Origin of the sequence: Erwinia persicina, assembly GCF_014838825.1 — a bacterium.
GTDB lineage: Bacteria > Pseudomonadota > Gammaproteobacteria > Enterobacterales > Enterobacteriaceae > Erwinia > Erwinia persicina_A.
In genome coordinates, this window is sequence record NZ_JACYMO010000011.1 from 57672 (window position 1) to 113996 (window position 56325).

The window sequence follows — 56325 nt, forward strand, 5'->3', positions numbered from 1 at the left end:
ACTTGACTCCCGTCAGATGACGCCGCTGCTGGATAACGAGCAGCGTCAGGGGATCATGATTGAGCAGCACGTTGAGGCGGAGCTGAGTCAGGACCCGCCCAATGATTTAATGTGGTGGCGCAGGCTGTTCCGCGCCATCGATAAATGGGCTCCGCCCGGTCAACGCCTGCTGCTGGTCACCAGCGAAGGGCGTGTGATTGGTGCACAGCATAATGAGATGCAGGTGATCCGTAACTTTATCGGCCAGGCCGATAATGCCGATCATCCGCAAAAGAAGAAATATGGCCGGGTAGAGATGGCAGGCCCCTTCTCCATTCGCGATGGGGAGGATAACTACCAGCTGTATCTGATCCGTCCGGCAGGCAGTTCTCAGCTCGATTTTATTAACCTGCTGTTTGACCGCCCGCTGCTGCTGCTGATCGTCACTATGCTGATCAGCTCACCGTTGCTGCTGTGGCTGGCATGGAGCCTGGCAAAACCGGCGCGTAAGCTGAAACACGCTGCCGACGATGTGGCGGCGGGGAATCTGCGTCAGCGGCCGGAACTGGAATCCGGGCCCCAGGAGTTTCTGGCGGCCGGGGCCAGCTTCAATCAGATGGTCAGTGCGCTGGAACGCATGATGAATGCCCAGCAGCGGCTGCTGTCCGATATCTCCCATGAGTTACGCACCCCGCTCACGCGTCTGCAGCTGGCAACCGCGCTGATGCGCCGCCGCCACGGTGAGGGCAAAGAGCTGGGACGTATTGAAATGGAAGCACAGCGGCTGGACGGCATGATCAACGATCTGCTGGTGTTATCCCGCACGCAGCACACCAATGCGTTGATCAGCGAGGCGATTAAGGCCAACCATCTGTGGTCAGGAGTGCTGGAAGATGCGCGCTTTGAAGCCGAACAGGTAGGGAAAACGCTTGAGGTTCCTTACCCGCCAGGCCCGTGGCCGCTGTACGGTAACCCCAGCGCACTTGAGAGCGCACTGGAGAATATCGTGCGTAATGCACTGCGTTATTCTCACAGCCGGATTTCCGTCAGCTTTGCGGTGGATAAACAGGGCATTACCATCCACGTTGATGATGACGGTCCCGGGGTCAGTGCTGAAGACCGCGAACAGATTTTCAGACCGTTCTACCGCACGGATGAAGCCCGCGACCGTGAGTCCGGCGGAACAGGGCTGGGGCTGGCGATTGTTGATAATGCTATCCAGCAGCACCGTGGCTGGGTTAAAGCCGACGACAGCCCGCTGGGCGGTCTGCGTCTGACGATTTGGCTGCCGCTGTATACCACTCAGCGTGAATAATTTGCTATCCTTCGGCCCTCGTTCCTGAGGGCCGTTACATGCTAAATATCGTTTTATTCGAACCCGAGATCCCCCCTAACACCGGCAACATCATTCGCCTGTGCGCCAATACCGGCTTTAAGCTACACCTCATCGGACCGCTCGGCTTTGCCTGGGATGACAAGCGACTGCGGCGTGCCGGGCTGGATTATCATGAGTTCACCGCGATCGCTCATCATGACAGCTATGCGGCGTTTACAGCGTCAGAAGCCCCCCAGCGTGTGTTTGCCCTGACGACCAAGGGCACACCGGCCCACAGCGCTGTCAGCTATCAGGCGGGTGATTACCTGCTGTTTGGCCCGGAAACGCGCGGCCTGCCCGCCGCTATTCTTGACGCCCTGCCCGCACAGCAAAAAATCCGCATCCCGATGATGCCGGACAGCCGCAGCATGAATCTCTCTAACGCCGTTTCAGTGGTGGTGTATGAAGCGTGGCGGCAGTTGGGTTACGCAGGGGCGTTAATTAAGGAGTAGCGGAGCGTGAGGACAGATTTTACACCTCTATCAAGGGCCGTCGGTGTCGCAGCCAGTTTGCGTTCGGCCAGCGCGCAGTCACCGCAGCGTGCATGCAGTACGTGAGGGTGACGAGCACTGCCCGGACAAAAAATGGCAAGTAAACCAGGCTTAATCAGATGCCGTCGCCGAATTCGAAGCCTGGCACCATGCCATTAAAATGCTGATCCATATCCATTGACGGCTTATCGCTGCCCGGCTTGCCGACAATGCGCGCCGGTACGCCCGCCGCCGTGGTGTGCGGAGGTACGGGCTGTAATACTACTGAACCCGCCCCGATCTTCGCCCCGCGTCCCACTTCAATATTGCCGAGGATCTTCGCGCCTGCGCCGATCATCACCCCTTCACGGATCTTCGGATGGCGGTCGCCGCTGGTTTTGCCCGTACCACCGAGGGTGACGGACTGCAGGATGGAAACATCGTCTTCGATGACGGCGGTTTCACCCACCACAATACCGGTAGCATGATCGAGCATAATCCCACGGCCGATTTTGGCTGCCGGATGAATATCGACGGCAAACGAAACGGAGATTTCGTTTTGCAGATAGACGGCCAGCGCCCGACGTCCCTCGTTCCACAGCCAGTGTCCGATACGATATGCCTGCAATGCGTGGAAGCCTTTCAGGTAGAGCAGCGGCGTGGAGTATTTGTCGACAGCCGGATCTCGCTGGCGGACTGCCTGAATATCACAGGCCGCAGAAACGATCATCGACGGGTCCTGACGGTAGGCATCCTGAATCACTTCACGGATGGCAATCGCCGGCATGATGGGGTTCGCCAGCTTGTTCGCCAGCATGTAGCTGAGGGCGCTCCCCAGGTCATCATGTTTGAGCAGAGTGGCGTGGTAAAAGCTGGCCAGCATTGGTTCACAGTCGGCCAGCGCACGCGCCTCCGTTTTAATGCTATCCCAGATAATTTCTGGCTCTACACACGGCATGGATCTCTCCCCATTAAAAATGGCGTCCGGTCAGACGCCACTGGCTACAACACTGTCGGTCCGGTTCAGCTTCCGCTGTTTTCGTCCTTCCTTGTGCGCCCGAGCAGACTCAATGCTGCCTCGCGTGCATTTTTTCCGCAATAGAGCACCTGATAAATCTGCTCGGTGATCGGCATTTCTACGCCAAACCGCGCAGCCAGTGCCTTCACTTCTTTGGTATTACGGTAGCCCTCCACCACCTGACCAATGGTATCCTGCGCACCTTCCACATCGGCACCCTGCCCCAGCATCATGCCAAAACGACGGTTACGAGATTGGTTATCGGTACAGGTCAGCACCAGATCGCCCAGCCCCGCCATGCCCATAAATGTGGTCGGATCGGCACCCAACGCCGCGCCCAACCGGCTCATTTCTGCCAGGCCGCGGGTGATTAACGCCGTGCGCGCATTGGCTCCAAAGCCAATACCATCTGACATGCCAGCGCCGATAGCGATAACGTTTTTCACCGCACCGCCCAGCTGCACGCCGATAAAATCAGGATTATTATAGACACGGAAGCTTTTGCCACAGTGCAAGAGCTGCTGCAGGTCATCAGCGAACACCGTATCCGTTGCCGCCAGAGCAATGGCTGTCGGCAGACCGGCTGCCAGCTCTTTGGCAAAGGTCGGGCCGGAGATCACCGCCAGCGGAATGGCATCCCCCAGGATCTCACGGGCCACATCCTGCAGCAGCCGTCCCGTCTCTTTCTCCAGACCTTTCGTTGCCCAGACCAGACGCGAATCCGCGCGCAGATAGGGTTTGATCTGCTGCAGCACGTCACCAAACACATGGCTTGGCACCACCACCAGCAAATCTCGACTGGCCGCTATCGCCGTCGCAAGGTCGGTTTCAAGATGAAGGGTATCCGGGAAAGGAACATCGGGGAGGAAAGCGGTATTGCAACGGTCGGCCTGTAACTGCGCCTGATGCCGGGGATTGTGCCCCCAGAGCACCACATTGTGGCCGTTACGAGCCAGCGTAATCGCCAAAGCGGTGCCGTACGAGCCGGCACCGATGACGCTCATGGATGCATGAGGGCTATCCATTAAGCATCCTGCTGAGGCGCTGCACCTTCTGACTGCTGCAGGTAGTTCATAAACAGCGCGTCAAAGTTAACCGGAGCAAGGTTCAGCTGCGGGAAGGTGCCACGGGAGACCAGGCTGGTGATGCACTCACGCGCATACGGGAACAAAATGTTCGGGCAGTAGGCACCCAGGCAATGGGCCATCTGCGTCCCTTCGATGCCGCCGATCGAGAAGATACCCGCCTGCTGAACTTCACACAGGAACGCAGAGTCTTCACCGACGGTAGCGGTCACCGTCACGCGCAGCACGACTTCATACACATCGTCGGCCAGCTGGCTTGACGCGGTGTCCAGATCCAGTTTGACTTCCGGCTCCCACTCTTTCTGGAAAACCTGAGGTGCGTTTGGCGCTTCGAAAGAGACATCTTTAGTGTAGATACGCTGGATCTGGAAAGACATCTCGGTGTTGTTCTGTTCTGACATGGTACGTAATCCTATAGGTTAATAATCCGTTACTCTGCTGCAGCAATCGTCAGGCAATATGCGCCAGAATGCGCAGCCTTCCCTAGTTTAACAACGGGCTAAGACCATCACGACCTTCAAGTGCAAACAGGTCGTCACAGCCGCCGATGTGCTGTGCATCAATAAAAATCTGCGGAACGGTTGTCCGGCCGCTACGTTTTATCATCTCTTCACGCAGGGTAACATCCCCATCAATGGGGATTTCCTTGAAATTCACGCCCTTCTGACTCAGCAATGCTTTCGCACGATGACAGAAAGGGCAGGTCGCTTTAGTGTAGATCTCAACGTTTGCCATGCCAGAACTCCCGTAATTTATTTACCGCGAACCAGCGGCAGGTTGTCGCCACTCCAGCCGGATACACCATCTTTCAGCACGTAAACCCGCTCGAAGCCCGCTGCATTCAGCTTGGTCGCTGAATCAGAGGCCGATGTTCCGGTTGCACACACGACGATCAGTGGCTGCGCTTTATGTTTTTCCAGCTCGCCGAAGCTGCCTTTTTTAATATCTGCTGCCAGCACGTTCATCGCGTTAGAAATATGGCCCTTGCGGTAATCATCGCGCCCACGCACGTCCACTACCACGGCTTCTTCTTTGTTAATTAAGCGGGTGGCTTCACCCCGGCTAATCACTTTTACTTTGGAGAACATGCCCTTAACGGTGGTCACGATCACCAGTACCAGCAAAACAACCCACGCCAGACCTAAAATGGTGTGATTGCCTGCGAACTGCATAATATCTTGCATGAGGGGTAACAACTCCCGAAAGGGTTAATAAGCTAAAAACAAGGCTTCTGAGTATACCTGCCAGGAGTGTCATGTACAGTCGAGAAGCCCTTCAGAGTTATGTTTTCTGCGACAGATTACAAAAAAAAGTTGCCTTAAGTGAAAACCGCTATCCTGTGAAGGGACTGCGGCGAAGTTAAGCGGTTAATTGTTGTGCATCGTCGCTTTTTCACACTTCACTTTGCTTTGTCGCTGAGAGCGCTTTCGCCTGATTGTCCCCGGTGGGTAAAGCATACGACTGTTACTGACAGAAATAGAAAACCATCCAGAGATGGCTGGTAAGCTGCTGTTCATCGTGGAATAATCCACAGATATGAGGGAAAAAGCGACAGTGTTACATTCATGGACCCCGCGTAAGCCCACGGCCGTTGTTCCGCCATTACGTGCAAGCTTGTCCGCCCTGGCCGTCAGTGCATTTTGCACCGGCGCATTGTTGTTCTCTTTTTCTGCGTCAGCCGCAGAAGACAACAAATCCCAGCTACAGACCCTCCAGCAGGATATCGCCGCAAAAGAGAAGAGTGTCCAGCGGCAAAAGCAGCAGCGCAGTCAGCTTCTCGATCAGCTGCAGAGCCAGGAGAAAATCATTGCGCAGGCCAGTCGTCAGCTGCGTGAGACTCAGGGCAGCCTCAGCGCGATCAATAAAGATATCGCCAGCCTGACCGCGTCTATCAATAAACTCCAGCAGCAGCAGAAACAGCAGGAAGGCATCCTGGCGCAGCAGCTGGATGCGGCATTCCGTCAGGGGCAGCACAGTGGATTGCAGCTGATCCTCAGTGGCGAAGAGAGCCAGCGTAGCGAGCGAATGCTGGCCTATTTTGGCTATCTGAACGATGCCCGACAGAAATCGATAGAAGCACTGAAGCAGACCCGTAGCGATCTGTCAGCGCAGAAAGCCAGCCTGATCGACAAACAGGCACAGCAAAAATCACTGCTGACCCAGCAGGAGAGCCAGCAGCAAAAACTGGAAGGCGCACGCCAGGCGCGTAAGAAAACCCTGAACACACTGGAGTCCTCGCTGGAAAAAGATCAGGCACAGCTGGTCGAGTTGCGTCAAAACGAAAGCCGCCTGCGTGACAAAATTGCCAGAGCAGAGCGGGAAGCCAAAGCGCGTGCCGAACGGGAAGCGCGTGAGGCAGAAAAAGTGCGTGAGCGTGAAGCTCAGGCGAAGCGTAAAGGCAGCACCTATAAACCCACCGACAGTGAACGCTCCCTGATGTCGCGTACCGGTGGCCTGGGTAAACCGTCCGGCCAGGCAATATGGCCGGTACGGGGCACGATCGAACACCGGTTCGGTGAAGAGCTTCAGGGCGAGCTGCGCTGGAAGGGGCTGGTCATCGATGCACCGGAAGGCACTGAAGTGAAAGCGATTGCCGATGGCCGCGTCCTGATGGCTGACTGGTTGCAGGGCTACGGACTGGTGGTGGTGGTTGAGCACGGTAAGGGTGATATGAGCCTGTATGGCTACAACCAGAGTGCGCTGGTGAGCGTCGGAACCCAGGTACGTGCAGGGCAGCCGATTGCGCTGGTCGGGACCAGCGGTGGTCGCGGCACGCCTTCGCTCTATTTTGAAATCCGCCGTCAGGGACGGGCAGTCAATCCACAACCGTGGTTAGGAAGATAAGTGTTGTTCCAACATCGAAAACTCAGCGGGCTGCTGGTAGGACTGCTTTTATCCAGCCCGGTCTTCGCCGGTAAGCTTTCGATCGTCATTGATGATTTTGGCTACCGCCCTGCCCAGGAAAATCAGGTGCTGCAGATGCCTGCCGCCCTCTCCGTGGCCGTGCTGCCCAACGCCCCGCACGCACGGGAAATGGCCACTAAAGCCCATCAGCGGGGACATGAAGTGCTGATCCACCTGCCGATGGCACCGCTGAGCAAGCAGCCGCTGGAAAAAGATACCCTGCGCCCTGACATGTCCGCAGAAGAGATCGCACGCATTATTCGTGATGCCGCAGCGGCCGTCCCCTTTGCCGTCGGCCTGAATAACCACATGGGCAGTGCGATGACCTCCAGCCTGCCGGGGATGCAGAAAGTCATGCAGGTGCTGGATCACTACAATTTTTATTTCCTCGACAGTATGACCATCGGCAACAGCCAGTCCACCCGGGCCGCAGCCGGCACCAGCGTGAAAGTGATCAAACGTCGGGTGTTCCTGGACGACAGCCAGAACGAAGCGGATATCCGCAAGCAGTTTACCCGCGCGGTACGTCTGGCACAGCGGGATGGTTCAGCGATTGCCATCGGTCACCCTCATCCGGCCACGGTCAGAGTCCTGCAGCAGATGCTCCCGACGCTGCCTGCTGATATCACCCTGGTGCGCCCGAGCCAGCTTCTGAACGAACCACAGCGCATAAATAACAAGCCTCTCCCGCCGGAGAGTCAACCCCAGCCTGTCAAACCACATAATCCTTTCCACGGCAGCGAGGTGTGCAAAGTGACCGTGCCGCCGGTGCCGGCAACACGTGCGCTGACAGTCGTGGCCGAGAGCATCAGCAACAGCCCGCTGGTGCAGGATCTGAAGAAAAGTCTGTTTGGAAAATAGGGATGCGGGGGGCGGCCATGTCTGGCCGCCCCTGATGTCAGTTCCAGTCGAGGATGACTTTCCCCGCCTGCCCGGTGCGCATATCGTCAAACCCTCGCTGAAAATCGTCAATCCCGTAGCGGTGGGTGATCACCGGCGACAGGTCGAGCCCCGATTGCAGCAGTGCCGCCATCTTGTACCAGGTTTCAAACATCTCACGGCCATAGATGCCTTTGATAAACAGCCCCTTGAAGATAACCTGATTCCAGTCAATTGACATCGATGCCGGAGGGATACCCAGCATTGCAATGCGCCCGCCATGGTTCATCACATCCAGCATGGAGCGAAACGCATCAGGGACGCCGGACATTTCCAGTCCGACATCAAACCCTTCCGTCATCTCCAGCGCACGCATCACCTGCGGCAGACTCTCTTCGCTGATGTTAACCGCCCGTGTTACCCCCATCTTTCGCGCCAGCCCCAGGCGATACTCATTCACGTCTGTGATCACCACATGGCGGGCTCCCACGTGACGGCAGATGGCCGCCGCCATGATGCCAATCGGACCCGCACCGGTGATCAGAACATCTTCGCCTACCAGGTCAAATGACAGTGCCGTGTGAACGGCATTTCCAAAGGGGTCGAAGATCGCGGCCAGCTCATCGGAAATATTATCGGGAATTTTGAAGGCGTTCACCGCCGGGATCACCAGATATTCGGCAAAACAACCCTGACGGTTAACGCCAACGCCAATGGCATTGCGGCACAGATGCGTACGGCCGCCCCGGCAGTTGCGGCAGTGCCCACAGGTAATGTGACCTTCACCCGACACACGGTCACCGGGCTGAAAGCCCGCGACTTCCTGACCGACAGCCACTACTTCCCCGACGTATTCATGGCCGGTGATCATCGGCACCGGAATGGTCTTCTGCGACCATTCATCCCAGTTATAAATATGCACGTCGGTACCGCAGATCGCCGTTTTACGGATCTTGATCAGCAGATCGTTATGACCGGGTTCAGGCACCGGAGCATCATGCGTCATCCAGATCCCGGGACGGGCATAGCGTTTTGACAGCGCTTTCATAAGACCTCCCCGCCTGTTATGACGCCCAGTTCAATGCCAACACGACAAAAGGCAGCTACTGCCTGCTCTAGCTGGGCCTGCGTATGCGCTGCCGAGATCTGGGTCCGTATCCGTGCCTGTCCTTTCGGCACCACCGGATAACAGAAGCCGGTGACAAAAACCCCCTCCTGCTGAAGCCGGGCCGCGAACGTCTGCGCCAGCCGAGCATCCCCCAGCATCACCGGGATAATTGCGTGATCGGCCCCCGCGAGGGTGAAACCGGCGGCGCTCATTTTTTCCCGAAAATAGCAGACGTTATCCCAAAGCCGCCGACGTAAACCCTGCCCGTCTTCCAGCATCTTCAGGACCTCAAGGGAAGCGGTGACAATGGCGGGCGCCAGCGAGTTCGAGAAAAGATAAGGCCGTGAACGCTGTCTCAGCCACTCCACCACCTCTTTTTTCGCCGCCGTATAGCCGCCTGAAGCGCCGCCAAGCGCTTTGCCCAGCGTGCCGGTGATAATGTCTATCCGCCCCATCACGCCGCAGTGCTCAGGGCTGCCGCGCCCCTGCGCCCCCACAAATCCAACAGCGTGGGAATCATCGACCATCACCAGTGCCCCATACCGGTCAGCGAGATCGCAAATGCCCGTCAGGTTAGCGATCACCCCGTCCATGGAAAATACGCCATCGGTGGCGATCAAAATATGACGAGCGCCGTCGGCCCTGGCCTTATGAAGACAGGCCTCCAGTTCAGCCATATCATTATTGGCATAGCGATAGCGCCGGGCTTTGCACAGACGAATACCGTCGATAATCGAGGCATGATTCAGGGCATCAGAAATCACAGCATCTTCGGGTCCCAGCAGGGTCTCAAACAGCCCGCCGTTGGCATCAAAACAGGAGGAGTAGAGGATCGCCTCCTCCATGCCGAGAAAGGTCGCTAACGCCTGCTCCAGCTGACGGTGGATATCCTGGGTTCCGCAGATAAAGCGCACTGAGGCCATCCCAAACCCGTGGCTGTCCATGCCAGCTTTCGCCGCAGCAATCACCGCTGGATGGTTCGCCAGCCCCAGATAATTGTTGGCACAGAAGTTCAGTAGCTCGCTGCCATCTGCCAGGGCAATGATGGCCTGCTGGGCCAGCGTAATCTGTCGTTCCCTTTTAAATAATCCTTCCTGCTCTGCATCGCTCAGTTGGGTCGTAAGCTGCTGATAGAATTCCTGTCTCACCTTTATTCTCCAAATCAATATTTTCACAAAACAGATATCTGAAATTGAAGCACAGGGTTGATGATATACGCGGAATAATCTCTTTTTTGCAGCATAACTCACGGAAAGGAAACTTCTCCTCTCCGCGTTACAGACTCCTCTGGCTGTCGACTTTGCGATGAGATGTTATGATATGAACCATTAGCGAGTGGAACCTCCTGTTCCACCCCACTTTTTAGGGTTTAAGCTCATGATTATCGTCACTGGCGGCGCTGGATTCATCGGTAGCAATATTATTAAGGCGCTGAATGATAAGGGTCACACCGACATTCTGGTGGTGGACAATCTGAAAGACGGCACCAAGTTCGCCAATCTGGCCGATCTGAATATTGCCGACTACATGGATAAAGAAGACTTCCTCATCTCTATCCTGGCGGATGAAAATTTTGGTGATGTGGAAGCCGTATTCCATGAAGGGGCGTGCTCGTCCACCACCGAGTGGGACGGGAAATACATGATGGATAACAACTATCAGTATTCCAAAGAGCTGCTTCACTGGTGCCTGGAACATCAGATCCCCTTCCTGTACGCCTCTTCCGCCGCGACTTACGGCGGCCGCAACAGCGACTTTATTGAAGAGCGTCAGTTTGAAGAGCCTCTCAACGTTTATGGCTACTCCAAAATGCTGTTTGACCACTATGTACGTAATATCCTGCCGGAAGCGCAGTCGCAGGTGTGTGGTTTCCGTTACTTCAACGTCTACGGTCCACGTGAAGGACACAAAGGCAGCATGGCGAGCGTGGCATTCCACCTCAATACCCAGCTAAACAACGGCGAAAACCCGAAACTGTTCGAAGGCAGCGATGGTTTCAAACGTGACTTTATCTATGTTGAAGACGTCGCATCAGTGAACCTGTGGTTCTGGGAAAATGCGGTATCGGGCATCTTTAACTGTGGCACCGGCCGCGCCGAATCATTCCAGGAAGTGGCCGATGCCGCCCTGAAGTACCATCAGAGCGGCGAAATTGAATACATTCCTTTCCCGGAAAAGCTCAAAGGCCGCTACCAGGCATTCACGCTGGCAGACCAGACCAAACTGCGCGCCGCCGGGTATGACAAACCGTTCAAAACCGTTGCTGAGGGCGTGGCTGACTACATGGCCTGGCTAAACCGTAACGCGTAAGAGGCACCGTCCGGGAATGAAAATTCTGGTTATCGGCCCATCGTGGGTCGGCGATATGATGATGTCACAAAGTCTCTATCGCACCCTGAAGGCCGAACATCCTGATGCCGTGATTGACGTGATGGCACCCGCGTGGTGCCGTCCACTTCTGTCACGGATGCCGGAAGTGAACGAAGCCCTGGCCATGCCGCTGGGGCACGGTGCGTTGCAGGTTGCCGAGCGCCGCCGCCTGGGTAAAGCGCTCAAGGTTAACGGCTACGATCGTGCCTATGTTCTGCCTAACTCGTTTAAGTCTGCGCTGGTGCCGTTTTTTGCCGATATTCCCCGTCGCACCGGCTGGCGCGGGGAAATGCGTTACGGGCTGTTAAACGACCTGCGACGGCTGGATAAAGCCGCTTTCCCGCTGATGGTGCAGCGCTATGTTGCGCTCGGGTACGATAAAGCGCGTATCCATAGCGCCAGTGACCTGCCGCAACCTCTGCTCTGGCCGCAGTTAACCGTGAATGAAGCGGAAAAACAGACCACAGCTCACACCTTCGATCTCGCCTCCGGGCGGCCGACGGTCGGGTTTTGTCCGGGCGCTGAATTTGGTCCGGCCAAACGCTGGCCACACTATCACTACGCCGCGCTGGCACAGAGCCTGATCGATCAGGGCTATCAGGTGGTGCTGTTCGGCTCGGCCAAAGACCATGAAACTGGACAGCAGATCCTGGCTGCACTGGCTGAAGACGCCCGCCAGCACTGCCGTAACCTGGCAGGAGAAACGCAGCTGGAGCAGGCTGTTATTCTGCTGGCGGCATGCGATGCCGTCGTCAGCAATGACTCCGGACTGATGCACATCGCCGCTGCGCTCGACCGACCACTGATTGCGCTTTACGGGCCCAGCAGCCCGGACTTCACCCCACCGCTGTCTGCGAAAGCCCGCGTGATCCGTCTGATAACGGGTTACCACAAGGTCCGCAAAGGGGATGCCGACGAAGGTTATCACCAGAGCCTGATTGATATTACGCCAGAGCGTGTCCTCAACGAGCTGGCCACGCTTTGCCCACGGCCTGGAGTCTGAATGCGGGTATTAATTATTAAAACATCCTCAATGGGGGATGTCCTTCACGCATTACCTGCCCTGACGGATGCCATGCACGCTATCCCTGCGATCCGCTTTGACTGGGTCGTGGAAGAAGGTTTTGCCCAGATCCCCTCTTGGCATCCGGCCGTCGACCGGGTCTTACCCGTGGCAATCCGTCGCTGGCGTAAGCACTGGTTCGGCAGCCAGGTGCGGGAAGAGCGCGTCGTCTTCAAACGCGCGCTGCAGTCTCGCGATTACGATGCCGTTATCGACGCCCAGGGGCTGATGAAAAGTGCGGCCCTGGTGACCCGGCTGGCAAAAGGTGAGAAACATGGCCAGGACAGCCGCAGCGCACGTGAACCCTTCGCCAGCTGGTGGTATGACAAACGCCATGAAGTCAGTAAACAGCAGCACGCCGTACAGCGTACCCGCGAGCTGTTCGCTAAAAGCCTGGGGTATCAGCTACCCGATACCACTGGCGACTACGCCATCGCACAGCATTTTACGCAGGCGTTACCTGCTGATGCAGACCGCTATCTGGTGTTTCTTCACGCTACCACGCGCGACAATAAGCACTGGCCGGAAGATCACTGGCGCGAGCTGATTGGGTTAATGCAGCCTTCAGGTTTAAAGATTAAATTACCCTGGGGTGCCGAGCATGAGCATCAGCGTGCAGTGCGGCTGGCAGAAGGCTTCGACTTTGTTGAGGTACTGCCAAAACTCACGCTGGAGCAGGTTGCCCGTACGCTAGCCGGCGCGCGCGCCGTCGTCTCGGTTGATACCGGTTTAAGCCACTTAGCCGCCGCGCTCGACCGGCCGAATATCACCCTCTACGGCCCGACCGACCCGGGGTTGATTGGAGGATATGGGAAGAATCAGTTTGTGTTACGCCCGATGGGATCAAACGATATGGCGGCCATTACCGCGCAAAGTGTGCTACAAAAACTTGCCACACTGCTTTCATAGCAATACAGGGATCAGCTGTCTGTAATAATGGATGGTTTTTTCTGGAATCACCGGCAATTCACTGCAGAAAGTCGTCATACGACGTGAGGTTATAGCACCAGATATGGGAACGCTTTTTAAACAACTTTACCGGTACAGCCATTCGCGCCGTTTTCGCCATAACGAAAATCTGTGGCCCTATGTCAAAATCACACGTGCCAGTGAAGGGCACATCAGCAGTCTGAGCCTGCGTGGACAGTTGGTGAAACTCGTTAACCTCAACGATTTACATCATCAATACGCAGGCGATCTGTTGCTGATAGCATCTGGCCCTTCTGTGAATGACACCGATTTCACCCCCCTGCAGCACATACCTGCTATGGGCATGAATGGCTCATGGTTTATGCGCGATAAAACCCATTTCAAGTTCTTCGTGATTGTGGATATGACCTTTATTGACCAGCGCTTAAGCATGGTTAAGGACATGGTCAGAGATCCGGAAATCATTCTGTTCACCACACTTCGTTGTATTGTTCAACTCATTGACTATATTGGGTATTCTTCCCTTCGCTGTCAGGTCGCTATCGTTGAAGATGCGTGCTATAAGAACTTCCAGCCCAGGGTACTGACTGAAGAAATACACCAAGTCTATCAACATGAACAAAGTGTCAGCTTCAGCGAAGCCGACTGTAACATTGCCTTTTTTAAAGATATACGCAAAGGTGTGTTTGATGCCGGTACGGTGGCGCACTGGGCATTACAGATTATCCAGTATTTAGGGTTTAACCGCATAATTATTGCTGGCCTGGATATGAATAACTTTGACAAACCCCGCTTTTATGAAAATGAAAATGACATATCTCCCTGCAGTCTTGATAAACAGTTTTCAGGATTAATAGAACCGGCTTTCAGACATGCCAGTAACGTCTTAAAAGAACACTTCATCGATGTGTTAAATCTTTCTCCATATAGTGCGTTAGACAGTAGCATCTTTAAAAAGGTAAAGCCCGATGATATCAAATAAAAACAACTTCATTGAGAAGAGCATGATTTTTTTCTATGCTATCTTCCTTTTTTTCATGCCTCTCTTAGGCGGATTAACTAAAGTTAACAATTCCTTTCACATGGCTTTAATACTTAGCATAATTTATTTAATTTCAGCCAGTGATTTTCGTCGCGATATATTTAAAAATAAAAAATTGATAACTGGACTGGTACTTACCTCCATATTCCTTTTTTATTTCTCTATCAGTGGTCTCTGGAGTACCAATGCTGACACTGTCGTTTCCGACCTGACTCACAGTGTTTATATTATCTTCTTCATTCTTATCTTTTATATCATCACCCAGCATGATAAAAAGAACATTATGTTAGCCCTGATTTTTGCTTCTGTGGTGATACTTTGCATATTAACGTTAATTTATATTAATAAGAAAACATTGTTATATAATCGTCTGCAAAATGGATTTCCATTTGCACCTGAGAATGTTATCGACATGGCAGGCTATTACGGTATCGGTATCTTTTGCGGTCTTATCCTGCTGAGAGAGACCGGTAAGAAATGGCTCTATCTGCCGATCGCCCTGCTTTTTTTCGCTATACTGCTTACGCAGAGCCGTGGCCCCTTGTTCTCACTGATTGTCGCTCTGGCCCCGCTACTTTTACTGATTAAACGCCTGCACCGTAAAGACTGGTTAATTATCGCTCTGCTCTTAATGGCCATCATCCTGGCCATCATATTCAGCAATGGTTATAACGTTCTTTTACACAGAATTGAAAGCAGCTACTCACAAAGTTTTATCCGGTTTGGTATCTGGGAAGATGCACTGAGCTATGTGCAGCAAAAACCCTGGTTTGGATGGGGTTTTGGCCAGGAAATTAACTTTGTGAACGAGATAGGGCAAAGGGTCCACACTACCCACAGCCTCTATCTCGCCACGCTGCTGAAAGGCGGCGTTGTCGGGGGACTACTCTTGCTGATGGTCATCGTTTATGGCGCTTATATGGCATGGCAGCACTTTAAAGCACACCGTGCGCTGGAGGCATCGATGTTGCTGTTTTCCCTGCTGTTCTACATAACTCAGGGCATGTTCGTTATTGGTAACCCGGGTACAGCATGGGTGCTGTTCTGGTTCCCACTCGCTCTGGTGATGGCGCTGCCAAGAAGATAGTAATCTGCGATAAACACCGACACACCGATGCTTTTCGGTGTGTCTATTGCTTAGCGAAGGCTAACAGTGAAACTTTTTCCTTAACCGACTCTGCACTTATTTGTTCCAGTGGTTGCCTGCTGTCAGGCAGAGTATGGGTCATTTTCATAATAATATGCTGTACTAAATCCTGATAAGGCCCCGTATGTTTAGGCTCCGCATCAGCGTAAAGACTCACGGTCGCGGTTTGCAGCGCAATAGCCAGATGCAGTGGCCCGGTATCCCCTGTCACTAATACATCAAATCCATCGATCAGCGTAAGTAATTCTACCAATGAAGTTTTTCCCACCTGGTTGTCTACATGAGAAAATATCTCTGCGCCGACCCGCCGCTCGAACTCAGCAACTAATCCTCTGTCTTTAGGCCCACCAATCAATGTAATCTGATAGTTCTCATGCTGATATAAGAGCGTTGCCAACTCGGCAAAGCGAGCGACCGGCCAACAGCGTTTGGCTTCAGAGGCGCCCATCTGAAAACCGATGCGAATGTTATTTCCCTGCTTTTCTGCCGCACGATATGCGACTGGAATATGCATGCGGGGATCGTCATTACGACATCCCAGGGCGGTGAGCAAATCAAGTTTACGCTGGATCAAATGTCCGTTATAAGGCATCGAATACAGATTGAGCCAGCGGTTCATAAGCGGACTGTCTACGCGATACTGATCGCGGACAATATATTCGCTGCCAGAAAGAACGGCGCAAAATATATCATAGGGCATATAAGAGTGCAGAATAACGGTTAACTGCGGCCGGAAAGAGCGTAACGATTTTATTAGCCGATGTGCATTCCTTATTTTATTATCCCAGTAGAGGACCTCGACGAACCACGGGCTGCTATCCACTAACGGACGGTTTTTTTCACTCGAAACCAGCACAAATTCAGCCTGCGGATAACGTTGCTTTAAGGCAAAAATAGCAGGGGTGTTGAACATCAAATCGCCCAGCGCCGTGGTTGAAAAAATCGCAATGCGCTGAAACTCACTGTCTGAATTCAGAGGTCTATTTTTTTTCAAATGGCGAAAAAAAAAGGTATAAAACATTAATACCCGGTTAATCCACTTAATTTTAGATACCTTCATTGTTACCACTCAATTTGTCTTATAAAACACTTCCAGATTCATACGCTGGAACGGCATCGACGCTGTATGCTTTCACTACAAAGCAAGGTCATTAAATCAACAAATCATAATACATATGTATCGTATGATAGCACTGTTCTGGGGGAGTTTCGACGGTTCAGCTATGCCGCAGAACCGCAGTAAGCGGGCCCGGGAGCGTGTTGCACTTGCCTTCTTAATCACGCACTATATTACGTGAGCTAAAAATGTTGGCCGAACGACGGGAAGTCACGTCAGACACAGAGAGAGAGAGTGAAGATCTGTATGGCAATTCTGATAACGGGTGGTGCCGGGTATATCGGTTCGCACACAGTGCTTTCGTTGCTGAAGCACAATTATGAAGTCGTGGTGCTGGACAATCTCATCAACGCATCACCGGTGGCGCTGGGGAAAGTCGAAAGCCTAACAGGGTGCAAGGTCACCTTTTACCGGAACGATATCCGGGAACGGGAGACATTAAGAACGATTTTTTCCCGACATAACATTTCAGCCGTCATTCATTTTGCTGGTCTGAAATCTGTTGGTGAGTCTGTTGCTAAACCCCTTGAGTACTACCAAACCAACGTTGCCGGCACTTTAGTCTTGCTGGAAGAAATGTATGCTGCTGGAGTGAAAGATTTTATATTCAGTTCTTCCGCGACCGTCTATGGCACCCCAACGACAATACCGCTCAAAGAAACTGCAAGAATAGGTGGTACCACTAACCCTTATGGTACCTCAAAACTGATGGTTGAGCAGATTTTGGTCGATGTAGCAAAAGCCTGGCCAGAGATGTACATAACCATCCTACGTTACTTCAACCCTGTTGGTGCCCATGAATCAGGCCTGATTGGTGAAGATCCCAATGGGATCCCGAATAATCTCATGCCCTATATTTCTCAGGTTGCCAGCGGCAAATTACAGCAGTTGTCCATTTTCGGAAATGACTACCCTACCCCTGATGGCACCGGCGTAAGGGACTATGTTCATGTTATGGATTTAGCGGAAGGTCACCTGAAAGCACTGCAAAACATCCGGCAGTCTCCCGGGGTCAGTACCTATAATCTGGGCACGGGAGTCGGGTATTCAGTGTTGCAAATGCTGGCAGCATTCGAAAAGATATCTGGCAAAAAAGTGCCTTACCAAATGGTGCCGCGTCGCGAAGGAGATATCGGCGAATGCTGGGCTGATGTTGAAAAAGCCTACCAATATTTGGGCTGGAAAGCACAGCGAGGCCTGGAAGAAATGATGCGCGATGCCTGGAACTGGCAGGAACAAAATCCCAACGGTTATCAGCAATAGACCGGGTTTATTAAAGCTTATGTGCCGGGCCCACCGGCACACTGCTGCTTTATCGCAAAACTACACCTTGCTTGTTTTAGCCTGATAGTACTCTGCCAGTGTTTTTCCCACCGTACGTTCAGAGAGCCAGCTAAAGAGCTGTTCCAGATCCTGGTACAAACGTTCAATATGTTGCTCTGTTGCAAATGTGGGGCTTCCGCCCGGCATAAACTCAGAAGAGTGCAGCATGAATTCAACGTAATCCTGTCCCTCATCCAGCGACTGCCGCACAACCTGTTTCATGTTCTCAACATTACCACCTGAAGGTCGCAGCCAGTTTACGGAGGGTGAACGTCGCTTACCCCGCAAACGGTCATAACCACTCTTCAATGAATTCATTAAGCCAGAATGTTTGTACTGGATAGTCATTGGGACTTCTAACAGTGATGACGTTCCAGCTCGCGCAATATTTTTTTCATCCATGAAGTAGGCGTGTGAAGGGAAATTGCGATAGTTTGTCCCCCCTTTCCCTTCTGGATTACCCGGGGAAAACTGCCAGTTCACCTTTGGTGTCACAGAACAGTCGACCACGTAGCCGAACTCAATCAGCAAAGCTGCATAGTATTCATTAAAGGCCCAGCGCCCGGCACGATGACTCAGCATTTTTGTCTGAAACGTGTCTTCCAGCAACCGGGTCATAAACTCAACCTTACTGCGGATCAGCCCGGCTGGGTATTCAATCAGGTACGGTTTATAACGCCAGTCATCATCCGTGAGCGGATCAAGCGGCGGGCTGTTCCACGCATGCAGATGCATTCCAACTTCGCCAGCACCACGCGCAATAACATCGCGGGCAAAAGCAACATAATCATCATCCACCGCCATCTCATAGTTAGTCAGATACACCGGCTTAAAGGCATACTTTTCACACAGCGCCTGAAATCGCGGAAGATATTGGGTGTTCCTGGTCGAAATGAGGTTGTGGTTTTCCCACAGGTTATCGCCCTCCGTATCGATGGTAATAATGAACGCTGGTTTGACCATGGATTTATAACCTGAATTATGCTTTTGGCCTTATGTTACGCAGCCCATTTCCTCAGAGCAAATGACTTTGCATGCAGTCGCCCACTTGATTACCCGCCTGGGTAAAACCGAGCAGTGCTAGCCACGATGCCATTGCTCCATTAGAATTCACCTTCTGTATCCTGGAAAGCAATACATCATGAATTCAGCCCTTGTTCCCCTGCCAAAACGCATTTTGGTTATTAAACTCCGTCATCATGGCGATATGTTGCTCACGACACCGGTCATTAATACGCTGAAGCAAAACTGGCCGGAGGCAGAAGTGGATGTGCTGCTGTATCAGGAAACCAGAGAGATGCTCTCTGCCAACCCCTGCATCGCCCGACTGATATCCATCGACCGACAGTGGAAGAAGCTTGGTCCTGCTGTCCATGTAAAGCAAGAGTGGGCGCTTTTGCAGCAGCTGCGCGCACGCCAGTACGATGTAGTGATTAATCTGGCAGACCAATGGCGCAGTGCGCTCGCGGCACGCTGGACCGGTGCAAGGATTAGACTTGGCTTTGATTTCCCCAAACGGCAGGGAGCATTATGGCGCTTCTGCCATACAAAGCGGGTCACGGTTGCCGGACATGGTCAGTTGCATACCGTTGAGCAAAACCTTTCGCTGCTTGAACCCCTGGGCGACCTGGCGTACACCACTCAGGTCACAATGAGTTATGAGGCCCGCGACTGGCAGCACGTTGAAAAATTACTTCATCAACACGCTGTTGCGGATCATTTCATTGTGGTTCAACCGACTTCGCGGTGGTTCTTCAAATGCTGGACGGAAGCTAAAATGGCGGCCACTATCACCGCTCTGCAAAAAGAAGGCTATACGTTGGTGATCACATCAGGCCCTGACAAGCGAGAGCAGGAAATGGTCGCGGCCATTATGGCAAATTGTCCGAAAGAACGGGTGATTTCACTGGCAGGCCAGCTCACTTTACGCCAGCTCGCAGCGCTCATTGATCATGCACATCTTTTCCTTGGGGTAGACTCTGTTCCGATGCACATGGCCGCTGCGCTAAACACGCCTTACGTGGCCCTTTTCGGCCCAAGCAAACTGACGCTATGGCACCCGTGGCAAGGAAAAGGGAAAACCATATGGGCAGGAGACTATGGCACGCTGCCCGACCCGGATAATGTGGATACAAAAACCAGTGAACGTTATCTTGATTTAATCCCCACTGAAGCCGTAATCAATGCCACAAGGGAGCTCCTGGAATGAAGCCGTTTCGTCTGGCGCTGGTACGCCAAAAATATCGTCCGGATGGGGGCGCCGAACGCTTTATTTCTCGTGCGTTACTCGCACTGGAAAAAAAAGACCTTGAACTTAATGTGATTACGCGCGAATGGCAAGGTGACATTCACCCTGACTGGCATATCCATTTATGTAATCCGCTGAAGCTGGGTCGCATCAGCCGGGAACGGGGCTTTGCCTCAGCAGCGAGATCTATCTGGCAGCGTGAGAATTTTGATCTGGTACAGAGTCATGAGCGTATCGCTGGCTGTGATATCTATCGTGCAGGGGATGGGGTACACCGCAACTGGCTTCTTCAGCGGGCGCGTCAGCTTCCCGCCTGGCATCGTACTCTTATGTTTAACAGTCCCTATCATCGTTTCGTGATGCAGGCAGAAAAAGACATGTATTCAGCCCCGGAGTTGAAAGCAGTGATCTGTAACGCGGAGATGATTAAACGCGAGATAGTTGAGCAGTTTCAGGTTGCGCCAGAAAAAATCACCGTTATCTACAACGCTATCGATAACCACGCCTTTCGGCCTGCGGATATCGCCCTTAAGCATCAGTTGCGCCAGGCATATCAGTTACCAGAACAGGCGCACTGCCTGATTTTTGTCGGCTCTGGTTTTGAAAGAAAGGGACTGGAAGCCGCTATTCGTGCGATTGCACCGACAGAGAGTTACCTGATGGTGATCGGGCGGGATAAAAATCAAAAATCTTATCAGGCGCTTGCCGGATCTCTGGGCTGCCAGTCACGGGTTCGTTTTATGGGCGTTCAGAAAAGCACCCTGCCATTTTATCAGGCCGCAGATGCCCTGTTATTGCCCACCCTTTATGATCCTTTTCCCAATGTCATTCTCGAAGCCATGGCCTGCGGTTTACCCGTTATTACCAGCGAAACCTGCGGTGGTGCTGAATTTATCAGCGAAGGCATCAATGGTTTCGTCACCGATGCGCTGGACATTCCCTCGCTGACGGCGGCCATCCGGCAGTTGCCGCTTGAGGCGCTTGGCTCTGCAATGGGCCACTCTGCGCGGGAGAAAATTCTGCCTTATCATCCTGCGAGCCTTTCGTCACAATTGATCGACCTTTATCAAAGAGTATTAACTCAATGAAAAGCCATATTTTGTTTATCATCGATGGGCTGCCCGGTGGCGGCGCAGAAAATGTCACCCTCACGCTGGCAAAAGGTATAGCGCAGCGCGGCCACACTGTCACGCTTCTCTCTTTAAGTGACCGGCTTGATTATGAAATACCAAAAGAAATCAACTATATAGTGGATAAAGATACTGGAGGAAAAGGGCCATTACGTAAACTTTGTGAATTGAGAAGGCGTGCTGCTTCAGTGGACCATTTATTACCTGCGCTTTTTCTTCAATATGGTAAACCCAGCCTGGTGATCAGCAGCCTGCACAAAACAGATCGCATTGTGGTGCGCTCTCGCGTACTCAGAGCCTGTAATCTGTGGTTGTGTGTTCACGGCATGTTCTCACGATCCTATCTGGGTAATAAAACCGGTTTCAGCCGCTGGCTAAAAACAAACAAAATAAAAAAAGTATATAAAAACCGCAATATTATCTCTGTCTCAGATGCCGTTGGTGAGGATTTAGTCAGCAACGTGGGACTGAAACCCAAAACGATAATGACTATTTATAATCCGTTCCATCTTAATGAAATTACTGCGCGTGCGGCTTTAAGCAATCCCTATGAACAAGAATCATACATTGCTCATGTGGGCCGATTTCATCAGGTGAAAAGGCACGATCGTTTATTAGAAGCCTTTTCGCTGGCCAACCTGCCCTGCAAGTTAATTATCATTGGCCAGGGAGAAGCTGACGTCACCCAAAAAATTCAGGACAAGGTTTTACAACTCAACTTGCAGGATAACGTTATTTTTACAGGCTTTATCAGCAATCCGCTACCGGTGATTAAAGGGGCTAAAATGATCGCCCTGAGTTCAGATAGCGAGGGATTACCATCTGTACTTATTGAAGCACTCATTTGCCATACGCCGGTCGTCAGTACAGCCTGTCCGGGTGGCGCTTCTGAGATTATGACCGGTGAACTTCAACCTTTCCTGGCAGAGTTAACCAGTTCCTCACTGGCAGAGAAAATGCGCCAGGCATGGTATTCGCCTCCGGTTATTCGCGAAGAGATGTACAATAAATTCAGTTATGACATCACTATTGATCGATACTTATCACTACAAAAATGATAAGTATCGTTTACTGATGACAGCCGTTCAGCGTGCTGATTTTTAATGCTGCAACTGGATTTTATCCCACACTTCGTCAACAGATATATCGCTGCAGTTCCCTGAGTCTGTTTGCATGATCTCATATCGACCAGACCAGGGATGCCAGGCGTTGCGGTCGGTATCACCAAAGAAGACGACCTGCTTTTTATTCATCGCGGCCGCAAGATGCATCTGACCGCCATCACTGCACAGTATCAGGTCGCAATGCTCGTAGGCGGCAAGCAGTTCACGCACTGAAGCGGTAGGGTAAAGTGATACGCGGGGATCCTGACATGTCGCCAATAGCTGCTCGGCACGATGCTGGTCACCGACATCATCCGGGGCCAACGTGCCCTGAGGTGACCAGAAAATGCAGACGCTGCTGTGGCTGTTTTCCTGCAGATAATGTTGGATGATTGCCGCGTAGCGCTCCAGCGGCCATCGACGCTTTTCACTCCGGCTACTGATATGGACAGCTAATCCGACCGGGTAATCTGATGGTCGATTTTTCAGCCGGCTGGCAGCCTGTTGCTGTTCATCCCGGGTCAGCCAGACACGCACCGGAGGGATGGCGATCTGCCTGTCGGTCAGTGCCGATAAATAACTGAATGTCCGCTCCACCTGGTGCTGGCCCTGGAAATCTTCCGGGCTGAAAGGGATGGTTATGCCGCGATCGCCCTTCGAAGCGCCAATGATATTTTTCGCCCCAATCATTTTTGCCATTCTCAGGCTGTATTTACAAGGTGTTGGATTAGCCAGAATCACCGCATCAAACGCAATCCGCCGCAGCTGCAAAATGATTTTTATCCTTTCGACATAGATGCCGACTTTCGATTCATTTTCTGTTCGGTGTTTGGCTTTACGGTAAATAAAAACCTGCTTAATGAAAGGATTATTTTTTACCACATCGTGGCTAACGGTATTAATCAAAAGGTAGATGTTAGCATCCGGAAAGGCGGTTTTTGCCCCCTCGATTAACGGGGTGGTACACACCAAATCGCCAATATTGTCACGGCGTATAATCAAAATATTCTTCATTACCAACCTGCTAACAAACAGTCTGCTTATGTCTACCGGAGTTCCGTCCTGCTGGACGTGACTCGCCTGATAACCCTCCTTGTTCTGGTGAAAACCACCTTCTGCCCACACTTTCCCAGTGGACTCGCAAACCTATGCGTGTAACGCGATGACGTCCTGTCGTGCTCTGACAATCTTACGTTATGGATTGCACACTTAATGCTAAAAAAAATCCAGCAAAACATTTAACATTCACTAACCACTTGAAATTTCAATGGATTGAGATTTTCTTAAATGAAAGGACACTGCAATGTCTGCCACACCACTGCTTAGTGTGATTGTTCCTCTGTATAATGCGGGTGCGTTATTTGCCCCTTTTATGACCTCTCTGCTGTCACAGACCTTTCGCGATCTGGAAATCATTATCGTGGATGATGGCTCGACGGATGGTTCAGGAGAGCGGGCAGAGGAGTATGCCCGCAGGGCCTCTCATATCAGGGTTATCCATCAGGAGAATGGCGGCGTTTCGCGGGCGCGTAACACTGGGATGAAGTACATCAGGGGAACATATGTCACGTTCCCCGATGCGGACGATATTCTTGAACCGGAGATGTTCAGCACGTTAGTCGCTATGGCTACCGCAGACGATCTGGATGCCGCGCAGTGTAATGCCTGGCGAACCAGTACTCCTGGGAGGAAGGAAAAGGTATTAATTCCTGCCCGCCGGCTGCATTCCACTCCGGTCCTCAGTGGTGCCTCCTGGTTAAATCGGGCGCTGAAAACGCATCGCTATCTGCACGTCGTGTGGCTGGGTATCTATCGCGTTTCACTCATCCGGCAGCGTAACCTGACCTTTATACCCGGGCTCCATCATCAGGATATTCTGTGGACCACCGAGTTTATGCTAAATGCACGACGGGTCAGGTATAACGAGCGCCCCCTTTACAGCTATCTGTCACATGAACAGTCCATCAGTAACCGCCCAAGAACAGGCCAGGCAAACGTTGAGTACCAGCGTCATTACCTGAAAATTTGTCAAAAGCTGGAGGAGATAAACCAGCAATATAGTCGCTTCGTCAACATTCATCGCTCGCTTTACGCACAGATCACCCGGGAAGCGCTCACCGTCTGTCATGCCATACGCCGGGAGCCAGATGAAACGGCCAGACAGGCGATGATTGCTGATTTTTGGGCGGCTGAGATGCCACTCAGAATGCGGCGTAATGCACGAGGCCTGCAGCAAAAGTATCATTTATTGCTCTGGATGAGCCGCCTGCGCCGCTGGCGAAAATCTGCGCCAGCGCAGACCTGAACGGATAACTGCACCTGAATCACGCGGTCTGCTCTGTAAACCCCAGAGCGATGGCCATGAAGTAGTGTGAGACCGCCGCACTTATCTGCTAACATGCCGCATTATTTTTCTTTTTCGGCCATCTCTGGACGTAAGTCTCTGTTCACCTGAAAAACAATGCGATGATTACCATTTATACCGCTCTGCTCTATATTATTCAGCCTCTTATCTGGTTGCGCCTCTGGCTGCGCGGCCGGAAGGCACCCGCCTACCGAAAGCGCTGGGCGGAACGTTATGGTTTTTGTGCAGGGAAAGTGAAGCCAGACGGTATCCTGCTGCACTCCGTATCCGTGGGGGAAACGCTGGCTGCGATCCCGCTGGTTCGCGCACTGCGTCATCGTTATCCCCATCTGCCCATCGTGGTAACCACCATGACCCCAACGGGGTCAGAGCGTGCCAGCTCGGCCTTCGGGAAGGACGTCCACCACGTGTACCTGCCCTATGATCTGCCGGGAGCCATGAACCGTTTCTTCGATACCGTGCGTCCACGCCTGGTGATCATCATGGAAACCGAACTGTGGCCAAATATGATCACCCAGCTGCATACGCGCAAAATCCCGCTGGTGATCGCCAATGCCCGTTTGTCAGAGCGCTCGGCGAAGGGCTACGCGAAAATCGGCAAATTCATGAAACGCCTGCTGCAGCGCATTACCCTGATTGCCGCACAGAATCAGGAGGACGGGGAGCGGTTTATTGGTCTGGGCGTAAAACGATCGCAACTGGCCGTTACCGGCAGCCTTAAATTCGATATCTCTGTCACGCCAGAACTGGCAGCACGAGCCATCACGCTCCGTCGCCAGTGGGCCCCGCGCCGTCCGGTATGGATTGCCACCAGCACCCATGAGGGTGAAGAGAGTATTATTCTGGATGCCCACCGCAAGCTGCTGGCCCGCTTCCCTAACCTGCTGCTGATTCTGGTGCCCCGCCATCCTGAACGTTTTGATGTGGCACGCACCCTGACGCAGAAGGCCGGATTCAGCTATACCCTTCGCAGCAGCGGTGAAATCCCGTCTGGGAGTACTCAGGTGGTGATAGGCGATACCATGGGTGAACTGATGCTGCTGTATGGTATTGCTGACCTGGCCTTTGTCGGCGGCAGTCTGGTTGAGCGCGGCGGCCACAACCCGCTGGAGCCGGCAGCCCATGCCATTCCGGTCCTGATGGGGCCGCATATCTTTAACTTCAAGGATATCTGCGCCCGCCTGCAGCAGGCCGACGGTCTGATCACCGTGACCGATGCCGACTCGCTGGATAAAGAGATCGGGACCTTGCTGACCGATGAGGACTATCGCCTCTATTACGGCCGCCACGCCGTAGACGTACTGCATCAGAATCAGGGCGCACTTCAGCGCCTGCTGCATTTACTTGAACCACACCTGCCACAGCGGAATCATTAAATGAGCGTACGCCAGAAAATATCGGTCGTGATGATAGCGAAAGATGCAGCTGACGTGCTGCCCGAATGCCTGGCGTCGGTGAACTGGGCGGATGAAATAGTCCTGCTCGACTCCGGCAGCAGCGATGGTACGCCGGACATTGCTCTGCGTCACGGTGCACAGGTTTTTCATTCAGACCAGTGGCACGGGTATGGTAAACAGCGCCAGCTGGCGCAGAGTTATGCCACTCACCCGATGATTTTGATGATCGACAGCGACGAGCGCGTCACACCCGAGTTAAAGCAGGCCATTGACGCCATACTCTGCCAGCCGCCGTCGGAAAAAATCTACAGCATTGCGCGACGCAACTTGTTCCTCGGGCGTTTTATGCGCCACAGCGGCTGGTATCCTGATCGCGTCACGCGCCTCTATCCCCGGCAATATCAGTACAACAATAATCAGGTGCATGAATCACTGGAAACGGGTCAGGTCAAAGCCACTCCGTTAAGCGGCGATCTGCTGCACCTGACCTGCCGTGACTTCTCCGCCTTTCAGTGGAAACAGTTTGCCTACGCAGAAGCCTGGGCCAGGCAGCGCCATCAGCAGGGAAAGCGCTGTGGTATCGTCGCTATTTTTGGCCATACCGCTGGGGCGTTCCTGAAAACGCTGGTGCTGCGGGCAGGATTTCTGGATGGCAAACAGGGCTGGCTGCTGGCCGTGGTCAACGCGCAGTATACTTTCAATAAATACACGGCCCTCTGGGCTCTGAATCACGCATCCAGGAGCGGCAGACTATGAGCACCAAAGCCATCTACCCCGGCACCTTTGACCCGATGACCAATGGCCATCTTGATATCGTTACGCGTGCTGCGTTGATGTTTGATCACATCGTCCTGGCTGTCGCAGCCAGTCCGAGCAAGAAACCGCTGTTCTCGTTAGAAGAGCGTGTCGCCCTGGCCTGTGAGGTAGTGGCACATCTGCCCAATGTAGAGGTCGTAGGCTTCAGTGACCTGATGGCTAACTTTGCGAAAGCGCAACAGGCCAACGTACTGGTGCGTGGTCTGAGGGCCGTTTCCGACTTTGAATACGAGCTTCAGCTGGCGCATATGAACCGCCATTTACTGCCGACGCTGGAAAGCGTATTCCTGATGCCCTCTGAAGCTTATTCCTTTATTTCATCATCCCTGATGAAAGAGGTGGCGCGCCATGGCGGAGAAGTTCAGGCATTCCTGCCAGCCCCGGTTTACAGGGCGCTGAAAGAAAAGCTCGGATAAAAGCGCGGTTTACCTCTGGCAGTGCCGGCAGAAAAAGGTGCTGCGCTGCCCGTGTTTACTGCTTTCTATCGGCATCCCGCACTGGCGGCAAGGTTCACCCGCACGGCCATACACCTGTAATTCCTGTGCAAAATATCCCGGCTTACCGTCGCTTTGCAGAAAATCGCGCAGCGTTGTGCCGCCCTGTTCGATGGAGCGCAGCAGCACCGCTTTAATGGTGGCAACCAGCAGCCCGCAATCTGATTCAGTCAGCGCCATCGCGGGGCGATCGGGCAGGATCCCCGCGACAAACAGTGATTCACTGGCATAAATATTCCCGACGCCGACCACCACCTTGTTATCCATCAGCCAGGGTTTCACTGCCGTGCGTTTCCCGCGCGATTTTTCAAACAGATACAGCGCGGAGAACACGTCACTCAGCGGTTCCGGACCAAGATGTGACAATACGGAACTGGCAGCAAGATCCGGAGCCCACAGCCAGGCACCGAAGCGACGGGGATCGGTATAGCGCAGTACCTTGCCATTACTCATTACCAGATCAACATGATCGTGCTTTGCCGCAGGAAGATCTTCCGGTAACACCCGCAGGCTGCCCGACATCCCCAGGTGTATGATGATCCACCCCGCCGGCAGTTCCAGCAGCAGGTATTTAGCCCGGCGCTGGACGCTCAGTACGGGCTGGTCGCTCAGCGCGTGGATCTCCTGAGATACCGGCCAGCGCAGGCGGGAATTACGCACCACAGCATGTAATATCGTCGCCCCAACCAGATGCGGCTCAATCCCGCGTCGACTGGTTTCAACCTCTGGTAACTCTGGCATTGCCCTGCCTCCGTATCGCGCTGTCAGCGCTTCGCTTTAACCACGTATTCTATAAGAAAAGCTGAAAACAAAAAAACCCGGCCGGGGCCGGGTTTTTTTATCCACTGAGATTAATTACTTAATCTTAGCTTCTTTATAGATCACGTGCTGGCGGACAACTGGATCGAATTTCTTCAGTTCCAGTTTCTCCGGCTTAGTACGCTTGTTCTTCGTGGTGGTATAGAAGTGACCTGTACCAGCAGAAGAAACCAGCTTGATCTTCTCACGAATACCTTTAGCCATGTTTCAGTTCCTTACCTTAGTACTTCTCACCGCGGGCACGGAGATCGGCCAAGACCGTATCAATACCCTTTTTATCAATTACGCGCATGCCATTGGCAGATACGCGCAGTGTAACGAAGCGCTTTTCGCTCTCAATCCAAAAACGATGAGAGTGCAGGTTCGGCAGGAAACGGCGTTTCGTCGCGTTCATTGCGTGGGAACGGTTGTTACCCGTTACCGGACGCTTGCCAGTTACTTGGCAGACTCGTGACATGTCTATTCTCCAAAAATCAAATCAGCTCGAGCTTTAAAAATAAGGTTCTGGCCGCCTCGTCAGGCTTATAGCCCATCCAGGCGAGTTCTATGTGAACCCGCTGAGTAGGCTCAACGCCAAACCCGAGATTCTCAAAGGTGGCGTAGTATACGCCCTGTAGCGCGAGTGCTCAAGTCCCGAACAGATAAAGATCCCTCAGGATCGCGTACTATTGTCTCTTTTGTACGGGAAATGCGCGGTTCAGGCGGTAGAAAAGTGAAATTAAACCCAGAAATGGTTAAATAACATCCAACCCGTCAGAGCCAGCTTCGCTCCGCAAAAGAGACATATTCACCCCGTCCAATCACAATATGGTCAAGCACCCGGATATTCATCAGGGTACAGGCCCGCACGATTTGTTGCGTAATATGACGATCGGCACGGCTGGGTTCAGCCAGTCCAGATGGATGATTATGCGCCAGAATGAGCGCCGCCGCATTCCGTTTTAACGCTTCACGCACAATCTCACGTGGATGCACTTCTACGCTATTGAAAGTACCGCTGAACATTTCGCTGGTATGGATAATCCGATGCTGATTATCAAAAAAGATCACCTGAAAGATTTCCCGTTCCCGGTGTGCCAGGGAACTGTTGAAAAAATCCAGCATCTGTTCCGTGCTATTGACTACGCGATTTTCCAGCGCTTCCCGGCAGGTAAAGCAGCGCCGCGCCAGTTCTGCCACCGCATTCAGCTGTGCATACTTTGCGGTGCCCACCCCATCGATCGCGGTTAACGCCTCCGGTGTCGCGGTGAGCAGCCGATGCAGTGATCCAAATTTATCGAGTAGCTGTTCCGCCAGTGTCATCACGTGAACCCCGCGAGAACCAATACGCAGGAAAATAGCCAGCAGTTCAACATCACTGAGCGCGTGTGCGCCGAATTCGAACAATTTTTCTCGCGGCGGGAGGCCAAGCCATGGCTCTTTCATTTTTTCTTCTCCTTCCTGAATGAGAAAAATCATGGCATTATATACAGTAGTTTTCTAACCTGACGTGCCGATTTTACGTACTGCCTCGCAAATATTGTGCAGTCATCCCCCTCACAAAGGAGTGTGATAAAATAGGGAGATTACGGCGCTACGGCATCGGGCAGGTTTAACAGAAGGCGAACAGCAAAATGATGGGATTAAGCGGAAAGCGTATTGTCCTTGGCGTCAGCGGCGGTATTGCGGCCTATAAAACACCGGAACTGGTACGTCGGCTACGCGATCGCGGTGCGGACGTTCGGGTTGTGATGACCGATGCGGCAAAAGCCTTCATTACCCCGCTCAGTCTGCAGGCGGTCTCCGGTTATCCGGTCTCTGACGATTTGCTTGACCCGGCTGCCGAAGCGGCCATGGGCCATATTGAGTTAGGCAAATGGGCGGACCTTGTCATCCTCGCACCCGCGACAGCCGACCTGATTGCGCGCGTCACTGCCGGCATGGCCAACGATCTGCTGACCACCGTCTGCCTGGCAACGCCGGCACCGGTGGCGGTAGTTCCGGCGATGAATCAGCAGATGTATCGCGCACTGCCGACACAGCACAACCTACATCTGCTGGCACAGCGTGGCGTATTGATCTGGGGTCCGGACATCGGTAGCCAGGCCTGCGGTGATATCGGGCCGGGACGCATGCTCGATCCGCTGGCAATAGTGGAGCTGGCCGTGGGCTGGGCAGCCCCCGTCAACGATCTGCAACATCTCAATATTATGATCACCGCCGGCCCGACCCGGGAAGCTCTCGACCCGGTGCGTTTTATCAGTAACCACAGCAGTGGGAAAATGGGGTTTTCCCTTGCTGCCGCGGCTGCAAAACGCGGTGCAAAGGTGACGCTGGTTGCGGGCCCGGTCGCGTTAGCGACGCCTCCAGGCGTGGCGCGCATTGATGTCATAACGGCGCTGGAGATGCAGCAGGCGGTAATGGCGCAGGCCACTGCCCAGCACATTTTTATTGGCTGTGCTGCGGTTGCAGACTACCGGGCAGCTGCCGTGGCGGAAGAAAAAATTAAAAAACAGGGGGATGAAATCACCCTGCGCATGATAAAAAATCCAGATATTGTGGCTGGGGTAGCCGCGATGCAGCACAACAGGCCCTATGTTGTAGGATTTGCTGCTGAAACCCAGAATGTGGAAGAATACGCGCAAGAAAAGCGGACACGTAAAAATATGGACGTGATCTGCGCCAACGACGTTTCCAAAACCGGGCAGGGTTTCAATAGCGATACCAATGCTCTTCACCTTTTTTGGCAGAAGGGAGACAAGGTCTTACCGCTGTGCGATAAGTCGCTCCTTGGCCAACAGTTATTAGACGAGATTGTCAGCCTTTATGATGAAAAAAATCGACGTTAAAATCCTTGATGCGCGTGTCGGTACCGACTTTCCCTTACCGACCTATGCCACATCAGGATCCGCCGGGCTCGATCTTCGCGCCTGCCTGGATGACGCTTTCGTGCTCGAACCCGGCGTGACCACGCTGGTACCAACGGGTTTAGCGATCCATATTGCTGACCCGGGGCTGGCTGCTGTCATACTGCCCCGGTCGGGACTGGGCCATAAACATGGCGTCGTGCTCGGCAATCTGGTGGGTCTGATCGATTCCGATTATCAGGGCCAGCTCATGGTTTCCGTCTGGAACCGCGGGCAGGACTCCTTTACTATCGAACCGGGCGAGCGTATTGCACAGATGGTTTTCGTGCCAGTCGTCCAGGCAGAGTTCAATCTGGTCAGTGACTTTGATTCCAGCGAGCGCGGCGAAGGGGGTTTTGGCCATTCAGGTCGCCAGTAGCTCTCCACTGCTCTCATAACGACGATAAACTGGATTTTACGTCCGTAAACCACGTGTTTACGGACGTTGAGTGGGCCTTTGCCCGTTTATGGTGATGTTTTCAGGGGTCTTTTAAGACATGGTTGAAAAAAAGAGTGCGAAACGGAATCGCCGTGAAGAAATCCTGCAGGCGCTGGCACAAATGCTGGAATCCAGCGATGGAAGTCAGCGCATTACAACGGCCAAACTGGCGGCCAGTGTTGGGGTTTCTGAAGCGGCGCTTTACCGGCATTTTCCCAGTAAAACCAAGATGTTTGACAGCCTTATCGAGTTTATCGAAGATAGCCTGATTACGCGCATCAATCTGATTCTGAAAGACGAAAAAGAGACGCTGCCGCGCTTACGTATGATCACTCAGTTAATTCTGGGCTTTGGTGAGCGTAATCCGGGTTTAACGCGCATTTTAACCGGCCATGCGCTGATGTTCGAACAGGATCGTCTGCAGGGGCGTATTAACCAGCTTTTTGAGCGTATCGAAGTGCAGCTGCGCCAGGTGATGCGTGAAAAGAAAATGCGCGAGGGTGAAGGGTTTACCACCGATGAAACGCTGCTGGCCAGCCAGCTACTGGCATTCTGCGAAGGGCTGCTGTCACGCTTTGTCCGTTCAGAGTTTCGTTATCGCCCTACCGTTGACTTTGATGTGCGCTGGCCGCTCCTGGCGGCTCAGCTCGTCTGACGTTGCGGGTCGATCGCCACAGGGCCGGCGGGAAGAGGATCGCCCCCTGAGCAGGGGCGGACCCACGGTTGCGGTCCGCCCGCATAACCGGACAGGCCGGTTAAATGCCAAATTCGCTGCGGTAAGCGCGAACCGACACCAGATGATCGGCCATCTCAGGCTGTGCTTCGAGGTAAGTAATCAGGTCTTTGAGCGTAATGATCGAAATCACCTTGCAGCCGTAGTCCCGCTCCACTTCCTGTATCGCAGAGATGTCCCCCTGCCCGCGCTCCTGCCGATCGAGAGAAATCAGCACGCCAGCCAGCGTCGCCTGATGGGCCGCGATAATTTCCATTGATTCCCGGATAGCAGTACCCGCCGTAATCACATCGTCGACCAGCATGATCTTACCCTGCAGCGGGCTGCCCACCAGCGTACCGCCTTCTCCATGGGCTTTGGCCTCTTTGCGGTTAAAGCAGTAAGGCACATCACGATCGTGGTGATCGGCCAGCGCTACCACGGTGGTTGTGGCAATCGGGATGCCTTTATAGGCCGGGCCAAAGACCAGATCGAAATCAATACCGGAATCCACCAGCGCCTGGGCATAGAAACGGCCCAGCAGGGCGAGATCACGCCCGGTATTGAACAGTCCGGCGTTAAAGAAATAAGGGCTTTTACGCCCTGATTTCAGCGTGAACTCACCAAACTTCAGCACCTGCTTGTTGATGGCGAATTCGATAAATTGGCGCTGCCAGGCTTTCATGTCATCTTCCTCAAAATAATGGCGTAAAAAAGGCGACTTCATCGTCGCCTGGTAAAATCAGTTGGCCAGCGCCGCTTTTTGCGCCGCAACCAGCGTATCAATACCGCCCCGCGCCAGCGCCAGCAGCTTCAGCAGCTCATCGTGGCTGAACGGCTCACCTTCTGCCGTCCCCTGCACCTCTATCATGCGGCCATCTTCGGTCATCACCACATTCATATCGGTTTCAGCCGCAGAGTCTTCCACATACTCCAGGTCGCAGAGCGCTTCGCCCTTAACGATACCCACAGAGATAGCCGCGACCATGCCTTTCATCGGGTTGGCTTTCAGTTTACCGATGGAGACCAGATGGTTCAGCGCATCGGCAAGCGCCACACAGGCACCGGTAATAGAGGCGGTGCGGGTACCGCCGTCGGCCTGCAGCACATCGCAGTCCAGAGTGATGGTGAACTCCCCCAGCGCTTTAAGATCGATAGCAGCACGCAGTGAACGGGCAATCAGACGTTGGATCTCCAGGGTTCGTCCGCCCTGCTTCCCTTTAGCCGCTTCACGCGCGTTACGACTGTGGGTGGCACGAGGCAACATACCGTATTCAGCAGTGACCCAACCCTGGCCCTGACCTTTCAGAAAGCGTGGTACGCCGTCTTCGATAGTGGCGGTGCACAGGACTTTGGTATCACCGAATTCAACCAGCACAGAGCCTTCTGCGTGTTTGGTGTAATGACGGGTCAGGGTGACGGGACGCACCTGTTGTGCGCTACGACCTGATGGACGCATAATTTCTCTCCGGCTAGCTAAACATAATTGGCTGCGCATTATACGGATTTCGCCGCGGATTGCCTATCGCAGGTGGCCATCTAAGCAGGTTGTTATGCGAATGCCGTCTGTTTAAACGCTAAAACAGCAAGATAGCCCGCTACAGGGTGTAAAGCGTACCGAAATATGGCTAAATGCACCTCTTCGATAATTCCTCATGCCGGACCTGTGTATGACTTCTGTTTTCCATTTTATTCTGGCGCTGGCCATTATCTTCGGCCTGGCGTTACTGTTCAGTAATGACCGTAAAAAAATTCGCCCGCGCGTACTGCTGCAGCTGGTAGTGATTGAAGGCGCGCTGGCCTGGTTCTTCCTGCACGCCTCTGCCGGACTGACCATTGTTACCGCATTTTCCGGCTTCTTTGAAGTGCTGCTTAAGTACGCGGCGAAGGGCACCGACTTTGTCTTTGGTGGCATGGCGGCACAGGGAATGGCCTTTATCTTCCTTGGCGTGCTCTGCCCGATCGTGTTTATCTCCGCACTCATCGGTATCCTGCAGCATGTGAAAATCCTGCCGGTACTGATCAGGATCGTGGGTACCGTGCTGTCTAAAATCAATGGCATGGGCAAGCTGGAGTCATTTAACGCCGTCAGCACTCTGATCCTCGGGCAGTCAGAGAACTTTATTGCCTATAAAGGTATCCTGGCAGACATTTCCCCACGCCGCCTCTATTCCATGGCCGCGGCGGCGATGTCCACCGTGTCGCTGTCGATTGTCGGTGCCTACATGTCTATGATCGAGCCGCGCTACGTCGTGGCAGCGTTGATCCTCAACATGTTCAGCACCTTTATCATCCTGTCGATCATCAACCCGACACCGGTGGGTGATGAGCCGGAAATCCGCCTGGAAAAGCTGCATGAAGACCAGAGCTTCTTTGAAATGCTCGGTGAATACATCCTGGCAGGCTTCAAAGTAGCGATGATTATCCTGGCGATGCTGATTGGCTTTATCGCCTTGATTACCGCAGTCAATGCGGTGTTTCTGGCCGTATTTGGCATCAGTTTCCAGCAGATCCTGGGCTATGTCTTCTGGCCGTTTGCCTGGCTGATTGGGATCCCGACCGCGGACGCGCTGTCTGCCGCCAGTATTATGGCGACCAAGCTGGTCACCAACGAGTTTGTTGCAATGATTGAGTTGAAGAAAATCGCCGCGGAACTGACGCCGCGCGGGCTGGGTATTCTGTCGGTCTTCCTGGTCTCCTTCGCCAACTTTGCCTCCATCGGCATCGTTGCCGGGGCAATAAAAGGGCTGAATGAGCAGCAGGGGAACGTGGTCTCAAGTTATGGCCTGAAGCTGATTTACGGCTCCACGCTGGTCAGCCTGCTGTCCGCAGCCTTCGCCGGGCTGGTGCTGTAATCTCGGAACCCGGCGCAGCCGCGCCGGGTCTCATGAATGAAAAAACCTCAGAATGCCACACATACCGGGGCATCCACCCGCATCACCGAATCCTGGGAAAAACGCTGCTTATAGCGCGCGCGCAATGCTTCGATTCCCTGTTCGCTCGCCTTATCAGCCGGGTGGATCAGCAGCAGCGCCTTACTGTTTTCGCGCGCCAGCTTTCCGTCATTCCCCTGCCACTGCCCTTTCGCCGCGAACACGGTCAGGCCCTCTTTAAAGCGCGGGGTAACCTCATTATCGATGAATGCCTGCCATTCCCCTTCGGTGATCGCGGTTCCCTGGGGACGATTAAGACCGAAATAGAGCGTGGTCTGGCTCATGGCATCACCTACCGCGCAGACCGGCTGGACAGAGGAAGAGGATGGTCGATCTGTCACGGTACAGCCTGACAGCGCCAGCAGTACTAAAGAAAAAGTGAGGGCACGCGAGATCATGTTTTCTCCTGGAGATAGTGTTGTTCTGACGTTCAGCATCTTAAGCTGCTGACCACAAAACGTCAGCCAAAACACCGCCTTTTGACCGAATTCCTGTTAAGCCGCCGTCAGCACCGCTATAATCGCAGCTACTTTTCTTAAAACGGTACGCAAAATGATCCGCAGTATGACCGCCTACGCCCGGCGCGAGACCAAAGGCGAATGGGGCAGCGCAGCCTGGGAGCTGCGTTCCGTCAACCAACGCTATCTCGAAACCTACATCCGCCTGCCAGAGCAATTCCGTGGCCTGGAGCCGGTGATCCGTGAACGCATCCGTAATCGCCTGACGCGCGGAAAAATCGAAGTCAATCTGCGGTTCGACGCAGATCCAAGCGCTCAGAGTTCGCTGGTGCTGAATGAGAAGCTGGCCATCCAGCTGGTGCAGGCGGCCAACTGGGTGAAAATGCAGAGCGATGAAGGTGAGATCAATCCCGTCGATATTCTGCGCTGGCCAGGCGTGATGTCGGCTGAAGAGCAGGATCTGGATACCATTTCTGCCCAGTTGCTGACCGCGCTGGATGCTGCCATCGACGAGTTTATTATCGCCCGTGAAAGCGAAGGTGCCGCACTGAAGACGCTGATCGAACAGCGTCTGGAAGGAGTCAGCGCCGAAGTAATTAAAGTGCGCACGCATATGCCAGACGTACTGAAATGGCAGCGCGAACGTCTGCTTACGCGTCTGGAAGAGGCGCAGGTGCAGCTGGAAAATAACCGCCTGGAGCAGGAACTGGTAATGCTGGCACAGCGTGTCGACGTGGCAGAAGAACTCGACCGCCTGGAAGCGCATGTCAAAGAAACCTATAACATCCTGAAGAAGAAGGAAGCGGTCGGCCGCCGTCTCGACTTTATGATGCAGGAGTTCAACCGCGAGTCGAACACCCTGGGGTCTAAATCCATTAATGCTGAAATCACCGCCTCAGCCATAGAGCTGAAAGTGCTGATTGAGCAGATGAGAGAACAGATTCAGAACATCGAGTAATACTCTTCTCATGGCACTAAAAAGCCCTGTTTACAGGGCTTTTTTTACGCTATTTTTCTCTGCCAGAGCCTCAACGCCGTTAATGACCGGCTGCCGTCGTTCATGCTTCCGCGTTGCCACGTAGACATCAATATTCAGTGACGACTGTGCATCGTCGGCCAGCGCGCGATAACATAATCCCTGCTGATTAAACGTACACATCGACTGCGGCATCAGCGTCATTCCTTTACCCCGTGCAATACTGGCAAGCAGCACAAGAGAGTCGTCCGGCTCTTTTATGCGCCTGAGCGTAAATGGAAGATGCTGAAAATAAGCCTCACATTTATCGTAATAGACGGGGTTAGCATGGCGGGGGAACCAGAACAGCGGCAGATCAGCAATGTCAGCCAGCGCAACCTTCTCTTTTAAACTGGCAGGGTGAGAGGACGGCATTGCCAGCAGGAGTGGTTCGCGGTAGATCCAGTGAAAACTAAAATCCTGATCGCTGTGCAAACTCTTTTCACCGATGATGACCATATCCATCTGCCCCTTAGAGAGGGACTGCAGAAGCTGACTGGATGTCTGATTCTGTATCTCGATCTCTTCGGCGCACATCAGTTTTTTTATTTTGTCATTAACCTGAGGAATATTATCGAAACTGAGCGTGCGGGTAAGACCAATTCGCAGATGGGACGGCTCTTTATTCATTTCACGAACGAATTTGGTGAACTCATTAATCAGGTGCGTTGCTTTATCCACCAGCATGGCGCCAGCTTCTGTCAGGCGAACTTCATGGGTATTGCGGGTAAACAGCTCACGCCCCAGTGCATCTTCCAGGGATTTAATCTGCCGGGTTAACGGTGGCTGAGTCATTCGCAGCCGTTCAGCGGCACGTCTGAAGTTAAGCTCCTGAGCAACCACAAGAAAGCATTGCAACTGCTTTATGCTGGGTAACTTACTATTAATGCTGTCCACAAATTCTCCGCAGCTGTTGGGGCATTATTCAGTTTTTGGCATCGATTTGATGGTTAACATATTATCTCACCTGAAAGTCTTTGTAAATTAATCAATATGTTACAAACCAAAACCTCTTGTGATACCTAAACCGTATTACAAAATTAACAATTCTCATAAAAAATCCAGATGATATTTTTATTCCTGAAATTCGCCCACTAAGGATAACTATCATGTCTGCTAAATATGTTTTAATTTCCCGCTTCCCACTCAAAAACAACGTAAACCCTTCTGCAATTACCGGACTAAAATCCACTTCAGAGAAAAAATATTTTTTCTCTGAGGAAAATGATATCCATGAACTTCTTGAACTTCGTTCATTTAACGATATAAAAGAGATTCCGTGGGTAGAGGGTGAGCTTGAGGCCGCCTTCCATAATATGGCATCGCTTCTTTCAGGTGATATTCGCCGCGAGTTGGTGAAATATGTAGAAGCCCCTATCGAAACTGATAAGTCGCTACCTGACACTAAATATATTCAACTTCGTCACGTTGAAGTTCCTGCTGATAATTATTCGCAATATCGCCACTGGCGTGATGAGACCATTTTCAATGTTGTTCGCGACAACAGAGATAAAATATCCAGCTTTGAAGCTTTTCACTCTCTCATTAGTGGTCTGCCAGGCGTTATGTTTATCTCATCATTTAATGGTGACAAAGATGAGTATAAAGAGGCATTCACAAACACTCGTTATCAGAACATTATCCAACAAGCCGGTGATAATTATATTACCGGAGGCAATGAAGGTCTTTATACTCGTATCTACAGCGCCTTTTCTTGTTGAAAGTGAGATTATATGAAAATTAAGAAAATTTTTGTTGTCGGTGATAAATTTAGTGAATTTACAAATGGTAAAAATGTTTTAACCATTTCACAATTGGAACTGCTTACACAAATACCGGCTAAAATAATCGATACTGAACATGAAATCATTGTTGGCCAGGGTGTCAGAGATGACTTTGCAAGAAAAGTCATCAAAAACCAGAAGCGTAATGAGATACATGATAACAAATTAAACATCATCTCATTAGAAAAACTGGCAGAGGCAAAGAAGAACTGTTACGCACATAAAAAAATAAAACACAATGTGCTGATTGGTGCTGCTGAAAAAGTAGAACATAACGATAAGTTATACGCGCTTCCCTTATTGATTGATGAGCGCTGCGAACTGATGGCCGACCATCAAACCGGGCAACATATTCAGGGCATGCTTTTAGTGGAAGCATGCAGGCAAACCTTTATTGCCGTAACAGAAGAGTTCTTCTTTAGCGGCAATAAAAACCGCTATTACGTGATAAACGGCATGGCTATTAATTTCAGCAATTTCCTTTTTCCGCTGCCCGCAGTAATGCATTACGAAATTCTGGAGCAGGATATTAATGATCGCCGCGCACGTTTTAAAGCGCAAATTCGTGTTACTCAACACGAGACGGCATGCGCGACGATGGATGTATCATTTACAGTTTATCCTTCCGAGGTGATCAGCAGCAAAGAGAGTGAACTGGCAATGACAGCGACACAAAATGCCTTCATTGCTGCACAGCAGACCCCGGTAGAGGCTATCCATGCCTGAAAACAGCCGGAAGTATGAACTGGCTGCCACCACGCAGGGGCCGCTTTACCCCCCTGCGGAGGTGATGGATAGTCAGGGTAACTTTGTTGTAGAGGGTATGATACCCGGTCAACACGGTGTTCGATGGGGTCGCGCCCTCGTTTCACCACAGAGTCCACTACCCGCTTTTGGCCAGGTCGCACCCTACACGATAGTGCGCTTTCTGGAAAAAGTATCGCCTCAAGAACTTGAAGAGATTGTGTTATTCACACTGCCTTTACCGATCCCTTTAAATAACTACAATATGTTATTCGCACCTGAGCAGCGACCAAAGGCCAACTCAGAGCAGCGTGATAGTCTTCCTCTGCATCAGGGACATATCTCTGATTACCGCGACAGCGATGGCAGGCGGAAAATCTCTCCAGTCACATTACGTCACTGGCTGGCTGCCAGAGGAGAACTGGTTGTCAGTGTCGCTGGCGACAGGAAAAGTGCCCGGTTCGAGTTTGTGTTCCATCATCTGGTGCCGAACAGTCTGTATACCATAATGAGTCTGCGCGAGCGCGACCTGGACCCGGAAAATACCAGCAGACCCGGTCCACTAGGCATACCGAATGTATTTATTACTGATGAATCAGGCCACGCCAGTTTCTGGGCAGAATTGCCTAATCCATTTCCAAAACGTCACCACCACAGCAATCGTATTATTAATGTCGTGGTGCTTTATATGAGTACTCAACAAAGTTATGGCGGCGCTATCGGTTTTTATGGACTGGGCGGTGATATACACGCTCAATTAAAACTTAAATTTCGCTCATTTGATGAATTTACGACGACCCCCTGAGGAAAAAACAATGCCTTTTATTCACATTTCAACCTGGAAAATGAGTAATGAAGCACAGGTACAAAATATGATGGAAGCCGTCACACTCGCCGTCCACCAAACCAGTGGGGCACCACTGGATAAAATATCGGTAGTTATTAATGAAGTTTTACCTTCACGTTGGAGTGATGCCGGCATTTGCGGCAATGATCCTCAATTCCCAATAAAAAGCAGAAGAAAAAATTACAAGGAGTCAGTGTGAATGAAGTCGCTGCTTTCTTTGATGTTGATGAAACCATCATAAACTTTAAAAGCATGTTTAGTTTTTATGAATACTGGTGTAAAGAAAAAGGACTTTTAACTCAATATAATGAATATATCACCAAATTTAAGCAAGACATGCAAAATGGAAAGCGACGAGAGCTGCTAAATAAGGATTATTACCAGCAATTTACTCATATCCCTCTCGATGCGCTGAATAAGTCTGGCCAGGAATGGTTCCAGCAATGCCTTAATAAAGACATATTTATTAACGAAACAGTTTCAGAGCTACGCTTTCATCAGAAAAATGGAATAACACCCGTTTTTGTTTCCGGCTCGATGTTGCCTCTTCTGCAGCCTATTGCAGATTACTTAGGCGTTAAAAACATTATTTGCGCCCCCTTAATAATCAATGAAAAGGGTACGCTAACAGGGAAGATTGGCACGCCACAAACAATTGGAAGCGGAAAAAAAGAGGCCATACTTTCCTTCTGTGATGATAACGATATTCGGGCTGAAGATTGCTATGCCTATGGTGATGATATCTCCGACATACCGATGCTGGAAGCAACAGGACATCCAGTTTGCGTAGGGAAGAACATCAGGCTAATGGATTATGCGGCACTGAAAGGCTGGCGCAACATTTAAAACTTAACAAGGAAATTATCATGGTCTCTGATATAAAAGAGTCAACGATGTCCATCCGCACATGGGTGGCATTATTTATTCTGGCTTTATCCACTTTTACCATTGTAACGACAGAGCTGGCTCCGGTAGGTTTACTCACGCCTATCGCCAACGGGCTTCATGCCTCTGAATCGGAGATTGGTATGACCGTATCACTCTATGCCTGGATTGGCGCATTGAGTGCACTCTTTGCCTCGGTATTTTTGGGTAATTTCCCCAAAAAGATCCTCCTCCTGTCACTCACTGTTGTCCTGTTCATTTCGAACGTGTGGTCTGCAACAGTGAGCTCTTATGAGGTATTGCTGGCGGCACGTGTCGTCGGCGCACTGGCCCACGGCGCATTTTGGGCAATGATTGGAGCCACGGCGGTGGCTATGGTTCCAACTAAGTACCTCGGAGTAGCCACTTCCATTGTGTTTGGCGGTGTTTCGGCCGCCAGCGTGTTTGGCGTGCCTCTCTCAAACTATATTGGTCTGAACTTCGGTTGGCGTCAGGCCTTCTGGCTGATGTCAATTCTGAGCGTGGTTGCCTTTGTTGGCATGATGTGGGTTGTCCCGAATATCAGCGTCAAAAGTACGATTGGTCTGGGCGCACTGAAAAATGTTTTACGCTCCTCCACATTGTGGAAAATCTACTCCGCGACGTTGCTGGCTATTACCGCGCACTTTGCTGCCTTCACCTTTATTGAACCCTGGCTGCAAACCCAGCCAGCACTATCCGCAGCTTTCATACCGGTCGTGTTATTCATTTACGGCATCGCTGGTCTGGCCGGAAACTTCCTCACCGGTATGCTGATCGATAAATACCTTAAAATGACCGTCTCTCTCTCCGTTCTGCTGATTGGTATCGTACTGGTCGCGCTGGGTCTTGAGGCTCAGTCATTGTCCCGACCTTTGGTACTGGCCGCGGTCATGCTATGGGGAATTGCCGTTTCAGGCATCTTTGTTGGTTTCCAGACATGGGTACTCCGTGTGGCTGGAGAAGAAGCGTTTCCTGCCTCAGCAATTTATGTCTCTTTCTTTAACGCCGCAATCGGTATCGGGGCCTCTGTTGGTGCCTGGATGGTTTCTGCCCTGTCACTTCCGGCACTTTTTGTGACCGCAGGCGTGGCTATCGCTCTTTCCTTCCTCCTCGTTGTGTTCATTCCGTCCGACAAGCCTGTTACGAAAAAAATGATGGAGAATATTGCATGAACCACGATGCTGAACTGACCCGTTATGGCCGTGAAATTATGGACCGCCTCGAAGACGGGCTCGCCGATTCGGTGACATCCCGGCTGGCAGAACTGGATGCAGACCTGCCAAATCTGATTACTGATTATGCTTTTGGGGCCATCGTTGGGCGCCCCGGTCTGGACCTCAAAACACGCGAAATGTTAACGGTGGCCTCGCTGATAACATCCGGTAATGCGCAGCCTCAGCTTGAGTTGCACATGCGCGGCGCACTGAATGTCGGTGTCACACCGCAAGAGTTGCTTGAGATAGTCATCCAGATGGCGGTATACGCCGGTGTTCCTGCCTGTATGAATGGCTTGACGGCCTATCGCGCAGCAACTGCACGCTTCTCTTCTCAGAAGAGTGGAGAAAGAAATGAATGAGATTGTGGTTGTTTCGGCGAAAAGAACGGCAACAGGCGCATTTATGGGCGGTTTGGCCGAACATTCGGCCACGTCGTTGGGTAGCGTAGTGATTCAGGCGCTGCTGGCCGACAGTAAATTACCCGCAGAGGATGTGGACCAGGTCATTATGGGTCAGGTTCTGACTGCTGGTTGCGGCCAGAATCCCGCCAGGCAGTCAGCATTAAATGCCGGCCTTCCTGTCGCGGTCGCTGCGCTAACAATTAACAAAGTGTGTGGTTCAGGATTGAAAGCCGTACACCTTGGCATGCAGGCACTCATCTGTGGGGAGGCCGAGTTTGTGATTGCCGGGGGCCAGGAAAGCATGTCGAATGCCCCACATATCCTGTCAGGCTCCAGGCAGGGCATTCGGCTGGGTGACGGTGCGCTACAGGACAGTCTGATTGCTGACGGTCTGTGGGATGCGTTCCATCATTACCATATGGGCGTGACCGCTGAGAATGTCGCTGCTGACTATAATATTTCCCGTTCAATGCAGGATGAGTTCGCCCTGAGCTCTCACCGCAAGGCGTTAAAAGCTCAGGAAGCAGGACTGTTCTTTGAAGAAATTGTTCCCGTAAAATGGGTGACCAGGAAAGGCGAACCACGGAGTGTGATTCAGGATGAATGTCCTCGTCATACCAGCATTGAAAAGCTGTCTGGCTTAAAAACCGTATTTAAAAAAGAGGGAACAGTGACAGCGGGTAACGCTTCGTCTCTGAATGATGGTGCAGCTGCAGTGCTGCTTTGTCGTCGGGAAACTGCAGAAAAACGGGGAATGGCTGTTCTCGCCTCACTCGGTGCTTTCTCCAATGCCGGTATTGAGCCCGAACTGATGGGGGCTGCACCGATTAACGCTATTGAAATGAATATCAAGAGCATGAACTGGTCGCCTCAGGAGGTCGATATTCTGGAGTCAAATGAGGCTTTTGCTGCCCAGGCATTGGCTGTAGCACACGCTTGTGGCGTCCCCTCAGAGCGAATTAACCCACACGGTGGCGCGATCGCTCTGGGGCATGCCATTGGTGCGTCCGGCTGCCGTATTCTGGTCACGTTAATTCATGGATTAATTCGTGAAGACCTTCATAAAGGTATCGCTGCGCTATGTATCGGCGGGGGGGAAGGTGTCGCACTCAGCGTAACGCGTTAACATGCGCACAGAAAAAATACTCAAAAAAAACCCGCCGGATAGTTGGCGGGTTTTTTTACTGGCTCATCAGATGGTTAAGCATTAACGCCTTTCATCCCTTCTTCGGAATAACGGCTACCTTTAATCGAAATCGTTCTGTGAATATTATTCAGCGCCACGACATCTGACGCATCCAGTACCAGATCGGCAGCGGCAGCATTCTCTGCCAGGTAATTTACATTCTTGGTTCCGGGGACAGGCACCGTTTTATCATACTGCGCCAGTAACCATGCCAGTGCAATCTGCCCCGACGTGCAGTGGTACTTTTGCGTGAGCGGTGCAATGGCGTCTAACAGCTTAAGATTATGATCGATATTATCCTGCTGAAAACGCGCGTTGTTCCGGCGGAAGTCTCCTTCCGGGAAGTCCGCGTTCTTCAGATATTTACCCGTCAGAAAACCCCGACCCAGTGGAGAATAAGGCACTAAGCCAATCCCCAGCGACTTCACCATCGGCAAAATGCTCTCTTCAATATCGCGCGTCCACAGCGAGTACTCGGTTTGCAGCGCCGTTACTGGAAACACGGCGTGCGCTTTTTGCAGGGTGGTAGCAGAGACTTCGCACAGCCCGACATGACCGATTTTCCCCTCCTGCACCAGGCGGGACAAACAGCGCATGCTCTCTTCGATATCAGCGTCTTTATCCACGCGGTGAAGATAGAAAAGATCTATTTTTTCCACGCCCAGACGCTGTAAAGATTCATGGCAGCAGCGAACAATATAATCCGGGTGGTTATTTATTTTTCGCGCATAGGCGTCATCAGGATCGCGGTCGATGCCACATTTAGTGGCCACTTTAAACTGACTGCGCGTATGAGGATCAAGCTGGGCTAAAAAATGGCCGATAAGCCGCTCGTTATGACCCCGGCCGTATAAATTTGCACTATCAATGAAGTTTACGCCCGCATCAGCCAGTTGGCCGAGCAGTGCCAGAGACTGGCTATCGTCTGTTTCACCGTAAAATTCACTCAGCCCCATCGCACCGTAGCCGATAGCACTCACGCTCAGATCCTGACCCAGCTGTCTTGTTTTCATAACCCCTCCATAAAATGAAACAGTATTCTTTCATGATTGAGTTATGCGCTGAATTTCAAACCAGGCGATACCTTTTGGGTATCATCGCTGCGGGCAAACAGCGGTAGGAAGAAAGTCGCTGACAGGGTAAACTATTCCCTTACTTTATTATGGATTTACTTGAGGATGATAATGGAAACTTTACCTCCCTGCCCAAAATGTCACTCAGAATACAGCTGGCAGGATGGCGCAATGCTCAACTGCCCTGAGTGCGGACATGTCTGGGCTGACGGCGCAGATGCAGCCACCGACGATACCCTGACGGTGAAAGATGCCAACGGCAATCTGCTGGCAGACGGCGACAGCGTCACGGTGATTAAAGACCTCAAGGTCAAAGGCAGTTCCACGCCGCTGAAGATGGGCACGAAAGTAAAAAGTATTCGCCTGGTGGAAGGCGACCATAACATCGACTGCAAAATTGATGGTTTTGGCCCGATGAAGCTGAAGTCCGAGTTTGTGAAAAAGAACTGATCCCGGCCAGTAGCCGCAGCGCTACTGGCCCCCTCTTTTCCCACCTGAGTTGCCCTCACGTCTGAAACTGCTAGTATCACAAGGCACAAACTTCATGTGTTAAGGGCGTGCGGCGCTCAACGGACCGGCTCAATATTTCCCCAGGGGGCAGAGTGAATAAGACGTTAGGCGTGTTTTTCCCGCTTTATACCACGACGCTGTTAATGCTGCTCGGTTCCGGGCTGCTGACGACCTACGTATCACTGCGCCTGACCTCGGCCCATGTGTCCGGGGGGCTGATCGGGGCGATTATCGCTGCAAACTACATTGGTCTGGTGATCGGTGGCAAAGTCGGCCACTTTTTGATTGCCCGCGTCGGCCACATTCGCACCTACGTCTCCTGTGCCGGCATCATCACCGCCGCCGTGCTGTGCCACGGGTTAACCGGGTTTATCCCGGTCTGGGTCGGCCTGCGGTTGATTATTGGCCTGTGTATGATGTGCCAGTATATGGTGCTGGAAAGCTGGCTCAACGATCAGTCTGAATCGGAACAGCGCGGCAAAGTCTTTGGCTGCTATATGGTGGCCACCTATCTTGGCATGTCGCTCGGGCAGGTGGTGCTGATGCTGCAAACTGACCTTGGCCTGAGTACGTTACTGCTGATAGCACTCTGTTTTTCACTCTGCCTGGTACCTATTGCGCTGACCACGCGCACGCACGCCCGTCAGCTTTCCCCGGCCCCGATGGAGCTGCGTTATTTTGTTGGCGCAATCCCGAAGGTGCTGGCTACCACACTGGCTATTGGGATGCTGGTCGGCTCTTTTTACGGTCTTGCCCCCGTATACGCCAGCCAGCAGCAGCTCACCACCGGGCAAACCGGCCTCTTTATGGCTATCGCGATATTTGCCGGTCTGGTGGCCCAGTTCCCGCTCAGCTGGCTGTCTGACCGCTATAACCGAACCCTGTTGATGCGTCTGAATGCCATTGTGCTTATCGTTGCCGCGCTGCCGCTGGCGATCCTGCCGCAGATCAGTTTTTCACTGCTGCTGGTGCTCGGTTTCGTTGTCAGCATGCTGCAATTTTCACTCTACCCGCTGGCGGTGGCGCTGGCCAATGACCTGGTTGAGCCGGAACGACGCGTGTCACTGGCCGCCTGCCTGTTAATGGCCTTTGGGGTAGGTGCCAGTATCGGACCGTTAGTGGTGGGGCTACTGATGGAGCCGCTGGGGGGCAATACCCTGTATGCCTTCTTCGCCCTGTGTGGGCTGATGATTGTCGGCCTGAGCAGAACAGTGAAACAGGATGCAGCACAGTTCGTGGAAGATGCACCGGTTCCGCATATTGCGATGCCAGACAGTCTGATGAGCTCTCCGCTGTCTCCTGCACTGAATCCGGCATTTGATGAGCAGATGATTGAGGAAACCATGCCGTCATTTGACAGTGAGGCCGTCACGGAAGAAGAGGAAACACCGCCACTTCAGGGGGCCGACCCCGATGAAGAGACCGGACTGAAGAAAGCCTGGGAAAAGCTGTGAGTCGTCAGGCTTCGCCGATCGCCGGTGAATGCCTGTACGCACTTAATTCGGTTCGAGAGCAACAGACCTGTGACTGCCCGACCGGGGGGGAAACTCCCCGCCTTTTTAATGGGCCACCCCGCCGTGAGTTCAGGGCGATAGGGGGACGATGGTTAAACGGTACAACGCGGTGATGGTACCAGGTACTGATCAAATAACAGGCCAGCAGGAAAACCGCTGTTTCATCCCTTGAACGCTAATGCAGTCCTGAGACGCTTACTGTCAAATAAAGAGAGTAAATGGAAAAAAGTAAGACGCCAGTAAACTTAAATTAATCCCTGAGCATAGGCATAACGAATTAACTCTATGTTTGAAGAGACTCCCAGCCGACGCATCGCGTTATATTTTTGCGTTGATATGGTACTGATCGTTCGATTCTGACGATGAGCTATTTCTGATAGCGTATAGCCCGATGAAAAGAGCCTAATCACCTCTAACTCTTTTGGAGTAAGCGGACTTCCTTTTTCCTGACCTTTTACCAGATAATTCTTAATGTGACTGAATGACGATGAGAAATAACATCCCGACTGCGTGGTAATGTGTTGGCACGCCTGTACTGTTTCATCAACCGGGTCCGCTTTGCTAACAATGGCCTTAACGCCATAATCACACGCCCCTCTGAGGATCGCCGTATTATTCTGCGACGTGAGCAGAACAATTTTCATCGCCGGGAAACGGCTATGCAAAGCACGAAGCTTGGCAAAACCATCGATAGCCGAACGGTCTGAACTCAATGAAAAATCCGTAATAGCGATATCTGTTGGTGTGGAGGCTAAAACATTCAGTAAACTCTTTCCACATACTGTTTCGCTGGTAATAGAAAAACGATCGCTCCTGGCGAACAGTACCTTGAGTGAATTAATGATGTGCGGGTGGTCGTCAGAGATTGCCACTGTGTATCTGTTATACATACATCCTCCATGTGGGTGTTCATCCCGAATCAATACACGTTCTATTAAAACCAGAATCCAAAAAATTATCTTAATTGCGCGACGTACGGAATGGCAAGCTTTTGCGTTAAATAAACACACATGACTCACAAGTGAGACTATAAAAAATATAAAATAAAAGCGTTAAGACTGGCCTCTTTTATAAAAATTCCGACACCTTTAGATTAAAAGCGACTAATAACAGGTACACTTAAAAACACACGTTGCTCATAATTTATTTTCCGAATGAAATATCGCGAAAAAACCGATCATGGCCTGAAGCGGCGTATCTAAGGCCTTTAAGCCCGCATCGTGGTGAAAATCAGCCGGAGAAAATTTCTGTCGCCGTTTGGGCGCGAACCCCTTAGCATTGCCGCCAGGTTTTGAGGAGATGGCTATGTTGCTCACTGTACTTTACATCATTGGTATCACCGCAGAGTCCATGACCGGGGCGCTGGCCGCTGGCCGACGTAAGATGGATATGTTCGGCGTTATCATCATTGCGTCTGTTACCGCGATTGGTGGAGGGTCGGTGCGCGACATGCTACTGGGCCATTACCCGCTTGGCTGGGTCAGGCATCCCGAATACATTATGATCGTGGCCGCCGCCGCCGTGATTACCACGCTGGCTGCCCCATTGATGCCGCACCTGCGTAAAGTTTTTCTGGTCCTGGATGCCTTGGGTCTGGTGGTCTTCTCCATCATTGGAGCTCAGGTTGCCCTGGATATGGGGCACGCTGGGATCATTGCGGCGATCAGCGCGGTCGTCACCGGGGTCTTCGGAGGCGTACTCCGCGATATGTTCTGTAATCGCATTCCTCTGGTTTTTCAGAAGGAGCTTTACGCCGGGATCGCCTTCGCCTCTGGCTGGATCTATATCCTGTTGCTGAAAACGACAATGGCAACGGAAACCGTGATTATCATCACGCTGCTCGCCGGATTTAGTGCGCGTCTTTTAGCGCTGCGTTTCAAACTGGGGCTCCCGGTGTTCAACTACCCTCACGGTGACCACTGATCACGGGAGGCTGATGCTTCCAGCCAGCGGATGAGCCATTCCACTTCCTGATGGTGCAGATAAGCATAGATTTTTCCTGCCAGGCCGGGCCCCACGCCCGGCTGTTGCTGCCACTCCTGCATGCTGCGTGACAGCAGCGGTACCCAGCTGTCGTCTGACAGCGAATGCATTGCCTGCGCGGGTATAGGCACTCCCAGTGCCCTGACCCACCATTTAAAAGGGCGCTGGCGGCTTAAACGAAACTGTTGCCAGAAAGCCTGCGCTTTTGCCTTCCCTATCCCCGGAATGGCCTGGAGCTGCTCCTGCGATAATGTCAGCCATGAAAACAGGTGAGTCAGACTTCCGGACTGAATCAACTGCTGCCAGCGCTGCCGCCCTATTCCCGTCAGATTCAGCCCCGACGTTCCGCTCAACCACTCCAGCCTTGCCAGAAACTGCTGACGACACTCAGGTGTCGGATGAAAGCAGCTCAGTGCATGAAAGTTGCCGTCAGGCGGACGAGGCAGGTCGCGCTGCGCAACGCGCCAGAGGACGCTATCCAGCCGCGGGATCCCCTGGCCAGCCAGGCTGATGCGAACCTGATCGCCTGCCATAACATCACGTTGCCGCCAGCGGGCTAATGACCCCACGCTGACCCGGCTGATACGTTTATCATCCAGCTGCACTGGCTCAAGATTTAACACTACGCTGATTTTCCCGGTGCGACCGACTGAAAATGACACTGACTGCACTTCGCCGGACACCTGCGGCGGTGCATATTTCCATGCCACCGCCCAGTCGCCAGCATCCGGCATCCAGCTATTGCCCTTCTGAGCGGGAATGGCGTGTACAACAACGCCATCGGTGACAAACGGCAGGGGCTGATGAAACCAGCGCTCACGCCATGCCTCAACCTCATCCGCATCCTTCACTCTGCGCGTCCAGGCGCTGACATCAGGGAATCCGGCGTTACGCAGCCCGGACAACCGCTGTGCAAGGGTTTCCGGTCCGTCCGGCCAGGCCCAGACAAACAGCCCGATGTTGCGCAGCACGCCGCCAGGGTTTTTGGCTCTCATGGCACCTGCCACGATGGCGCGGGCATTTTTGCCCCCGTCGACAGCCTGGTGATGATCGTTCATCATCAGATACAGTTCCCCCTGAAAAACCTGTTGCCCGGATGAAAGCGGTATAACGTCGGGAATAGCCGCGATCGCCCTGGCGCTGGCCGTCCAGTCTTCCCCGACGATCCCATCCCCCCTGCTGATCATTTTCGCCAGGATACCGTTCCGGTAAACCAGCGTTACCGCCACCCCGTCCACTTTAGGCTGCACCACCAGGTCTGGCTTACTCTCCATCCATTTCGCCATCGCCGCTTTCCCCGACAGCTTCCTGACGCCGACGTGGGCAACAGGGTGCAGTACGTGACCATCGGTAGTCAGCTGTGGCCGACGGTCACTGGCAGGTTGAAAACAGCGCTGCCACTGCTGCATTTTGCCCTGTAAAGCATCGTAGTCGGCGTCGCTTATCTGACTTTTTCCCTGACGGTAATAGGCGTCATCCCACTGCGTTAACTGCGCGTCCAGTGCGCTGATCTCAGCATCTGCACGCACGGGCGTCCAGACAGGGCACGCGGCAATGGCCGCTGAACTGAACCCCCACATCAGTACGATGACGTAACGCATCCTTTCCTCCTTTCGTGCCAGTGAAGGGCGGCAGTAAAACGCAGGTCCGGACGGATGGCGAGGAAGGAAACGACCATTCGGGAGATGGCTTCAGAACTTCCGCTCCCGGCTCATATCCGCCGACAAAAAATTGCGCGATGCGGCCTGTTTCTTCAGAAAAAACGGGTTAACGCACCCTAAACGCTGCATGACGGGCTGCACCTGTGTATACTGTGCAGGAAGTAGACTCCGCTTTATTGGCATATCAAGAATAATCATGGCTCAAGGCACACTTTTTATTATTTCCGCCCCCAGCGGCGCGGGTAAATCCAGCCTGATTCAGGCACTGTTAAAAACGCAACCGCTGTACGATACACAGGTTTCCGTCTCCCACACCACGCGTGGCGTCCGGCCGGGTGAAAATCATGGAGAGCATTACTACTTCGTCAATCACGACGAGTTCCGCTCCATGATCAGCGAAGATGCGTTTCTTGAACATGCTGAAGTGTTTGGTAACTATTACGGAACCTCGCGTAAAGCGATTGAGCAGGTGCTGTCGACCGGCGTTGATGTATTTCTTGATATCGACTGGCAGGGTGCAAAACAGATTCGTGAGAAAATGCCGTCCGCACGTAGCATTTTTGTGCTGCCGCCGTCGAAAGACGAACTGGACCGCCGACTGCGAGGCCGCGGCCAGGACAGCGAAGAAGTGATCACTAAACGTATGGCGCAGGCCGTAGCAGAAATGAGCCATTACGCAGAGTACGACTATCTGATCGTGAATGATGATTTCGACCTGGCGCTGTCCGACCTGAAAAATATTATTCGCGCAGAGCGTTTGCGCATGGCTCGTCAAAAAGCCCGTCATGATGCTTTAATCAGCAAACTATTGGCAGACTGAGGACAACTCAGTATGATGCCCAGTCATTTCGTCACCACCCGTGGAGTATCACACTTATGGCACGCGTAACCGTACAGGACGCAGTAGAAAAAATTGGTAACCGTTTTGACCTGGTTCTGGTAGCAGCACGTCGCGCACGTCAGATGCAGGTTGGCGGCAAAGACCCACTGGTTCCGGAAGAGAACGACAAATCTACCGTTATCGCGCTGCGCGAAATCGAAGAAGGCCTGATCACTAATCAGATCCTCGACGTTCGCGATCGCCAGGAGCAGCATGAGCAGGAAGCCGCTGAAATGCAGGCTGTTACCGCTATTGCTGAAGGTCGTCGTTAATTCGCTTTGAAGGCCCGCCTTGTATCTGTTTGAAAGCCTCAATCAGCTGATTGAAAGATACTTGCCTGAGGAGCAAATAAAGCGCCTCAAGCAAGCTTACCTTGTCGCACGTGATGCTCACGAGGGACAGACACGCTCCAGCGGTGAGCCTTACATCACCCATCCGGTTGCCGTAGCCTGTATCCTGGCTGAAATGAAGCTCGACCATGAAACATTGATGGCCGCCCTTCTGCACGACGTTATCGAAGACACCCCTGCCACCTACCAGGATATGGAACAGCTGTTTGGTCAGACTGTTGCGGAACTGGTCGAAGGGGTTTCCAAGCTCGATAAGCTGAAATTCCGCGATAAAAAAGAAGCCCAGGCTGAAAACTTCCGCAAGATGATTATGGCGATGGTGCAGGATATCCGCGTCATTTTGATCAAGCTGGCTGACCGTACGCATAATATGCGTACTCTGGGTGCATTGCGTCCCGATAAAAAGCGCCGCATTGCCCAGGAAACCCTCGAAATTTACAGCCCGCTGGCACACCGCTTGGGTATTCACCACCTTAAAACCGAGCTGGAAGAGCTGGGCTTTGAAGCCCTGTATCCGAACCGCTATCGCGTGATTAAAGAAGTGGTGAAAGCAGCACGCGGCAACCGTAAAGAGATGATTCAAAAAATCCTCTCCGAAATTGACGGTCGCCTCGAAGAAGCCGGTATTACCCGTCGCGTCAGCGGACGTGAGAAGCACCTTTACTCCATCTACTGCAAAATGCACCTGAAAGAGCAGCGATTCCATTCCATTATGGATATCTACGCTTTCCGGGTCATTGTCCGTGATGTTGATACCTGCTACCGCGTACTAGGCCAGATGCACAGCCTGTACAAGCCGCGCCCTGGCCGGGTCAAAGACTATATTGCTATCCCCAAGGCCAACGGCTATCAGTCCCTGCATACCTCAATGATCGGCCCGCACGGCGTGCCGGTTGAGGTGCAGATCCGTACCGAAGATATGGATCAAATGGCAGAGATGGGGGTCGCCGCGCACTGGGCTTATAAAGAGCAGGGCGAAAGCAGCACCACGGCACAGATCCGCGCCCAGCGGTGGTTGCAGAGCCTGCTTGAGCTGCAGCAGAGCGCCGGCAGCTCGTTTGAATTTATCGAAAGCGTTAAATCCGACCTGTTCCCGGATGAAATTTACGTCTTCACTCCGGAAGGGCGCATTGTCGAACTCCCTGCCGGCGCGACGCCAGTGGACTTCGCCTATGCTGTCCATACCGATATCGGTCATGCCTGCGTCGGCGCACGTGTCGATCGCCAGCCTTATCCGCTGTCGCAGTCGCTGACCAGCGGCCAGACCGTAGAAATCATTACCGCACCGGGTGCCCGCCCGAATGCGGCGTGGCTAAACTTTGTTGTCAGTTCCAAAGCGCGCGCCAAGATCCGCCAACTGCTGAAAAATCTTAAACGCGATGACTCGGTCAGCCTGGGCCGTCGCCTGCTCAATCACGCTCTGGGCGGCAGCCGTAAGCTGGCCGAAATTCCTGAAGCTAACGTTCAGCATGAGCTGGAGCGTATGAAGCTGGCCACGCTGGACGACCTGCTGGCTGAAATTGGCCTTGGCAACGCGATGAGCGTGGTGGTGGCGAAAAATCTGCAGCAGAGTGACCAGAGTACGGCGTCAGCAACGGGCACGTCACCTGCCAGCGGAGCGCGCAGCAAGCTGCCAATCAAAGGTGCCGATGGCGTCCTGATCACCTTCGCCAAATGTTGCCGTCCCATCCCCGGTGACCCGATTGTGGCGCACGTCAGCCCGGGCAAAGGCCTGGTGGTACACCATGAATCCTGTCGTAATATCCGCGGTTACCAGAAAGAGCCTGAGAAATACATGGCCGTAGAGTGGGATAAGGTGACCGAGCAGGAGTTCGTGGCTGAAATTAAGGTGGATATGTTTAACCACCAGGGCGCGCTGGCTAACCTGACGGCGGCCATCAACACCGCGGGTTCCAATATTCAGAGCCTGAACACCGAAGAGAAAGACGGTCGTGTGTACAGCGCCTTTATCCGTCTGACGGCACGCGATCGCGTTCATCTGGCGAATATCATGCGTAAAATTCGCGTGATGCCGGATGTAATCAAGGTGCACCGCAACCGCAATTAAGTCAGGGACGGAGCCCTGCTCCGTCTCTTTCTGCTCCCCGATCGCCGGTCTGACGGAATGACTAATTTTTAGGGAGTCTGCTTCTCATGAATGCTCAACGTTATGCCCGCATCCGCGCAATGCTTGCCGCCCGTCAGCATGACCTGACGGTCTGTATGGAGCAGGTGCATAAACCTCATAACGTTTCTGCAGTGATCCGTACCGCTGACGCCGTTGGCGTGCATGAAGTTCACGCCGTATGGCCAGGCAGCCGTATGCGCACCATGGTCTCTTCCGCTGCAGGCAGTAACAGCTGGGTACAGGTGAAAACTCACCGGACTATATCGGACGCCGTGACCCATCTTAAAGATCAGAACATGCAGATTCTGGCCACCCACCTTTCTGACAAGGCCGTTGATTTTCGTGAAATCGACTACACCCGCCCCACCTGTATCTTAATGGGGCAGGAAAAAACCGGGATCACCCAGGAGGCGCTCGACCTGGCCGATCAGGATATTATCATTCCGATGATCGGGATGGTGCAGTCGCTGAATGTTTCCGTGGCATCAGCACTGATCCTCTATGAAGCCCAGCGTCAGCGGCAAAATGCCGGCATGTACCTGCGTGAAGAAAGCACGCTGGACTATGCGGAGCAGCAGCGTCTGCTATTCGAGGGGGGTTATCCGGTACTGGCCCGCGTGGCAAAGCATAAGGGACTACCCTACCCGGAAATTAACGATCGGGGTGAAGTCGTAGCGGAACCGGAATGGTGGGCCACCATGCAGTCGAAGGCGCATAAATAATGCAGGGCCGTCTGCTCGATGCCGTCCCGCTGAACACGCTATCAGGTGTGGGTGCCAGTCAGGCGGCAAAGCTGGCTAAACTCGGCCTGCTGACGGTACAGGATCTACTGCTGCACCTGCCGATGCGTTATGAAGACCGTACCCAGCTGTATGCCATCAACGACCTGCTGCCGGGCATTTACGCCACGGTAGAAGGGGAAGTGCTGCATTGCGACATCTCATTTGGCCGTCGTCGTATGCTCACCTGTCAGATCAGCGACGGTAGCGGCGTGCTGACCCTGCGCTTCTTTAACTTCAATGCGGGAATGAAAAACAGCCTCGTCGCCGGCCGTCGCGTTACCGCCTATGGCGAGATCAAACGCGGCCAGCGTGGCGCAGAGATTATTCATCCTGAATATAAGGTTCAGGGGGAAAGCAGCGTGACAGCGCTCCAGGAGACGCTGACGCCCGTCTACTCCACTACGGAAGGTGTCCGCCAGGCCACACTGCGGAATCTCACTGACCAGGCGTTAACCCTGCTGGACACCTGCGCCATTGCCGAACTGTTGCCGCCGGAGTTAAGCCAGGGCCTGATCAGCCTGCCCGCGGCCCTGCGAACCCTGCACCGGCCGCCGCCGGATATGGCACTGGCCGATCTGGACAGCGGCACCCATCCTGCCCAGCGACGGCTGATTATGGAGGAGTTGCTGGCGCACAATCTCAGCATGCTGGCGGTGCGTGCCGGAGCCCAGCGCTATCATGCCCTGCCGATGGAGGCCCGCCACAGTCTGAGTGACAGGCTGCTGGCGGCCCTGCCCTTCAAACCGACTAACGCCCAGGCACGCGTGGTGCGTGAGATCGAAACCGATCTGGCCCGCGACTACCCGATGATGCGTCTGGTTCAGGGTGATGTGGGCTCAGGGAAAACGCTGGTTGCGGCGCTGGCCGCGCTGAATGTCATTGCCTTTGGCAAACAGGTAGCATTGATGGCTCCCACCGAACTGCTGGCCGAACAGCACGCGAATAACTTCCGTCAGTGGTTTGCACCGCTGGGGCTGGAAGTCGGCTGGCTGGCAGGTAAACAAAAAGGCAAAGCCCGCATCGCCCAGCAGGAAGCCATTGCCAGCGGCCAGGTTTCGATGATTGTTGGCACCCATGCAATTTTCCAGGAGCAGGTGCAGTTTAACGGTCTGGCGCTGGTCATTATCGATGAGCAGCACCGCTTTGGCGTCCACCAGCGCCTGGCGCTGTGGGAGAAAGGCGAAGAGCAGGGTTTCCATCCACACCAGCTGATTATGACCGCGACGCCCATCCCCCGCACCCTGGCGATGACCGCCTATGCAGACCTGGACACCTCCACCATCGACGAAATGCCGCCGGGCCGCACGCCAGTGACTACCGTGGCGATCCCGGATACGCGCCGGGCCGATATCATTGCCAGAGTGAAACTGGCCTGTGGCAGCGAAGGCCGCCAGGCCTACTGGGTGTGTACGCTGATCGAGGAGTCTGAGCTGCTGGAAGCGCAGGCGGCTGAGGCCACCTGGGAAGAGCTGAAACTGGCCCTGCCTGAGCTGAATATCGGGCTGGTACACGGTCGCATGAAACCGCAGGAAAAACAGGCCGTGATGCAGGCCTTTAAACAGGGTGATATTCACCTGTTAATTGCCACCACGGTCATTGAGGTCGGGGTGGATGTCCCCAATGCCAGCCTGATGATTATTGAGAACCCGGAGCGTCTGGGCCTGGCACAGCTGCACCAGCTGCGCGGCCGCGTCGGCCGTGGGGCGATCGCCTCTCACTGCGTACTATTGTATAA

At 52.9% G+C, this 56325-nt stretch carries 59 protein-coding genes (2 of these 59 running past the window's edge); 38 read left to right on the top strand and 21 right to left on the bottom strand.

All coding sequences use genetic code 11. The features are described from left to right. On the top strand, positions 1-1294 hold the 3' portion of the coding sequence (gene cpxA / locus IFU29_RS19240; RefSeq protein WP_191935322.1) for an envelope stress sensor histidine kinase CpxA. The gene continues 86 nt to the left of window position 1, outside the view; the window shows 1294 of its 1380 coding nt (coding positions 87-1380); its start codon lies beyond the left edge, outside the window; it ends in the stop codon at positions 1292-1294. A 38-nt stretch (positions 1295-1332) separates the two neighbouring features. Then, a complete protein-coding gene (gene trmL / locus IFU29_RS19245) occupies positions 1333-1806 on the top strand; it encodes a tRNA (uridine(34)/cytosine(34)/5-carboxymethylaminomethyluridine(34)-2'-O)-methyltransferase TrmL (RefSeq protein ID WP_191935323.1) in 474 nt (157 codons plus the stop codon). Positions 1807-1960: 154 nt separating this feature from the next. On the opposite strand, the gene cysE is transcribed toward trmL, so the two are convergent. The 5 genes from cysE to IFU29_RS19270 form a co-directional block, all read right to left on the bottom strand. After that, positions 1961-2782, bottom strand: coding sequence for a serine O-acetyltransferase (gene cysE, locus IFU29_RS19250; RefSeq protein WP_062746875.1), 822 nt, complete (start codon positions 2780-2782; stop codon positions 1961-1963). A gap of 65 nt (positions 2783-2847) precedes the next feature. Then, entirely contained in the window at positions 2848-3867 is a 1020-nt protein-coding gene (gene gpsA, locus IFU29_RS19255) for an NAD(P)H-dependent glycerol-3-phosphate dehydrogenase (protein ID WP_191935324.1), read from the bottom strand. Continuing rightward, positions 3867-4328: a protein-export chaperone SecB gene (secB, locus tag IFU29_RS19260; protein ID WP_062746879.1), complete on the bottom strand. Its 462-nt coding sequence runs from the start codon at positions 4326-4328 to the stop codon at positions 3867-3869. Before secB ends, gpsA begins: the two co-directional genes overlap by 1 nt. Before the next feature lie 82 nt (positions 4329-4410). Beyond that, positions 4411-4662, bottom strand: coding sequence for a glutaredoxin 3 (grxC, locus tag IFU29_RS19265; RefSeq protein ID WP_191935325.1), 252 nt, complete (start codon positions 4660-4662; stop codon positions 4411-4413). Between the two features lie 17 nt (positions 4663-4679). Further along, positions 4680-5111 (bottom strand): rhodanese-like domain-containing protein, encoded by a 432-nt coding sequence (locus IFU29_RS19270; RefSeq protein ID WP_191935326.1) that lies wholly within the window; start codon positions 5109-5111, stop codon positions 4680-4682. 352 nt (positions 5112-5463) lie between these two features. Here IFU29_RS19270 and envC point away from each other — a divergent pair, with 352 nt between their 5' ends. Both envC and IFU29_RS19280 read left to right on the top strand, forming a co-directional pair. Then, complete coding sequence (gene envC / locus IFU29_RS19275; RefSeq protein WP_191935327.1) at positions 5464-6771, top strand: murein hydrolase activator EnvC; 1308 nt, start codon at positions 5464-5466, stop codon at positions 6769-6771. 3 nt (positions 6772-6774) lie between these two features. Further along, entirely contained in the window at positions 6775-7692 is a 918-nt protein-coding gene (locus IFU29_RS19280) for a divergent polysaccharide deacetylase family protein (RefSeq protein ID WP_191935328.1), read from the top strand. A 37-nt stretch (positions 7693-7729) separates the two neighbouring features. Here IFU29_RS19280 and tdh read toward each other — a convergent pair whose 3' ends face one another. Both tdh and IFU29_RS19290 read right to left on the bottom strand, forming a co-directional pair. Beyond that, positions 7730-8758 carry an L-threonine 3-dehydrogenase gene (tdh, locus tag IFU29_RS19285; RefSeq protein ID WP_191935329.1) on the bottom strand — a complete coding sequence of 343 codons (1029 nt, stop codon included), beginning with the start codon at positions 8756-8758 and terminating at the stop codon, positions 7730-7732. Beyond that, a complete protein-coding gene (locus IFU29_RS19290; protein WP_191935330.1) occupies positions 8755-9966 on the bottom strand; it encodes a glycine C-acetyltransferase in 1212 nt (403 codons plus the stop codon). Before IFU29_RS19290 ends, tdh begins: the two co-directional genes overlap by 4 nt. 229 nt (positions 9967-10195) lie before the next feature. Here IFU29_RS19290 and rfaD point away from each other — a divergent pair, with 229 nt between their 5' ends. From rfaD to IFU29_RS19315, 5 genes are all read left to right on the top strand, one after another. Further along, positions 10196-11128 carry an ADP-glyceromanno-heptose 6-epimerase gene (rfaD, locus tag IFU29_RS19295; protein ID WP_191935331.1) on the top strand — a complete coding sequence of 311 codons (933 nt, stop codon included), beginning with the start codon at positions 10196-10198 and terminating at the stop codon, positions 11126-11128. Between the two features lie 16 nt (positions 11129-11144). Next, positions 11145-12191: an ADP-heptose--LPS heptosyltransferase RfaF gene (gene rfaF, locus IFU29_RS19300; RefSeq protein ID WP_191935332.1), complete on the top strand. Its 1047-nt coding sequence runs from the start codon at positions 11145-11147 to the stop codon at positions 12189-12191. Continuing rightward, positions 12192-13160: a lipopolysaccharide heptosyltransferase RfaC gene (gene rfaC, locus IFU29_RS19305; protein WP_191935333.1), complete on the top strand. Its 969-nt coding sequence runs from the start codon at positions 12192-12194 to the stop codon at positions 13158-13160. It begins immediately after the preceding gene. Between the two features lie 103 nt (positions 13161-13263). Next, positions 13264-14163: a sugar glycosyltransferase gene (locus tag IFU29_RS19310; RefSeq protein ID WP_191935334.1), complete on the top strand. Its 900-nt coding sequence runs from the start codon at positions 13264-13266 to the stop codon at positions 14161-14163. Next, entirely contained in the window at positions 14150-15310 is a 1161-nt protein-coding gene (locus IFU29_RS19315; protein ID WP_191935335.1) for an O-antigen ligase family protein, read from the top strand. Before IFU29_RS19310 ends, IFU29_RS19315 begins: the two co-directional genes overlap by 14 nt. 43 nt (positions 15311-15353) lie before the next feature. Here IFU29_RS19315 and IFU29_RS19320 read toward each other — a convergent pair whose 3' ends face one another. Then, the gene (locus IFU29_RS19320) at positions 15354-16430 is read right to left on the bottom strand and encodes a glycosyltransferase family 9 protein (protein ID WP_062746897.1); all 1077 of its coding nucleotides are present in this window, start codon (positions 16428-16430) and stop codon (positions 15354-15356) included. Between the two features lie 303 nt (positions 16431-16733). Here IFU29_RS19320 and galE point away from each other — a divergent pair, with 303 nt between their 5' ends. After that, complete coding sequence (gene galE, locus IFU29_RS19325; RefSeq protein WP_062746899.1) at positions 16734-17750, top strand: UDP-glucose 4-epimerase GalE; 1017 nt, start codon at positions 16734-16736, stop codon at positions 17748-17750. Between the two features lie 60 nt (positions 17751-17810). Here the strand turns inward: galE and IFU29_RS19330 are convergent, their stop codons facing one another. Then, entirely contained in the window at positions 17811-18773 is a 963-nt protein-coding gene (locus tag IFU29_RS19330) for a polysaccharide deacetylase family protein (protein WP_191935336.1), read from the bottom strand. Positions 18774-18951: 178 nt separating this feature from the next. On the opposite strand from IFU29_RS19330, the gene rfaQ reads away from it, so the two are divergent. From rfaQ to IFU29_RS19345, 3 genes are read left to right on the top strand one after another with little or no spacing between them, the layout of a single operon-like run. Next, positions 18952-20019 carry a putative lipopolysaccharide heptosyltransferase III gene (rfaQ, locus tag IFU29_RS19335; RefSeq protein WP_191935337.1) on the top strand — a complete coding sequence of 356 codons (1068 nt, stop codon included), beginning with the start codon at positions 18952-18954 and terminating at the stop codon, positions 20017-20019. Continuing rightward, positions 20016-21146 carry a glycosyltransferase family 4 protein gene (locus IFU29_RS19340; RefSeq protein WP_191935338.1) on the top strand — a complete coding sequence of 377 codons (1131 nt, stop codon included), beginning with the start codon at positions 20016-20018 and terminating at the stop codon, positions 21144-21146. Before rfaQ ends, IFU29_RS19340 begins: the two co-directional genes overlap by 4 nt. After that, positions 21143-22246, top strand: coding sequence for a glycosyltransferase (locus IFU29_RS19345; RefSeq protein ID WP_191935339.1), 1104 nt, complete (start codon positions 21143-21145; stop codon positions 22244-22246). The genes IFU29_RS19340 and IFU29_RS19345 overlap by 4 nt, the downstream gene beginning before the upstream one ends. Positions 22247-22288: 42 nt before the next feature. On the opposite strand, the gene IFU29_RS19350 is transcribed toward IFU29_RS19345, so the two are convergent. Continuing rightward, a complete protein-coding gene (locus tag IFU29_RS19350; protein WP_191935388.1) occupies positions 22289-23305 on the bottom strand; it encodes a glycosyltransferase family 9 protein in 1017 nt (338 codons plus the stop codon). Between the two features lie 289 nt (positions 23306-23594). Here IFU29_RS19350 and IFU29_RS19355 point away from each other — a divergent pair, with 289 nt between their 5' ends. The 4 genes from IFU29_RS19355 to coaD all read left to right on the top strand — a co-directional run bounded on the left by IFU29_RS19355 (position 23595) and on the right by coaD (position 27285). Beyond that, entirely contained in the window at positions 23595-24596 is a 1002-nt protein-coding gene (locus IFU29_RS19355; protein WP_191935340.1) for a glycosyltransferase, read from the top strand. Between the two features lie 161 nt (positions 24597-24757). Further along, positions 24758-26032: a lipid IV(A) 3-deoxy-D-manno-octulosonic acid transferase gene (gene waaA / locus IFU29_RS19360; RefSeq protein WP_191935341.1), complete on the top strand. Its 1275-nt coding sequence runs from the start codon at positions 24758-24760 to the stop codon at positions 26030-26032. After that, positions 26033-26809, top strand: a complete 777-nt coding sequence (locus IFU29_RS19365; protein WP_191935342.1) for a glycosyltransferase family 2 protein — start codon at positions 26033-26035, stop codon at positions 26807-26809. Beyond that, positions 26806-27285, top strand: a complete 480-nt coding sequence (gene coaD, locus IFU29_RS19370) for a pantetheine-phosphate adenylyltransferase (RefSeq protein WP_191935343.1) — start codon at positions 26806-26808, stop codon at positions 27283-27285. The genes IFU29_RS19365 and coaD overlap by 4 nt, the downstream gene beginning before the upstream one ends. 9 nt (positions 27286-27294) lie before the next feature. Here the strand turns inward: coaD and mutM are convergent, their stop codons facing one another. The 4 genes from mutM to radC form a co-directional block, all read right to left on the bottom strand. Next, positions 27295-28104 carry a bifunctional DNA-formamidopyrimidine glycosylase/DNA-(apurinic or apyrimidinic site) lyase gene (gene mutM / locus IFU29_RS19375; RefSeq protein WP_191935344.1) on the bottom strand — a complete coding sequence of 270 codons (810 nt, stop codon included), beginning with the start codon at positions 28102-28104 and terminating at the stop codon, positions 27295-27297. A gap of 114 nt (positions 28105-28218) precedes the next feature. After that, positions 28219-28386 (bottom strand): 50S ribosomal protein L33, encoded by a 168-nt coding sequence (gene rpmG / locus IFU29_RS19380; protein ID WP_001051798.1) that lies wholly within the window; start codon positions 28384-28386, stop codon positions 28219-28221. A 16-nt stretch (positions 28387-28402) separates the two neighbouring features. Next, a complete protein-coding gene (rpmB, locus tag IFU29_RS19385; RefSeq protein ID WP_062746922.1) occupies positions 28403-28639 on the bottom strand; it encodes a 50S ribosomal protein L28 in 237 nt (78 codons plus the stop codon). A gap of 296 nt (positions 28640-28935) precedes the next feature. Next, on the bottom strand, positions 28936-29607 hold the full coding sequence (gene radC, locus IFU29_RS19390; RefSeq protein WP_191935345.1) for a RadC family protein: 672 nt from the start codon (positions 29605-29607) through the stop codon (positions 28936-28938). Positions 29608-29798: 191 nt separating this feature from the next. Between radC and coaBC the strand changes: the two genes are divergently transcribed. From coaBC to slmA, 3 genes are all read left to right on the top strand, one after another. Beyond that, positions 29799-31010, top strand: a complete 1212-nt coding sequence (coaBC, locus tag IFU29_RS19395; RefSeq protein ID WP_191935389.1) for a bifunctional phosphopantothenoylcysteine decarboxylase/phosphopantothenate--cysteine ligase CoaBC — start codon at positions 29799-29801, stop codon at positions 31008-31010. Then, the gene (dut, locus tag IFU29_RS19400) at positions 30988-31446 is read left to right on the top strand and encodes a dUTP diphosphatase (RefSeq protein WP_191935346.1); all 459 of its coding nucleotides are present in this window, start codon (positions 30988-30990) and stop codon (positions 31444-31446) included. Before coaBC ends, dut begins: the two co-directional genes overlap by 23 nt. Positions 31447-31564: 118 nt before the next feature. Next, positions 31565-32161: a nucleoid occlusion factor SlmA gene (gene slmA, locus IFU29_RS19405; protein ID WP_191935347.1), complete on the top strand. Its 597-nt coding sequence runs from the start codon at positions 31565-31567 to the stop codon at positions 32159-32161. A 100-nt stretch (positions 32162-32261) separates the two neighbouring features. Here slmA and pyrE read toward each other — a convergent pair whose 3' ends face one another. After that, complete coding sequence (gene pyrE / locus IFU29_RS19410; protein WP_191935348.1) at positions 32262-32903, bottom strand: orotate phosphoribosyltransferase; 642 nt, start codon at positions 32901-32903, stop codon at positions 32262-32264. Positions 32904-32960: 57 nt separating this feature from the next. After that, positions 32961-33677 (bottom strand): ribonuclease PH, encoded by a 717-nt coding sequence (gene rph, locus IFU29_RS19415; RefSeq protein ID WP_191935349.1) that lies wholly within the window; start codon positions 33675-33677, stop codon positions 32961-32963. Between the two features lie 211 nt (positions 33678-33888). On the opposite strand from rph, the gene IFU29_RS19420 reads away from it, so the two are divergent. Beyond that, positions 33889-35073 (top strand): NupC/NupG family nucleoside CNT transporter, encoded by a 1185-nt coding sequence (locus IFU29_RS19420; RefSeq protein ID WP_191935350.1) that lies wholly within the window; start codon positions 33889-33891, stop codon positions 35071-35073. Positions 35074-35120: 47 nt separating this feature from the next. Here IFU29_RS19420 and IFU29_RS19425 read toward each other — a convergent pair whose 3' ends face one another. Then, the gene (locus IFU29_RS19425; RefSeq protein ID WP_191935351.1) at positions 35121-35549 is read right to left on the bottom strand and encodes a DUF3574 domain-containing protein; all 429 of its coding nucleotides are present in this window, start codon (positions 35547-35549) and stop codon (positions 35121-35123) included. A gap of 154 nt (positions 35550-35703) precedes the next feature. Between IFU29_RS19425 and IFU29_RS19430 the strand changes: the two genes are divergently transcribed. After that, positions 35704-36567 carry a YicC/YloC family endoribonuclease gene (locus IFU29_RS19430; protein WP_062746939.1) on the top strand — a complete coding sequence of 288 codons (864 nt, stop codon included), beginning with the start codon at positions 35704-35706 and terminating at the stop codon, positions 36565-36567. Between the two features lie 30 nt (positions 36568-36597). Here IFU29_RS19430 and IFU29_RS19435 read toward each other — a convergent pair whose 3' ends face one another. Then, positions 36598-37521 carry a LysR substrate-binding domain-containing protein gene (locus IFU29_RS19435; protein WP_191935352.1) on the bottom strand — a complete coding sequence of 308 codons (924 nt, stop codon included), beginning with the start codon at positions 37519-37521 and terminating at the stop codon, positions 36598-36600. A gap of 212 nt (positions 37522-37733) precedes the next feature. Here IFU29_RS19435 and IFU29_RS19440 point away from each other — a divergent pair, with 212 nt between their 5' ends. Genes IFU29_RS19440 through IFU29_RS19475 form a run of 8 tightly spaced genes read left to right on the top strand, consistent with a single transcriptional unit; the run spans position 37734 to position 43649 of the window. Beyond that, complete coding sequence (locus IFU29_RS19440; protein WP_191935353.1) at positions 37734-38345, top strand: hypothetical protein; 612 nt, start codon at positions 37734-37736, stop codon at positions 38343-38345. A 12-nt stretch (positions 38346-38357) separates the two neighbouring features. Next, the gene (locus IFU29_RS19445; RefSeq protein WP_191935354.1) at positions 38358-39134 is read left to right on the top strand and encodes an AfsA-related hotdog domain-containing protein; all 777 of its coding nucleotides are present in this window, start codon (positions 38358-38360) and stop codon (positions 39132-39134) included. Further along, entirely contained in the window at positions 39127-39957 is an 831-nt protein-coding gene (locus IFU29_RS19450) for a hypothetical protein (RefSeq protein WP_191935355.1), read from the top strand. Before IFU29_RS19445 ends, IFU29_RS19450 begins: the two co-directional genes overlap by 8 nt. A 10-nt stretch (positions 39958-39967) precedes the next feature. After that, on the top strand, positions 39968-40198 hold the full coding sequence (locus IFU29_RS19455; RefSeq protein ID WP_191935356.1) for a tautomerase family protein: 231 nt from the start codon (positions 39968-39970) through the stop codon (positions 40196-40198). Continuing rightward, positions 40195-40845 carry an HAD-IB family hydrolase gene (locus IFU29_RS19460; protein ID WP_191935357.1) on the top strand — a complete coding sequence of 217 codons (651 nt, stop codon included), beginning with the start codon at positions 40195-40197 and terminating at the stop codon, positions 40843-40845. The genes IFU29_RS19455 and IFU29_RS19460 overlap by 4 nt, the downstream gene beginning before the upstream one ends. 20 nt (positions 40846-40865) lie before the next feature. Next, on the top strand, positions 40866-42077 hold the full coding sequence (locus IFU29_RS19465) for an MFS transporter (RefSeq protein ID WP_423244849.1): 1212 nt from the start codon (positions 40866-40868) through the stop codon (positions 42075-42077). Continuing rightward, entirely contained in the window at positions 42074-42481 is a 408-nt protein-coding gene (locus tag IFU29_RS19470) for a carboxymuconolactone decarboxylase family protein (protein ID WP_191935358.1), read from the top strand. Before IFU29_RS19465 ends, IFU29_RS19470 begins: the two co-directional genes overlap by 4 nt. Beyond that, positions 42474-43649 carry an acetyl-CoA C-acetyltransferase gene (locus tag IFU29_RS19475; RefSeq protein WP_191935359.1) on the top strand — a complete coding sequence of 392 codons (1176 nt, stop codon included), beginning with the start codon at positions 42474-42476 and terminating at the stop codon, positions 43647-43649. The genes IFU29_RS19470 and IFU29_RS19475 overlap by 8 nt, the downstream gene beginning before the upstream one ends. Positions 43650-43723: 74 nt before the next feature. On the opposite strand, the gene IFU29_RS19480 is transcribed toward IFU29_RS19475, so the two are convergent. Beyond that, positions 43724-44722, bottom strand: coding sequence for an aldo/keto reductase (locus IFU29_RS19480; protein ID WP_191935360.1), 999 nt, complete (start codon positions 44720-44722; stop codon positions 43724-43726). 171 nt (positions 44723-44893) lie between these two features. Between IFU29_RS19480 and IFU29_RS19485 the strand changes: the two genes are divergently transcribed. Further along, complete coding sequence (locus tag IFU29_RS19485) at positions 44894-45232, top strand: zinc ribbon domain-containing protein YjdM (RefSeq protein ID WP_191935361.1); 339 nt, start codon at positions 44894-44896, stop codon at positions 45230-45232. A gap of 152 nt (positions 45233-45384) precedes the next feature. Next, positions 45385-46746 carry an MFS transporter gene (locus IFU29_RS19490; RefSeq protein ID WP_191935362.1) on the top strand — a complete coding sequence of 454 codons (1362 nt, stop codon included), beginning with the start codon at positions 45385-45387 and terminating at the stop codon, positions 46744-46746. 305 nt (positions 46747-47051) lie between these two features. On the opposite strand, the gene IFU29_RS19495 is transcribed toward IFU29_RS19490, so the two are convergent. After that, entirely contained in the window at positions 47052-47696 is a 645-nt protein-coding gene (locus IFU29_RS19495) for a response regulator transcription factor (protein WP_191935363.1), read from the bottom strand. 415 nt (positions 47697-48111) lie between these two features. On the opposite strand from IFU29_RS19495, the gene IFU29_RS19500 reads away from it, so the two are divergent. Beyond that, positions 48112-48729: a trimeric intracellular cation channel family protein gene (locus IFU29_RS19500; protein ID WP_191935364.1), complete on the top strand. Its 618-nt coding sequence runs from the start codon at positions 48112-48114 to the stop codon at positions 48727-48729. On the opposite strand, the gene ligB is transcribed toward IFU29_RS19500, so the two are convergent. Beyond that, the gene (gene ligB / locus IFU29_RS19505; RefSeq protein WP_191935365.1) at positions 48714-50390 is read right to left on the bottom strand and encodes an NAD-dependent DNA ligase LigB; all 1677 of its coding nucleotides are present in this window, start codon (positions 50388-50390) and stop codon (positions 48714-48716) included. The two genes, IFU29_RS19500 and ligB, sit on opposite strands and share 16 nt — an antisense overlap. A 256-nt stretch (positions 50391-50646) precedes the next feature. Here ligB and gmk point away from each other — a divergent pair, with 256 nt between their 5' ends. The 5 genes from gmk to recG all read left to right on the top strand — a co-directional run. Beyond that, positions 50647-51270: a guanylate kinase gene (gmk, locus tag IFU29_RS19510; RefSeq protein WP_191935366.1), complete on the top strand. Its 624-nt coding sequence runs from the start codon at positions 50647-50649 to the stop codon at positions 51268-51270. A gap of 56 nt (positions 51271-51326) precedes the next feature. Beyond that, positions 51327-51602 (top strand): DNA-directed RNA polymerase subunit omega, encoded by a 276-nt coding sequence (gene rpoZ / locus IFU29_RS19515; protein ID WP_191935367.1) that lies wholly within the window; start codon positions 51327-51329, stop codon positions 51600-51602. A gap of 19 nt (positions 51603-51621) precedes the next feature. Further along, entirely contained in the window at positions 51622-53748 is a 2127-nt protein-coding gene (gene spoT, locus IFU29_RS19520) for a bifunctional GTP diphosphokinase/guanosine-3',5'-bis pyrophosphate 3'-pyrophosphohydrolase (RefSeq protein WP_191935368.1), read from the top strand. An 86-nt stretch (positions 53749-53834) separates the two neighbouring features. After that, positions 53835-54530: a tRNA (guanosine(18)-2'-O)-methyltransferase TrmH gene (gene trmH, locus IFU29_RS19525; protein ID WP_191935369.1), complete on the top strand. Its 696-nt coding sequence runs from the start codon at positions 53835-53837 to the stop codon at positions 54528-54530. Continuing rightward, positions 54530-56325, top strand: partial view of an ATP-dependent DNA helicase RecG gene (recG, locus tag IFU29_RS19530; protein WP_191935370.1) — the 5' portion only. Its footprint extends 286 nt past the window's final position; 1796 of the gene's 2082 nt are visible here — the first part of the coding sequence; it begins with the start codon at positions 54530-54532; its stop codon lies off the right edge, out of view. Before trmH ends, recG begins: the two co-directional genes overlap by 1 nt.

Coding starts and splice junctions, on each gene's coding strand:
- gmk (WP_191935366.1), top strand. CDS start 50,647: ATGGCTCAAGGCACACTTTTTATTATTTCCGCCCCCAGCGGCGCGGGT.
- IFU29_RS19350 (WP_191935388.1), bottom strand. CDS start 23,305: ATGAAGAATATTTTGATTATACGCCGTGACAATATTGGCGATTTGGTG.
- IFU29_RS19485 (WP_191935361.1), top strand. CDS start 44,894: ATGGAAACTTTACCTCCCTGCCCAAAATGTCACTCAGAATACAGCTGG.
- IFU29_RS19310 (WP_191935334.1), top strand. CDS start 13,264: ATGGGAACGCTTTTTAAACAACTTTACCGGTACAGCCATTCGCGCCGT.
- rfaD (WP_191935331.1), top strand. CDS start 10,196: ATGATTATCGTCACTGGCGGCGCTGGATTCATCGGTAGCAATATTATT.
- IFU29_RS19495 (WP_191935363.1), bottom strand. CDS start 47,696: ATGTATAACAGATACACAGTGGCAATCTCTGACGACCACCCGCACATC.
- IFU29_RS19470 (WP_191935358.1), top strand. CDS start 42,074: ATGAACCACGATGCTGAACTGACCCGTTATGGCCGTGAAATTATGGAC.
- trmL (WP_191935323.1), top strand. CDS start 1,333: ATGCTAAATATCGTTTTATTCGAACCCGAGATCCCCCCTAACACCGGC.
- IFU29_RS19445 (WP_191935354.1), top strand. CDS start 38,358: ATGAAAATTAAGAAAATTTTTGTTGTCGGTGATAAATTTAGTGAATTT.
- rfaQ (WP_191935337.1), top strand. CDS start 18,952: ATGAATTCAGCCCTTGTTCCCCTGCCAAAACGCATTTTGGTTATTAAA.
- secB (WP_062746879.1), bottom strand. CDS start 4,328: ATGTCAGAACAGAACAACACCGAGATGTCTTTCCAGATCCAGCGTATC.
- dut (WP_191935346.1), top strand. CDS start 30,988: ATGATGAAAAAAATCGACGTTAAAATCCTTGATGCGCGTGTCGGTACC.
- trmH (WP_191935369.1), top strand. CDS start 53,835: ATGAATGCTCAACGTTATGCCCGCATCCGCGCAATGCTTGCCGCCCGT.
- IFU29_RS19320 (WP_062746897.1), bottom strand. CDS start 16,430: ATGAAGGTATCTAAAATTAAGTGGATTAACCGGGTATTAATGTTTTAT.
- IFU29_RS19440 (WP_191935353.1), top strand. CDS start 37,734: ATGTCTGCTAAATATGTTTTAATTTCCCGCTTCCCACTCAAAAACAAC.
- IFU29_RS19270 (WP_191935326.1), bottom strand. CDS start 5,111: ATGCAAGATATTATGCAGTTCGCAGGCAATCACACCATTTTAGGTCTG.
- coaBC (WP_191935389.1), top strand. CDS start 29,799: ATGGGATTAAGCGGAAAGCGTATTGTCCTTGGCGTCAGCGGCGGTATT.
- IFU29_RS19330 (WP_191935336.1), bottom strand. CDS start 18,773: ATGGTCAAACCAGCGTTCATTATTACCATCGATACGGAGGGCGATAAC.
- tdh (WP_191935329.1), bottom strand. CDS start 8,758: ATGAAAGCGCTGTCAAAACGCTATGCCCGTCCCGGGATCTGGATGACG.
- galE (WP_062746899.1), top strand. CDS start 16,734: ATGGCAATTCTGATAACGGGTGGTGCCGGGTATATCGGTTCGCACACA.
- IFU29_RS19365 (WP_191935342.1), top strand. CDS start 26,033: ATGAGCGTACGCCAGAAAATATCGGTCGTGATGATAGCGAAAGATGCA.
- IFU29_RS19345 (WP_191935339.1), top strand. CDS start 21,143: ATGAAAAGCCATATTTTGTTTATCATCGATGGGCTGCCCGGTGGCGGC.
- IFU29_RS19315 (WP_191935335.1), top strand. CDS start 14,150: ATGATATCAAATAAAAACAACTTCATTGAGAAGAGCATGATTTTTTTC.
- rpmB (WP_062746922.1), bottom strand. CDS start 28,639: ATGTCACGAGTCTGCCAAGTAACTGGCAAGCGTCCGGTAACGGGTAAC.
- pyrE (WP_191935348.1), bottom strand. CDS start 32,903: ATGAAAGCCTGGCAGCGCCAATTTATCGAATTCGCCATCAACAAGCAG.
- IFU29_RS19340 (WP_191935338.1), top strand. CDS start 20,016: ATGAAGCCGTTTCGTCTGGCGCTGGTACGCCAAAAATATCGTCCGGAT.
- radC (WP_191935345.1), bottom strand. CDS start 29,607: ATGAAAGAGCCATGGCTTGGCCTCCCGCCGCGAGAAAAATTGTTCGAA.
- IFU29_RS19355 (WP_191935340.1), top strand. CDS start 23,595: ATGTCTGCCACACCACTGCTTAGTGTGATTGTTCCTCTGTATAATGCG.
- rfaF (WP_191935332.1), top strand. CDS start 11,145: ATGAAAATTCTGGTTATCGGCCCATCGTGGGTCGGCGATATGATGATG.
- IFU29_RS19425 (WP_191935351.1), bottom strand. CDS start 35,549: ATGATCTCGCGTGCCCTCACTTTTTCTTTAGTACTGCTGGCGCTGTCA.
- gpsA (WP_191935324.1), bottom strand. CDS start 3,867: ATGGATAGCCCTCATGCATCCATGAGCGTCATCGGTGCCGGCTCGTAC.
- ligB (WP_191935365.1), bottom strand. CDS start 50,390: ATGCGTTACGTCATCGTACTGATGTGGGGGTTCAGTTCAGCGGCCATT.
- IFU29_RS19430 (WP_062746939.1), top strand. CDS start 35,704: ATGATCCGCAGTATGACCGCCTACGCCCGGCGCGAGACCAAAGGCGAA.
- rpoZ (WP_191935367.1), top strand. CDS start 51,327: ATGGCACGCGTAACCGTACAGGACGCAGTAGAAAAAATTGGTAACCGT.
- envC (WP_191935327.1), top strand. CDS start 5,464: ATGAGGGAAAAAGCGACAGTGTTACATTCATGGACCCCGCGTAAGCCC.
- grxC (WP_191935325.1), bottom strand. CDS start 4,662: ATGGCAAACGTTGAGATCTACACTAAAGCGACCTGCCCTTTCTGTCAT.
- rfaC (WP_191935333.1), top strand. CDS start 12,192: ATGCGGGTATTAATTATTAAAACATCCTCAATGGGGGATGTCCTTCAC.
- IFU29_RS19465 (WP_423244849.1), top strand. CDS start 40,866: ATGGTCTCTGATATAAAAGAGTCAACGATGTCCATCCGCACATGGGTG.
- IFU29_RS19455 (WP_191935356.1), top strand. CDS start 39,968: ATGCCTTTTATTCACATTTCAACCTGGAAAATGAGTAATGAAGCACAG.
- IFU29_RS19475 (WP_191935359.1), top strand. CDS start 42,474: ATGAATGAGATTGTGGTTGTTTCGGCGAAAAGAACGGCAACAGGCGCA.
- waaA (WP_191935341.1), top strand. CDS start 24,758: ATGATTACCATTTATACCGCTCTGCTCTATATTATTCAGCCTCTTATC.
- IFU29_RS19500 (WP_191935364.1), top strand. CDS start 48,112: ATGTTGCTCACTGTACTTTACATCATTGGTATCACCGCAGAGTCCATG.
- rph (WP_191935349.1), bottom strand. CDS start 33,677: ATGCGTCCATCAGGTCGTAGCGCACAACAGGTGCGTCCCGTCACCCTG.
- IFU29_RS19450 (WP_191935355.1), top strand. CDS start 39,127: ATGCCTGAAAACAGCCGGAAGTATGAACTGGCTGCCACCACGCAGGGG.
- rpmG (WP_001051798.1), bottom strand. CDS start 28,386: ATGGCTAAAGGTATTCGTGAGAAGATCAAGCTGGTTTCTTCTGCTGGT.
- coaD (WP_191935343.1), top strand. CDS start 26,806: ATGAGCACCAAAGCCATCTACCCCGGCACCTTTGACCCGATGACCAAT.
- IFU29_RS19420 (WP_191935350.1), top strand. CDS start 33,889: ATGACTTCTGTTTTCCATTTTATTCTGGCGCTGGCCATTATCTTCGGC.
- mutM (WP_191935344.1), bottom strand. CDS start 28,104: ATGCCAGAGTTACCAGAGGTTGAAACCAGTCGACGCGGGATTGAGCCG.
- IFU29_RS19480 (WP_191935360.1), bottom strand. CDS start 44,722: ATGAAAACAAGACAGCTGGGTCAGGATCTGAGCGTGAGTGCTATCGGC.
- slmA (WP_191935347.1), top strand. CDS start 31,565: ATGGTTGAAAAAAAGAGTGCGAAACGGAATCGCCGTGAAGAAATCCTG.
- cysE (WP_062746875.1), bottom strand. CDS start 2,782: ATGCCGTGTGTAGAGCCAGAAATTATCTGGGATAGCATTAAAACGGAG.